The organism is Myxococcus sp. CA005 (assembly GCF_006518205.1).
Classification (GTDB): domain Bacteria; phylum Myxococcota; class Myxococcia; order Myxococcales; family Myxococcaceae; genus Myxococcus; species Myxococcus xanthus.
This window is the reverse complement of sequence record NZ_SRLV01000003.1, coordinates 57150-114820: the sequence shown is the minus strand read 5'-3', so window position 1 is coordinate 114820 and position 57671 is coordinate 57150. Positions and strand designations below refer to the sequence as shown.

The window sequence follows — 57671 nt, the reverse complement described above, 5'->3', positions numbered from 1 at the left end:
GGCGGCCGGGGTGAACAAGAAGGCCGTCAACTGGGACGGGCGGCAGCGGATTGGCGGGCAGAATGCGTACATCCGGGATGCGCTCGACTGCTACTGCACCGGAGACAACTGGTGTTACATCGCGGTGCACAGCGCGGGGAACCTCCAGATTGGTTACGCGCTGGCGCTGTATGGCGGCTCGGCGCGCTACAAGAAGAACGCGATACCGAATTCCAGCGGTGTGTGTGGCAACACCGATGGGAAGACGCAGACGGGCTGGAACATCAAGTGGGTGAACGTGGCATCGGGTGCCGCTGGAGGTAGCGAGCTGGCGGACATGGGGGAGTGGGCGGTGAAGGACCCCATCGTCAGCGACCTTGTGACGACCACCGCGCGCGCCATGTACAACCACAACACCACGCGCGGCATCCGCTTCAACATGTTCGCGGGCGCCAAGGGGACGGTGTACTCGGGGCTCCTCCCGGGGCAGGACGACGACGCGGTGTCGTACCACTCCACGGGCGGCGTGTCGGGCAGCGCGGGCGGGGCCTACTGCAACCCGTCCGACTGGTTCTGCAACGACCTGACCACTGGCACCACCGCCTGTGAGGGGGGCCGTGCCAAGTGGACCAACCACTTCGTGAAGTTCCGCGACGACGGCGAATCCCACGGCCATGGCGCCAACGGGAAGTGGGAAGGCATCGTCGGCAAGGTGCGCGCCGACATGGTCACCAACGCGAAGTAGCCGCAGGTTCGCCGCCGCCCTGCGAGGACAGGGCGGCGGTTCCCCAGGCGGTGCGTCGTCTCAGGGCTCCACGGACGTCTGGGCCCGAGCAGCCTTCCGGGCGGCCAGCCGCTGTGTCACCCGCTCCTGCCACCCGTGCACGAAGGCATAGAAGGTGGGCAGCACCAGCAGGGTGAACAGCGTGGAGGTGACGAGCCCGCCCACCATGACGACGGCCAGGGGGCGCTCCACTTCCGTGCCGTGCAGTGGCAGGACCAGCAGCGGCAGCAGGCCCAGGATGGCGGTGCCAGCCGTCATCAGCTTGGGGCGGACGCGGCCGATGCTCGCCTCTCGAATGGCCTCATCGAAGGGCTTTCCGTGCTGCATGAGCAGCTTCGTCTGCGCCACCAGCACCAGGCCATTCTGGACGGCAATGCCAAACAGGCCGATGAGGCCCACCAGGCTGGACACGTTCCATGTCTCCCCGGCGATGAGCAGCGCCAGGATGCCTCCGACGAAGGCGTCTGGAAGGGTGGCGATGATGACCAGCGACTCCGCCAGCGAGCCCAGCGCCAGGTAGAGGAGGATGAACACCGCGAGCAGGGCCACCGCGATGGCGACCGTCATCGCCTGCGCGGCGCGCTGCTGGCTCTCCACCCGGCCGCCCATGTCCAGGAAGTAACCGGTCGGCAGCTTCAGCTCCGACGCCAGCCGCTCGCGCACCTCGGCCGCTGTGCTGCCCAAATCCCGGCCCGCGACGCTGGCCTCCACCGCGATGCGCCGGCTGCCCGCCTCGCGGCGGATGCTGCCCGCGCCGAATGTCTCCTCGATGGTGGCCAGTTGGCTCAACGGGATGCGCGTGCCGTCATGCCCGTCCACCAGCAGACCCCGGATGGCGGTGGCGTCGCCCCGGCGGTGGTCCGCCAGCCGCAGCAGCAAGTCATAGCGGCGCTGGCCCTTCCACACCTGGGCGAACTCCTGGCCCACCATCCCCACCTTCACGGCGTGGATGACGTCCCCGGGTGTCAGGCCCACGCGCGCCACTGCGGCGCGGTTCACGGTGATGCGGAGCTGGGGAAGGCCGGTCAGCTTCTCCGCCCGCAAGTCCTCCACGCCCTTCACCTTCGCCATGATGGCCTGCGCCCGCTCGGCCAGTCCGGCCAGCGTCTCCAGCTCCGGCCCGAAGATGCGAACGGAGATGTCCGCGGGGCTGCCGCCGAGCCCTTCATCGATGCGCATGCCCAAGGGCGTGGTGAACAGCGTCGACACGCCAGGGACCTGTCCCACCGCCTCGCGCATCGCGGCTTCCAGCTCCTCCATCGAACGTCCCCGCTCCGGCTTGAGGATGACGAGCACGTCCGACAGCGTGTGCGGCATCGGGTCCTCCGTGCGTTCCGCGCGGCCCGTGCGGCGCACCACGTCCTCCACCTCCGGGAACTTCAACAGCGCGTCCTCCACCAGGTGGTTGAGCCGGTCCACCTCCTCCAGCGAGGCCTCCGGCGGCAGCACCGTCTGGAGCAGCAGCGCGCCTTCATCCAGCTTGGGCATGAAGTCGCTGCCCACCACGAAGGCCAGTGACAGGGCGGGCACGGTGACGGCCAGGGCCACCAGTCGCACGAGGCCCGCGTGGCGCATGCACGCCTCCAGCATGGGCGCGTAGACGTGCTTGATTTTGCGGATGAGCCACACGTCCTCGGGCTGTCCTTCGCGGGGCGCGCGGAGGAAGAGCCCGGACGCCACCGGCACCAGCGTCAGCGCCAGCCCCAACGACGCCGTCAGGCAGGCCACCACGGCCGCGGCGAGCGGTTGGTACATGCGCCCCTCGATGCCCGTCATGGCGAACAGGGGGATGAACACGGAGACGACGATGAGCGTGGCGAAGGCGATGGGCCGGGCCATCTCCATGGACGCCGCCAGCGCCACGTCGCGCCGCGAAGCCTTGCCCTTCGCTTCACGCAGGCGGTGGACGATGTTCTCCGTGACGATGATGGCCGCGTCCACCAGCAGGCCCACGGCGATGGCCAGTCCTCCCAGCGTCATCGTGTTGATGCCGATGCCGGCGAACTTCAGCAGCACACCCGCCAGCGCCAGGGACAAGGGCAGGGTGAGCGTGACGATGAGCGCCGCGCGCCAGTCTCCCAGGAGCAGGAAGAGCACGAGCACCACCAGCACCGCGCCCAGCAGAATGGCCCGGCTGACGCCGCCCAGCGCGGAGTCCACCAGCACCGACTGGTCATACACGATGCGAAGCTGCACACCGGGCGGCAGGCCCTGTTTCAGCTCCTGGATGGCGACGCGGATGCCCGCCGTCACCTGCTGTGTGTCCGCGCCGAACTGCTTGATGACACGGCAGCTCACCACCTCGCCCTTCAGCCGGTGGGCGATGCCCCGGCGTACGGCGGGGGCCTCGCGGATGTCGGCCACGTCACCCAGCAGCACGGGCGTGCTGTCGCGCACGGCGACCACGGTGTCGCGCAGGTCCTCCACGGACTCCGCGCGCCCCACCGCGCGCACCGTCCACTCCATGGGGCCCTGCACCACGAAGCCGCCCGAGGCGTTCAGGTTCGCGCCCTCCAGCGCGTGCTCCACCTGGTTCAGGGTGATGCCGCGCGCCACCATCTGGTCCGGGTCGAGCTGCACCTGGAACTGGCGCAGGTAGCCACCCAGGCGCTCCACACCGGCGACACCGGGCACGGCGAGCAGCCGGTTCTTCACCTCGAACTCGGCCAAATCCCGCAGCGTCATCAGCTCCGCCGCGCCGGGCTCCGCTTCCAGGGTGAACTCGAACACCTCGTTGAGCCGCCCGGTGAGGCTGGAGACCAGCGGCGCGTCCGTGCCGGGTGGGAGCTCGCTCTGCGCCTGGGCCACGCGCTCGACGACGTACTGCCGGCTGCGGAAGTAGTCGGCGTCTGGCTCGAACTCCACCGTGAGCTGGGTGACGCCCAACTGCGAGGTGGAGCGGATGCGGCGCACCTCGGGCAGGCCCGCGAGTGCCACCTCCATGGGGATGGCCACGGCCGTCTCCAGCTCCTGCGCGCCCATCGCCGGGTTCTGCACGATGACGTTGAAGATGGGCGCGGACAGGTCCGGGAACACGTCGCGCGTCAGCCCCTTGAGCGCCACCGCGCCGAAGGCGGAGAGCGCCAGGGCCAGCACCACGGTGAGACCAGGCCGGGCGAAGGAGGACCGCAGGATGCGGTTCATCCAGGAGTCGGGGGCCTCAGTGCGCATGGCCGTCACTCCCTCCGCCGCTCAACTTCTCCGCCTCCGCCTTGAGCAGGAACGCGCCTTCCACCACCACCTGCTCGCCAGGCTTCAGTCCGGTGAGGACCTCCACGTCGCCGCCCAGGGTGCGGCCCCGGCCCACCTCGCGTCGCTCGAAGACGCCGCGCGTGTCAGTGGGCAGGAAGGCCACCCAGCCACCTTCCAGCCGCTGGAGCGCCGCCGCGGGCACGGCGGTGATGGGCGCTCCCGGGTCCCCCAACGGGATGTAGGCCGACGCGGACATGCCGGGCCGAAGTTGGCCGTCGGCGTTGTCCAGCTCCAGCCTCACGGGGATGGTGCGTGAAGTCGCGTCCACGCGCTGCCCCACGTGGCCCACCTTCGCCATGAACTCCTGGCCCGGAAAGGCCGCGAAGGTGATGCGGGCCTGCGTGCCACGCTGGATGCGCACGGCGTCACGCTCGAAGGCGTGCACCACCAGCCACAGCGAGGACACGTCACCAATGCAGAACAGCGGCAGGTTGGGGTCCGCCATCTGCCCCATCCTCGCGGTGCGTTCGACGACGGTGCCGGACAGGGGGGCGCGCAGGACGAAGCCCGGGGGGACGTTGCCACCGCGCAGCTCTTCTTCGCTCACGCCCAGGGCCACCAGCTCCGCGCGCGCGGCGGCGACCGAGGCCTCGGCGGCGGCGGCCTCTGCTTCGGCGGCTTGCACGTCCTTGCTCGCGATGATGCGCTCGTCAGCGAGCGTGCGCTTGCGCTCGGCGGCCTGACGCGCGGCCTGGGCCTGGGCCTGGGCCGCTTGCAGCGCCGCGCGCGCCTTGCCCAGCTCGGGGCTGCGCAGGTCCGCGAGCTTTTCGCCCTGCTTCACCGCCTGACCGGTGGTGACGAAGACGGCGCTCACGCGGGCGGCGATGGGGGAGGCCACCTCCGCGTAGGCGTCCTCGCTGAAGGTGAGCTCTCCTAGGACGGTGACATTCTCACCGCCCGGTCGCACGCCCACGGGCGCGGTGGTGATGCGCAAGTCTCTCAACATCTCCGACGCGATGCGGACGTGGGGCTCGCCATGGTCGTCGTGGTGGGCACCTGCCTGGGCGGGGGGCTCGTCATGTCCGTGCGCTTGCGCGTCGTGCGGCGTCTCGCGCTTGCAGGCGGTGAGCAGGAGGAGGGCGGCCACTGCGGCGTGGAGGGGCTTCATGGAAGGGCTCCGGTCTCCACGGCCAGTTGGACGCGGGAGAGGGCTGCCTGAAGGAGGCTGTCGAGGTAGGCGGCACGCGCTTCCAGCGTGTCGCGGCGAACGAGGAGGAACTCGGCGAGGCCCATCTCTCCGGCTTCGTAGGAGCGGCGAGCGAGACTTTCGTTGTCACTGAGCAGCGGCAGGGCGTCGGCTTCCAGCAGCGTCACGGCTTCCAGCCGCTTGCGGTGCTGCACGCGCGCGGCCTCCACCTGGACGTCCACTTCCAACCGGGCCGCCGCCAGCAGGGATTGGAGCCGGCGCACGCGGGCCTCGCCCGTCACCCGGGCGTTGTCTCCCCGGTCGAAGAGCGGCAGCGGCACGCTCAGGGCGCCGAGGTAGGCGATTTCATCAATCTCTCGCTGGTACAGAAACCCCGCGGTGATGTCTGGCCAGACGCTCGCCCGGCCCATGCGGCGGTCGGCATCCGCCTGGGCGAGCTCCGCTTCCAACGCGGCGATATCGGGCCGCGCCGCCACGGTGTCTGTCTTCGCCTCCGTGACAGGCTGGAGCGCGAGCACTCGCAGCTCACCGCGGATGGCCAACGGATGTGTGAGCGGAAGGCCCAACATCGCGCGCAACTGGTGGAGTTGGACGGCCTCGTCCCCCTCCGCGGTGGCCACCTCCGCGCGCATGCGGGCCAGGGACACGCGCGCCACGTTGACGTCCACCACGGGCACATCACCGGCCTCGAAGCGCCGCTGGGCGGAGTTCGCGGTCTCCCGGGCGGCGGCCTCGGCTTCTCGCGCGAGGCTCAGCCGCTCCCGCGCATGCAGCGCCTGGAGGAAGCGCGCGGCGACGTCACCCAGCACCCGGCGCTCGGCGTCGCGCTGGTGGGCCGTCGCCATCTCCAGACCGGCGCGCGCGGATTCCCGGCGGGCGCCGCGCTTTCCACCCAGCTCGAAGGACTGGCTGATGCCCACGCTCAAGTCCAACCCACGCACGGCGGGGTTTCCCGGCGAGCCAGGGGCACTGCGCGGGCCCGCCTGGAGCTCGAAGGTGGGGTTGTCGTTCAGCAGCGACCTGGCGGCCGCCACGGGGCCCTGGGCCTCGGCGGCGCGGCCCGCGGCATCCAGCAGCGCGGGTGCACGCTGGCGGGCCAGGACCAGGGTTTCTTCAAGGGACAGCGCGGCATCGGCGGAGCCCGGCTGGGCCGCGGCGACACGCGGAAATAGGAGTGTGGCGGCGAGCCCGAAGGCTGCCACCGTGAGTGGATGGGGCACGGCGATGACCTCGCGAAAAGGAGGCGTGCGTCAGGTGGAGCGTGCCCCGCGATGACACACGGGCACACCCGTCCTGGCGGACACGAGCGAACGAGACGGCGGACGCGACCTACGCGAGGGGGGCTATCGGGACGTGGAGGATGTCGCGCCCGTCGGCCGACAACGGTTCGGCCTTCTCGTAGGCGACGCGCAAGGGCCGCGACACGAGTAGCACGAAGGAAAGCGGCGGGGCATGCGCGGCCACGGTGCGCACGTGGGCACAGCAGGTGCAGTCGATGCAGTCCGGGGCGCACTGCCCCTGGTCATCATCGTCCGGGCAGCTCTGCGTGCAGACCTCGCCCACCGCGCCAGTGAGGGTGGGCATCAAGCCCCCCAGGCCCGGGGCGAACAGGAACAGGCAGACGATGAGCCAGATTCGGAGCACGCTGGCGACCTTCTACCACGTTTCCAAACGCGATGCGTGCGAGGGGCTCACGCTCAGCGAGCCTCCTCGCACGCAGGGGAAGACGACTGTCAGGAGATGCCCTTGCGCAGCCGGTTCCAATCGAAGTTGGGCGCCGGGTCGTTCTTGCGGCCCTTGGGAACCGCCACGTCGGCGTGGCCCACGATGTTCTTCATCGGAATGTTGTGCTGCTGCTTCAGGTAACCGGTGAGCTGGGTGAGTGACTTGTACTGCGCCTCGGTGAAGGGCGTCTTGCCGCTGCCGTCGTTCACGATTTCGATGCCGATGGAGCGGTTGTTGATGTCCGAGGGCACGCCGTGCAGCTCGCCCTTGCCCGCGTGCCAGGCGCGCTTGTCGTCACCGACCAGCTGATAGATCTTCCCGTCGCGGTCCACCATGTAGTGCGCGGACACCTTGCTCTGCGGATTGCGCATCCACGACAGGTCGCCCGCGCCGTTGTTGGTCGCGGTGTGGTGCATGACGATGGTGTCGATCTTCGTCCCGCCGCGCGAGTTCTGGTTCGGCGAGGGCGCGTTGATGACCGCGGGCTTGGTGAACTTGCCGCCCGGGGTGGTGGGCGTGGTGGGGCCGCTGGTGCCCAGCGCCTTCTTCAGCGCCGCCTGCGTGAGGTCACCGTAGAAACCGGTGGTGGGCAGCTTGTTGTCCGCCTGGAACTTCTTCACCGCCGTTTCCGTCTGCGGACCGAAGGTGCCGGGGCCCGTGGTCACCTGGGCCTTCGTCATGTAGCCCACCTTCACGAGCGCATCCTGCAGTTGCTTCACCTTGGGCCCGGAGTCGCCCTTGCGCAGGCCCGCGGGCGGCGCGGAGACCGTGGAGGCCGCGGCGGCGGCGGTGCGAGGGGCCTGCGCCTGAGTGGCGCGGAACACGGAGGAGAGCGAGGGCAGGCGAAGGCTCATGAGGAGGGCTTCCAGGGGGTAGAGGCTGCGTGAGTCTGCCCGGATTATCGGCGCCCAGCCCCCGGGAGTTGCGTAACTCCCGGGGCGAACTTGAGTGTCTAGATTCAGCCGGATTGCATTTTTTCAGGCTGTCTGAGTTTCGGCGGGCAGGGGTGGCTCTCCTGTGCCTTCCTCTGGCTGTTCCTGGGGAAGGTGGCGCCGCTTCCAGAGGGCGAAGATGGCCGGATACACGGTCAGCTCGAGTAAAAACGACGTCACGAGTCCGCCCACCAGCGGCGCGGCGATGCGCTTCATCACGTCCGCGCCCGTGCCGGTGCTCCACAGCACGGGGAGCAGGCCGATCATGTCCGTCATCACCGTCATCAGCTTGGGACGGATACGACGCGCCGCGCCATCAACGATGGTCTCCGTCAGGTCAGCCATGGAGCGCAGCCGTCCCTCCTGGTCCGCCTTCTTATGGGCCAGGGTGAGGTAGAGCAGCATCACCACGCCTGTCTCCGCGTCGAGTCCGGCCAGCGCGATGAGCCCCACCCACACGGCGATGCTCATGTTGTAGTCGAGCAGGTACAGCAGCCACACCGCGCCAATCAGGCTGAAGGGCACCGCCAGCAGGACGATGCCCATCTCCACCACGGACTTCGTGCTGAAGTACAGCAGCAGGCACACCAGCAGCAGGGTGACGGGAATCACCACCTTGAGCTTCTCCGTGGCGCGCTCGAAGTACTTGAACTGGCCGCTCCACTCCACGCGCACGCCGGTGGGCGTCTTCACCTCGCGCGCCACCGCCGCCTTCGCGTCCTTCACGTAGTCCGCGATGGGCCGCGCGGTGTCCACGAAGACGTAGGTGACGAGCTTGCCGCCCTCGCTGCGAATCATCGGCGGGCCCTGCACGAAGCGCACGTCCGCCACCTGGGCCAGCGGCACCTGCGCGCCGGCCGGAGTGGGGACCAGCACCTCCTTCAACAGTTCGGGGCTGTCGCGGTACTCACGCGCGTAGCGCACGTTGATGGGGTAGCGCTCGCGGCCCTCCACCGTCTGGGAGACGTTCTCTCCGCCGATGGCGCCCATCACCACCTCGTTGATGTCCTTCACGCCCAGGCCCAGGCGCGCGGCCTCTTCCCGCTTCACCTCGATGTCCACATAGAAGCCGCCGGTGGAGCGGTCCGCGAACGCGCTGCGCGTGCCGGGCACCTGGGCCACGGCCTTTTCAATGGCCACCGCTGCCTGCTCCAGCGTGTCCAGGTTGTCGCCAAACACCTGGATGCCCAGCGGACTTCGGATGCCGGTGGCCAGCATCTCCGTGCGCGTCTGGATGGGCATCCAGAAGATGTTGGGCATGCCCGGGTACTGGAGCGTCTCGTCCATCTCCGTCAGCAGGGCTTCCCAGGTGAGGCCCTTGCGCCACTCGGACTTCGGCTTGAGCACCACCGTCGTCTCGAACATGGACAGGGGCGCCGGGTCCGTGGCCGTCTCCGCGCGGCCCGCCTTGCCGAAGACGCTGACCACCTCTGGAATGCGCTTCAGCTCCGCGTCCATGGACTGGAGGATGCGCGTGGCCTCGGTGATGGACATGCCCGGCGGCGAGGTGGGCATGTAGAGGATGGCGCCTTCGTTGAGCGGCGGCATGAACTCATGGCCCAGCCGCATGAAGGCTGGCACCGTCATCGCCATGGCCACCACGGACAGCGCCACCACCACCTTGGCGTGCCGCACCACGAAGCGCACCACCGGCATGTAGAGGGCCACCAGCCAGCGGTTGAGGGGGTTCTCGTCCTCCCGGCGGATGCGTCCGCGGATGAAGAGCACCGCCAGCGCGGGCGTGAGTGTCACCGCCAGCACCGCGGCGAAGCCCATGGAGTACGTCTTCGTGTAAGCCAGCGGCTTGAAGAGCCGGCCTTCGGTGGCCTCCAGCGTGAAGACGGGGAGGAAGGCGACGGTGAGCACCAGCAGCGTGCCGAAGATGGAGGGCCCCACCTCCTGCATCGCGGAGATGATGACCTCGCGCCGCTCGCCCGGGCGGCCTTCCGCCTCCCACGCCTCCAGCTTCTTGTGGATGTTCTCCACGATGATGATGGAGGCATCCACCATTGCGCCAATGGCGACGATGATGCCGCCCAGGCTCATGATGTTGGCGGTGAGCCCCTGGTAGTACATGGGGATGAAGGCGAGCAGCACCGCCAGGGGCAGCGTGAAGATGGTGACCAGCGCGCTGCGCGCGTGCATCAGGAAGAGGAAGATGATGAGGCTGACCACCAGCATCTCCTCCACCAGCGCCCGGCTGAGCGTGCTGATGGACTCCTCGATGAGCCCCGAGCGGTCATACGTGACGACCAGCTCCACGCCCTCCGGCAGGCCCGCGCGCACCTCCTCCAGGCGCTCCTTCACCGCCTCGATGACGGTGAGCGCGTTCTCCCCGTAGCGCATGACGACGATGCCGCCGGCCACCTCGCCCTTGCCGTCCAGCTCCGCGACACCCCGGCGGATGTCCGGCCCCAGGCTCACCGTGGCCACGTTGCGCACCAGCACGGGCGTGCCGTCCGCGCTCACCTTCAGCGGGATGTTCTCGATGTCCTGCGTGGAGCGGATGTAGCCACGCCCTCGGATGATGTGCTCGTGGCCCGCGATTTCCATCACCCGGCCGCCCACGTCCTCGTTGGACTCGCGGACCGCGCGTGTCACCTCGCCCAGCGTCACGCCGTAGGCGCGCAGTTGGTTGGGGTCCACCTGCACCTGGTACTGCTTGACGATGCCGCCCACGCTGGCGACTTCCGCCACGCCGGGCACGCTGGACAGCGCGTAGCGCACGTTCCAGTCCTGGAGGCTGCGCAGGTCCGCCAGGGAGTGCTTGCCGCTCTCGTCCACGAGCGCGTACTGGAACACCCAGCCCACGCCGGTGGCGTCCGGACCCAGCATGGGCGTCACACCCGCGGGCAGGCGTCCGCGCGCCGTCTCCATGTATTCGAGCACGCGGCTGCGCGCCCAGTACATGTCCGTGCCGTCCTCGAAGATGACGTAGATGAAGGACATGCCGAACATGGACTGGCCACGGACGGCCTTCACCTTCGGCGCCGACAGCAGGGAGGAGGAGATGGGGTAGGTGATCTGGTCCTCGACCAGATCCGGCCCACGTCCCATCCATTCGGTGAAGACGATGACCTGCGTGTCGGACAGGTCGGGGATGGCGTCCAGCTTGGTGTTGCGAACCGCGTGGACGGCCCACGCCGCCAGGCCGCCCACCAGCAGGATGGTGAGGAACGGGTTGCGCGCGCACGCGCCGATGATGCGGCCGATGAAGCCCTGTTCGCCGTTCTCAGTGGGCTGCATGGCTGCCTCCGAAGTCATCCGTGGCGGAGCGGATGCGGCTCTCCGCCGCGATGAGGAAGTTGCCGCTGGTGACGACGACGTCGCCGGGCGACAGGCCCTCCAGCACCTCGTAGGTGCCGTTGCCCTTGATGCCGAGCTTCACCTCCTGGGGCCGCAGCCGTCCCTCGCCCAGGTCCACGAACACCAGCCGCCGCGGGCCGGTGTAGATGACGGCCGAGTCGGGAATCTGGAGTCGCGGCGCGCCGCCCTGCAGGAGGAAGCGGACGTCCGCGTACATGTCCGGCTTCAGCTCCAGCTCCGGGTTGGGCAGCTCGATGCGGATGCGCCCGGTGCGCGTGGCGCCTTGTAGGGACGGGTACACGTAGCCGACGCTGCCCGCGTATTTCTTCCCAGGCAGGTAGGGCAGGGTGACTTCCACTGGATGGCCCGGCTTCACGCGCGCCAGGTCCTGCTCGTACACATCCGCTTCCACCCACACCTTCGCCAGCGGGGCGATGCGGAACAGGCGCTCACCGGCCTTCACCGCCGCGCCCTCCACCACGTTCTTCTCCAGCACGTAGCCGCTGGCGGGCGCCAGGAAGGGCATGTTCTCCACCGGCTGGCCACGCTGGGCGACGCGCTCGATTTGCGCCGCGGACAGGCCCCATAGTTCCAGCCGCTTGCGCGCCGCGCCCACGAGCGACGCGTTGGCCGCGCTCTGGCTCTGACGCGCCAGCAGGTACTCCTGCTGCGCGGCGTAGAGCTCCGGGCTGTAGAGGGTGAAGAGGACGTCGCCCTTCTTCACCGGCTCGCCCGTGGCGTTGACGCGCAGCTCGTGGATGTAGCCGTCCAGCTTGAGGGTGACGTCCACCAGTGACTTCTCGTCGAAGGTGACGCGGCCGAGCGCGCGCAGGGACAGGTCCATGGAGGACTGCTCCACCTTCGCCGTCTTCACGCCGATGCGCTGCCGCCGCAGGTCGTCCACCCGGATGATGCCGCTCTGCAGCTCGGCGCGGCTGACGGGTGTCAGGTCCATGCCGCAGATGGGGCACGCGCCCGGGCCGTGCTGCTTCACGGACGGGTGCATGGGGCAGGTGTAGTGCGCGATATCGCCCTCGCCGTGAGCACCCGCGGGAGCGGCCGAGCGCCACTCGCTGGTGGTGCCACACGCCAGCATGCGCCGGCCCATGTACGGGTTCTCCAGCTTGGGCTCGCGCTGGAGCCACTGATTCACCCCCTCCACCATGGGGCATTCGAAGACGTGCCAGCCTTCCTGGAGCCGCGGATCGGCGGACGCCAGGGCGATGAGCGCTTCACTCACGCGTGCGAAGTGCTGGCGCGCTGCCTCGGCGTCCTTCGCCGAAGCGAGTTGCGAGGCGCCGTCCGCGCCCTGCTGGAGCCAGGCCTTCAGCGGCGTGCCATCCCCCTGTGTGGCCTCGGCGGCCTGCTGGAGCGCGGCCTTCAGGGCTCCCGCCCTGGCCTCGAGTCCTTCCAGGGTGTCCTGCGCGAGCAAGGCCCGTGCGGTTTCGTAGGACTCGAAGGCCGCGCGCGCGTACTCCAGGGCGGCGTCGGGCAGCGGCGTGCCCGCGCCGCTGTGGGCCTCATGCGTCGCGGGCGCGGTGCCGGTGTGGGACGTGGAGCCGAAGAACCAGCCCGCGAGGGGTTTCCAGGCCACGGCGACGATTACGACGAGTGCCAGCACTCCCATCCAGGGGGCGATGCGGCGGCGGTTCGGGGGGCTCATCGCGTCTCTCCGTTCCGGGGCAGTCCCGGGGTGTGGCCCATGGCCTTGTCCAACTCCGCCCGGCGGCGCTGCACGTCCGCCAGGGCCGTCTGTTCACGCAGCTCCACGCGGCGCAGGCCGCGCTCCGCCTCGATGAGGACCTGGAAGCTGTTCTTGCCGCTCTCGAAACCCGCGCGGGCGGCGGACACCTGGTCCTTCGCCGCGGGGATGAGACGCTCCTGGAAGAGCGCCACCACGCGCCGCGCCTCCTCGGCACGCGAGCGCGCCTGCTCCACCTCGACGCGGATGTCGGAGATGAGCTGCTCTTCCTCCCGGCGCAGGCGCTTCAGGCCGGATTCGGCCTCCCGCACAGCGGCCTTCCGCTTGCCGAAGTCGAGCGGGATGTTGATGGTGACGCCCGCCATGAACTGGTGGGGCGTGTCCATCCACATGGAGTTGTACTCACCCATCACCATGACATCCGGGTAGTAGTCGCGCTTCGCGAGCCGGACGGCGGCCTCGCCACCACCGAGCCGGGCCCGCAGGCCCTCCAGCTCCGGGCGCAGGCGCAGCGCTTCGTCTTGCAGCCGTTCGGCGGGCACGGACTCCGCGGTATGCGCGGGCATGGCTTCCGGCAGCGGCGGCAGCGGTGCCTGGGGGGCGCGGTGCAGCAGGCCGTTGAGCTGGGCGCGAAGCCTCTCGCGTTCGGCTTCGAACATCACCTGTTCGCGCAGCACCTCGCTCAGCTCCACCTCCGCCTGGAGCGGATCCTGCTGCGAGGCACGGCCGGTGACGTATTGGGCCTCCGCGCTCTTCTTGAGCTGCCCGAGCAGCCGCAGGTGCTCCGCCGTGACGTCGAGCGAGCGCTCCACGACGAACAAGTCATCGAAGAGCGTGGAGGCCATGAGCGCCAGGCGCAGACGCAGGGCCTCGCGGTCCTCACGCATCGCTTGCGCTTCCGCCAGCGCCATCTCCCCTCGCAGGCCGCGCTTGCCGGGGAAGGGGAGCTGTTGGCTCAGCCCCACGACCTGTCCGAAGGGCACGCTGCCAGTGATGCTCAGCGGCGCGACCTCATAGGTCAGCATCGGGTCTTCGAGCGCCGTCTCACGCGGGTAGCGTTCGAGACTGGCGCGCCACGCCTCACGCGCTGCTTCCAGCGAGGGGTTGCGCGCGAGCACCTGCCGCACCAGCTCCGCGCGCTCCAGCACGGAGGCGCTCGTGAAGGGCTCTGGTGCCTGTGCCTCCGGTGCCTGCCGGGCAACGGCTTCGAGTTGGGATTGATACCGCTGCTCATTGGCTCCGGCCGCGCCGGGGCCCAGCCACACGGCGACGCCGGTAGCGAGCACGGCCCGCGTGGCGGACCGCCTCCAGGTTCCATGGGGTGACATGACTTCCTGCTCCAGATGACGGGATACGAGCCTGTCGCCGGGAGAAGGACGTCACCGGCGGCGGGCGGAATCCGGCCGGTGGACACACGTCCACCCGCCAGGCCTCAGCGCTTGCGGGCCGGACGTCTCAAATGAGGTAGGAGCAGTGCTGCAGGTACAGCGGTGGCGCGGTGGCGTGATGCACGCCCCGGATGCGCACCCACGACGTGGGCAGGGCCTCGGGCGCTGGCGGCACCACGGGGACAGCCTGGGGAAGCACTGCCAGAGGTGTCAGCGCCCACGCATGGCGTGAACTCGCGGTGACGGGCTCCGGCGCCGGGAGCTGCACGGCGAGTTCGCCGCAGCAGTCGTGGTGGTTGCCACGGATGCCTGCTTCCTGAGTGTCGGGCGCGGCCTTGGTCCGCTTCGACTGGGGGCAGACACACGTCAGGTCCAGCTTCACCGTGCCCTGACAGAAATGGAACAGCCCCTCGACCGCCCCCGCGATGGGAGGCAGCCCCAGGACCACCAGTACTGTCAGGACTCGGACGAGCATGAACGTGGGCTTGCCCAGCAGATAGCGCGGCGGGACGGCGCGTGCAACTCCGCACGCGCCACGTCATTCCCTTTCAACTCATGCCGCGCCGCGTGCTGGCACGGGCTTAGGCTGGATGAGCTCGGTGGAGAAGTAGCGCTCCATGCGGTCGGGGAACACCGTCACCACCTGCGCCCCCGGGCCCAGTCGCTTCGCGGCTTCCACCGCGGCGACGTAGTTGAGGCCGGACGACGGTCCCACCGGGAAGCCGCGGCGGATGAGCGCCCTGGCGGTGCTCATGGCGACGTCGTCCGACACGTCGATTTCAACGCGGCCCGGCATGTCGGCCTCGCGGTACAGCCGGGACATGCCATCCACCACGCCCGGGACGCGGGGGCTGAAGCTGCAACATTCGATGTCGCAGCCCAGGCCGGCGATGGGGCGCGCCACGAAGGCCGTCACCGGACAGCCTGCTTCCGCGAAGGCCTGGTACAGGCCCACCACGGTGCCGCCCGTGCCTACGCCGCTGACCACGCCGTGCACCAGCCCGCCCGGGATTTGCGACAGAATCTCCTGGCCCGTCCACACCCGGTGGGCCTCGGCGTTGTCCAGGTTCTCGAACTGACGCGGCGCGAAGGCCTTGCGCTCACGCGCCAGCTCCTCCGCCTTCACGATGGCGCCGTGCACGCCGGCTTCGCGCGGCACCAGCACCACGTCACCACCATAGGCGCGGATGGTGAGGATGCGCTCCCCGGTGACGCCCTCCGGCATCACCGCCGTGAAGCGCAGGCCCATCTGGGCGCAAGCCAGCGCAAGGGCGATGCTCGTGGAGCCGCTGGACGCCTCGATGACCTCGCCGCCGGGGACGAGCTCCCCCTGGCGCCACGCCTTCTCCAGCATGTAGCGCGCGATGCGGTCCTTGGTGGAGCCGCTGGGGTTGAGGAACTCCAGCTTGCACCAGATGGTGGGGCCCTCCTCGTGGAGACGTACGGGGACGAGCGGAGTGGGACCCACGGCCTGGAGGAAGCGGCCGTCCGCGGGAAGAGGGCGACAGGGAGGACGCATGCGGCCTTCCCTATCGCGAAACGGCTCGTTCGGCACTGGCCATGAACTTTTTGCTGGGTTCCTGGACAGTCGCTTGTGTGCCTGCCCCGACAGCGCGCCCGTTGGTGCCCGTAACATCTGGCGTTCAGGCGGAGGCGCGGCTACGAAAGAGCCTGACCCGCACACTTCCGTATGCCTCCCACTTCCGCGCTCATCCTCAACGTCAACGACGACGCGGCCAGCCGCTATGTCACCTCCCGCGTGCTGGGGCTCGCGGGCTTCCGCGTCGTGGACGCCGCCTCCGGGATGGAGGCGCTTGCCCTGGTGACCGAGGACACGGACCTCGTCATCCTGGACGTGCGGCTGCCGGACACCAGCGGCCTGGAGGTGTGCCGGAGGTTGAAGGAGACGCCTCGCACGCAGGGTGTCCTGGTGCTCCACCTGTCCGCACAGGCCGTGGGACCGGGCGATCGGGCGCAGGGCCTGGAGCACGGCGCGGACGGCTACCTGGTGGCGCCGGTGGACCCGGAGGAACTGGTGGCCCAGGTCCACGCGCTGCTCCGGCTGCGCCAGGCCGAGCGCGAGGTGAAGGCGCTGTCCCGCGAGGTGGTGCACCAGCGCCAGCTCCTGGAGTTGGCCATCTCCTGCGCGGCGGACCCCATCGCGCTCTACGACGAGGCCGGGCGAGTCCTGTCGGCCAATCAGTCTCTGTATGCGTCACGCGGCAGCCACGCCGTGCATGCACCGGGCAGGACACTGGATGAGATGCAGGCCGCGGATGGGGCGCTGACGCCGTACCTCGAACAGGTGCGGGTGGCCCTTCGCACGGGGCAGGTGCAGCGAGGCACCATGGTCTTGGGTTCGGACCGGGGCCCGCGGTACTTCGACTACGTCCTGTCGCCCGCGCTGGGGGCCGGCGGCGAGGTGCTGGCGGTGATGTCCTCCCTGCGGGACGTCACGGAGTCGCGCAGCGCGGAGGAGTTCCGCGAGCAGTTCATCGGCATGTTGGGGCATGACCTGCGCAACCCGCTCAACGCGCTGTCCATGTCCGCGCAGCAGTTGCGGCGCAAGGGTGGGCTGGACGAGCGCCAGGGCATGCTCACCGAGCGCATCCTCACCAGCGCCGAGCGCATGGACCGGATGATTCGCCAACTGCTGGACTTCGCGCGCTCGCGGCTGGGCGGCGGCATTCCGGTGGTGCGCTCGTCGTGCGACGTGTTCGAGGTGGTGCGCCGCACCGTGGACGAACTGCGCGCCAGCCATCCTGGCCGGGTGGTGGAACTGGAGTCCAAGGGCGATGGCCTGGGGAAGTGGGACTTCGACCGCCTGGAGCAGGCCGTGGGCAACCTGGTGGCCAACGCGCTGAAGTACAGCCCGGCGGAGAGCACCGTGAGGGTGGGCGCCGAGGGCTCCGAGCGCGAGGTGGTGCTGCGCGTCCACAACCGTGGCACGCCCATCCCCGCGGAGGACCTGCCCCACGTCTTCGGCGCCTGGCGCCGGGGCCGGCGCGCCGCCAGTGACGCGGGCGCGCCCAGCGGCCTGGGGTTGGGCCTCGACATCACCCGGCAGATTGTCCGGGCGCATGACGGGGACGCGCAGGTGGCCTCCAGTGCGACGGAGGGCACGACCTTCCTCATTCGCCTGCCACGATGATGATTATCTGACGATGGGGGCACCTCACGACTCCCCGCTTGGGGTTGCCGCTACCACCTTCCGTGCATGGCGTCAGAGAAGCTCATGTTCGCTCAGTCCGTGGAAGCGCTCTTCGTGCGGGCGCTCGGGCCGTATCTCACCCGGGATGGACGCCAGCGCTTGAAGGCGGTGGGGCTCGACCTGTCGGAGCCGCTGCGCCCCCAGTACACATTGGAGCAGTGGCGCGCCTTCCTTCGCGTGGCGGCGCAGGATGTCTTCCCGGCCCTGCCGCCGCACGAGGCCAGCTTCGCGCTGGGCGCGCGCTTCCTCCAGGGCTTCCGGCAGACGTCGGTGGGCCGGGCCAGCCTGTCGCTCGTCACCCAGTTGGGGCCGCGGCGCACGCTGGAGCGGGTGCCGTACAACGTCCGGGCCGGCAACAACTTCAATGAGGTCCGCGTGGAGGAGTCCACGCAGGACAGCGCCACGCTGTGGATGAAGGACGTCACGGCGGACACGCCGGACTTCGCGGCGGGCTTCCTGGCGGAGACGCTGCGGTCGGCGGGCGCGGGGCATGTGGAGGTGAAGCCCATCGCCTTCGACGGCACGGCGGCCACCTTCCGCGTCACCTGGTCGAAGGCCGCCAGCCGGGCGCCCGTGGCCGGTGCCGGTCCCCGTCGCGTCCACTGAGGCGGGAGCGCCGCCACGACGCGCCCTTCCGCTGGACTGGCTCGGTCTCCAGGTGTCCCGGTTGCCGGAGGCGGCGCTGGAGCACCCGTTCAGGGTGCGCTGGCGCTGGCCCCCTTCCGCGAGCTGTCGCACGATGCCGGCCGGACGCGCTCCCTGTCCGGAAGGAAGTCACCGCATGGCCCGGTTGTTCGTCGAGGACCTCCACGTCCGGCTCGGCGCGAATGACATCCTGAAGGGCATCACCGCCGACTTCCGAGATGGCGAGGTGGTGGCGCTGCTGGGCCGCTCCGGCAGCGGCAAGTCCACGCTGCTGCGCTCCGTCGCCGGGCTGGAGACGCCGGTGCGAGGGCGCATCCACATTGGCGAGCGCACGGTGTTCGACGCGGCGGCGAAGGTGAACCTGCCGCCAGAGCGGCGTGACCTGGGGCTGGTGTTCCAGTCCTACGCGCTGTGGCCACACAAGACGGTGTTCGACAACGTGGCCTACGGCCTGCGGCTGCGCAAGCAGCCCCGCGAGCAGGTGGAGCGGGCCGTGCGCGAGGTGCTCCAGGGGGTGGGCCTGGAGGGGTACGGCGACCGGTTCCCCAGCCAGCTCTCCGGTGGGCAGCAGCAGCGCGTGGCGCTGGCGCGGGCGCTCGTCTACGGGCCGCCGCTGGTGCTCCTGGATGAGCCCTTGTCCAACCTGGACGCGAAGCTGCGGGAGGAGGCGCGCGTGTGGATTCGCGCGCTCATCAAGCGGCTGGGGCTCACCGCGCTCTTCGTCACCCATGACCAGGTGGAGGCCATGGCCATCGCCGACCGCATCATGCTGCTGGACGGTGGGCGGATGGTGCAGGACGGGACGCCGGAGCAGCTCTACACGGAGCCCCGGAGCCTGTTCGCCGCCGACTTCATGGGGGTGAACAACACCTTGTCCGGCCGTGTGGTGGAGCGGCGCGGCGGCGAAGCGCGGCTCCAGGTGGGAAGCCAGTCATTGTGGGGCCTGCGGCGTGGGGACGGCTCCGGTGGCGACACGGCCACCGGCGTCATCCGCGTGGAGGAACTCCAACTGGCATCCGGGCCCGGGGAGAACCGGCTCCCGGCCGCGCTGGTGAACTCCATCTACGTGGGCGGGCGCTGGGAGCACCAGTTCCATGCCGCAGGGCAGACACTGCGCGCCTCGACGCGCCAGGTGTTGGCCCCGGGGGCCTACACGCTCGCGTTCCCCAAGGAGCGCCTCTGGATTTTCTGAGAGGCGCGGGGGCGGCGCGGTGCCTCATGGCGCGAGCCCGGTGGGCGCTGGCGCGGAGCGCTGCCCCGCGGCGGGCGTCAGGGCGGGGAAGGCGGTGTGCCGGTTCTTCCAGAAGGGCGCGTCGGGCCACCGTTGCTCCTCGAGGTAGGTGCGGCTTCGCCTGTGCAGGTGTTCGTTGAAGCGCAGATGAAGCGTTTGCTCGTAGGCGCAGAGCGCATCCTCTTCACCGCGCAGGTATTGCTCCAGGGCTTCGGCGGCGAGGAGCGCGGAGTCCAGCGCGCTGAAGATTCCCTGGGCGGACAGCGGGTCATGGGTGCAGGCCGCATCGCCCACTGCGAGCCAGCGCTCACCGTGCATCTGGTCGAGTTCGCCGACGAGCACGGGCGCCGCGACGAGAGGCTCTCCGGCGAAGTCGCAGGCCGCCAGCCTCGCCTGGGTGACGGGGGCTTGTTCGAGCAGGGCCGCCCATGGTTCCGGCGTCGCCCAGCGCAGTCCGTGCAAGGAATCTCCATCCCCCACCAGGGTGACGGCGACACAGTCCGAGGGCAGTCGCGCGGAGTGCCACCAGCCTTCCGGACATGATTCCACCAGGGCATCCGTGGGGAACGATTCGCCTGGCCGGAGCTGGAACGCGCCATGAACGGTGAAGCAGCGGTCGCGGATGCGGCGCCGCGCGCCCTGGGTCATGGCGAAGGTGGCTTTCCATCCGGTCGCATCCACGACGAAGCGCGCCCGCAGCGTGAGCGCGCCTGTCTTGCGTTGGGAGAGGTGTAGCCGATAGCCCTCCTTCGCGATGGACTCGACGTCCAGCAGGGTCGTCAGGCGAAGGACGCGGACGCCTTGCCTGGCTGCCTCCAGGCTGAGCCGTTCGTCGAAGCGTGCCCGGTCCAGGTGCCAGGCGGAGCCCCAGGGCGACATCTGCGTGTCCTGGATGCGGGGCTCCGCGCGGCTCCAGCACGAGGACGTCCCGCGCGAAGCCAGGTGTCCATCGCGCAGGAAGCTGCTCCAGACACCGAGCCGGGACAGGGGGATGCGGAGGTCGGGTGACAAGGTCTCGCCCGGGCGGTGCGTGTCGTAATCCGTGCGCTCGAGCATGACGACGGACAGGAAGGGCGCCAGGTCTCGCAGCGCCACGGCCATGGCCGCGCCCGCTGGGCCGCCTCCGATGATGGCGACGTCGTAGGAGGCTTCGCTCATGGCGCGCCCCTCCGCGCGGCGGCGGGCGTCCCGTCGCGGCAGGGCTCAGGGCGCCTGGTTTCGACGGGGGCTTGGGGAATCTCGTGGGTGGGGCTCAAGCTTTCGCTCCTCATGTTCCGAGGTGCGATGTGCAAGGCACATTCCTCCTGGCGGCGAGGCGCGGTGCATCAGCGCGTGTGCTCCGTGTCATGGTCTTCCACTGTGTGCGGTGGCTTGTGCCGGGTGGTGGATGACGCGTCACGCTGCTCCCGTGACGCGTCAGCGTCATGCCCGCACGCAAGGGCTGCGTCCCGCCGAGCCCCTGCCTGGCGCGGGGCGCACCCGCGGTGGGAGCCTACTCACGACGTTCTGTCGCGTTGACGCCGGGCTGTACCTGTGTTCAGGCTAGCCGTGGAGGTGCCCATGGCCCCGCAAATCAGCCTCGACTTCGCCACGGAGTACGCGGCGCATCCGGCGCTGGCACCGTTCCATCCGGTGGTGCGCCGCTGGTTCGCGGAGCGGCTGGGCGAGCCCAGCCGTCCCCAGGTCGAGGGCTGGCCGCTCATCCAGGCGGGCCAGGACGTGCTCATCGCCGCGCCCACGGGCAGTGGCAAGACACTGACGGCGTTCCTCGCCGCGCTGGACGCGCTCTTCCGGCTGGCGCTGGAAGGCACGCTGCCGGACTGCACGCAGGTGCTCTACGTGTCGCCGCTCAAGGCGCTGGGCAACGACGTGCAGAAGAACCTGCTCCAGCCGCTGGAGGAGCTGCTCGCCCGGGCCCGCGCGGAGGGCTTCCGTCCGCAGGAGCTGCGCGTCCAGGTGCGCAGCGGAGACACCCCGGCCTCCGAGCGCGCCCAGATGGTGCGCCGTCCGCCGCACATCCTCATCACCACGCCGGAGTCCTTCTACCTCTACCTCACGGCGGAGAAGGCGCGCGCCACGCTGCGCTCGGTGCGCACCGTCATCGTGGACGAAATCCACGCCCTGGCGCGCGACAAGCGGGGCAGCCACTTCGCGCTGTCGCTGGAGCGGCTCAAGGCGCTCACGGACGCGAGGCCCCAGCTCATCGGCCTGTCGGCGACGCAGAAGCCGCTGGACGCCATCGCCGGGTTCCTCACCGGCGCCTCCCACCGGGAGTGCAAGCGGGTGGAGGTGGGCCACCTGCGCCCGTGGGATTTGACGCTGGAGATTCCAGACGCGGAGCTGTCGTCGCTGGCCAGCCACGAGATGTGGGGGCAGGTCTACGACCGGCTGGTGGAGCTGACGGGGGCGCACCGCACGACGCTCGTCTTCGTCAACACGCGGAAGATGGCGGAGCGCGTGGCGCACGACCTGGGTGAACGCCTGGGGGAAGGCACCGTGGCGGCGCACCACGGCAGCATGTCGCGCGAAATCCGTCTGGCCGCGGAGGAGAAGCTGAAGTCCGGGCAGTTGCGGGCCATGGTGGCCACCGCGTCGCTGGAGCTGGGCATCGACGTGGGCAACGTGGACCTGGTGGTGCAGTTGGGCAGCACGCGCGCCATCTCCGTGTTGCTCCAGCGCGTGGGCCGCGCGGGCCACCACAAGGCGGGCATCTCCAAGGGCATCCTCTTCGCGATGACGCGGGACGAGTTGATGGAGTGCACCGCGCTCCTCAACGCCGTGCGCGAGGGGGACCTGGACGCGGTGCGGATTCCGGAGAAGCCGCTGGATGTGCTGGCGCAGCAGATTGTCGCCGCGTGCGCCTGCGAGGAGTGGGACGAACGCGCGCTCTTCAGCCTCTTCCAACGCGCGTACTCGTACCGGAACCTCACCTGGGAGGAGTACCAGGGTGTGCTGGAGTTGCTGTCCGAAGGCGTGGCGGCGCGCCGGGGCCGCGCGGGCATCCACCTCCACAGAGACCGGGTGAATCAGCGCCTCAAGGGCCGGCGCGGCGTGCGCATCACCGCGCTCACCAATGGCGGCGCCATCCCGGACACCTTCACCTTCAACGTCACCGCCGAGCCCGAGGGCAAGGTGGTGGGCACGCTGGACGAAGACTTCGCGGTGGAGTCCTCGCCCGGGGACATCTTCCTGCTGGGCAGCACCGCGTGGCGCATCCAGCGCGTGTCGGGCAGCACGGTGCAGGTGGAGGACGCGCGCGGCGCGCCGCCCAACGTGCCCTTCTGGCGCGGCGAGGCGCCGGGCCGCACGGACGAGCTGTCGCTCCAGGTGGGCCGCCTGCGCGAGGAACTCACGCAGCGCGAGGATGCGCCGGCGTTCCTCCAGAAGGAGCTGCGCATGCCGCCGCCCGCGGTGGACGCGCTGATGGGCTATCTGCGCACGGGGCAGAAGATGCTCGACGCCGTGCCCAGCCACACCACCGTGGTGGCCGAGCGCTTCTTCGACGAGGCGGGCGGCATGCAGCTCATCATCCACGCGCCCTTCGGCAGCCGCATCAACCGCGCGTGGGGCCTGGCGCTGCGCAAGCGCTTCTGCCGCTCGTTCGACTTCGAGCTTCAGGCGGCGGCGACGGAGGACGGCATCCTCCTGTCGCTGGGCGAGCAGCACTCCTTCCCGCTGGCGGAGATTTTCGACTTCCTCCACCCGGACCACGTAGAGGAGGTGCTGGTGCAGGCGGTGCTCCAGGCGCCGATTTTCGGCACGCGCTTCCGGTGGGTGGCCACTCGGTCGCTCGCGCTGCACCGGATGATGGGGGGCAAGCGCGTGGCGCCCAACCTCCAGCGCGCCCGCAGCGAGGACCTGCTGGCGTCGGTGTTCCCGGAGCAGGTGGGCTGTCAGGACAACCACGGTGGTGGCGACCTGGAGTTGCCGGACCATCCGCTGGTGACGCAGACCATGGATGACTGTCTGCGCGAGGCCATGGACGTGGACGGCCTGCGCGAGGTGCTGCGCGGCATGCGTGATGGCCGCATCCGCCTGCTGGCGCGCGACGTGCCGGAGCCCAGCCTCTTCGCGCACGCGATGATTCACAGCCAGCCCTACACCTTCCTGGATGACGCGCCCGCCGAGGAGCGCCGCGTGCGCAACGTGGCCCTGCGCCGCGCCATGCCCGCCGAGGACGTGACGGCCTTCGGAGCGCTGGACGCGACGGCGATTGCCACGGTGGTGACGGACGCCGCCCCGCCCATGCGCGACGAGGACGAACTGCACGACGCGCTGTTGCAGTTGATTCTACTGCCCGCAGCGGAGGTGCCGCGCGGGATGGCGACGCCCCTGTTCGAGCAGGGCCGGGTGGCGTGGATGGACCTGCCCGCGGGCCGCTTCCTGGTGTCGGCGGAGCGGGGCAGCGCGCTGCGGGTGCTCTTCCCGGACGCGCCCATGCAGCCGCCGCTGCCGGTGCTGTCGCATGACCGGCCCGTGGAGCGGGACGCCGCCGTGCTCCAGGTGGTGCGCGGACGCATGGAGATGCTGGGGCCCACCACGGTGGCGGAGTTGGCCCGGCTCATCGTGTTGGACGAGGACTCCGTCAACGCGGCCATGCACCAGTTGGAGGCCCAGGGCAACGTGCTGCGCGGCCGTTTCCGGCCGCTGGAGGTCCCCCTGGCGGATGGGGCCAGCCCGCCGCTGGAGTGGTGCGACCGGCGCCTGCTCCAGCGCATCCACCGGCTGACGGTGGGGCGGCTGCGCAAGGAAATCGAGCCGCTGAGCGCGCAGGACTTCATGCGCTTCCTCTTCCGCTGGCACCACCTGGAGGAACTGGACGCGCTGCGCGGCTCCACGGGGCTGCTCAAGGCGGTGCGGCTGCTGCAGGGGTACGAGGCGCCGGCCTCCGCGTGGGAGCGCTTCCTGCTGCCCGCGCGCATGCGCGGCTACACGCCAGACTTGCTGGAGCGGGCCTGCTATGCCGGTGAGGTGGCCTGGGGCCGCCTGACGACGAAGGAGGCGAAGCCCGCGCCGGGGCCTCGCCGGGGCGCGCCGGTGACGCCGCCGGAGCCCGCGCCCACGCGCTCGCGAGCGTCGCCCACGCGCAACGCGTCGTTGACCTTCACCCTTCGCGAGGACCTGGAGTGGATGCTCACCGCGGCGCGGCCTCACGCGGTGCTGGCGGACGGGGACGTGTGGACGCCGCCGGACCTGAGCGCGGCCGCCAAGGACGTGGTGACGGTACTGGAGCGGCGCGGCGCCTGCTTCTTCCAGGACCTGGTGTCGCGCGCGCGGCGCCTGCCCGCCGAAATCGAGGACGCGCTGTGGGAGTTGGTGGCGCGCGGGCTGGTGACCGCGGACGCGGTGCAGAACCTGCGCGTGCTCCAGAGCCCGGCGCACCGCAAGCGGCAGAAGTTGCTCCAACGCGGTGGTCCTGGCCGCTGGAGCCTGCTGACACCCGCGGAGCCGAAGTCGCAAGACGATGTGCTGGACTCGCTGGCGCGCCTCTTCCTCCAACGCTACGGCATTGTCTGGCGCGACCTGGTGATGCGTGAGGCGCTGGCGCCCACGTGGCGCGAGCTGCTCTTCGTGTACCGCCGCATGGAAGCGCGCGGCGAGGTGCGCGGTGGCCGCTTCGTGTCGGGCTTCGTGGGCGAACAGTTCGCCCTGCCGGAGGCGGTGGACATGGCTCGCTCGGTGCGCCGTCAGCCTCCGTCCGGTGTGCGGGTGCAGTTGTCCGGTGTGGATCCGCTCAACCTCACGGGCGTGGTGACGCCCGGGCCGCGGGTGCCGGCGATGCCGGGCAACGTGGTGACGTACGTGGACGGCGTGCCGCGAGATGTCGGCGCACTGGACGATACGGCCGACGGCAACGTTGGAGAAGACACGGAAGATGGCGGCGAGGCGATGGCGAGCTGAGTGGTGAGGTCCCGTCGGGCAGCGGATGCTAGGGTGCCGCCCCTTTCGCTTCTTCCGAGGGGTCGCCCGAATGCGTCGCCTGCTGTTGATGGGACTGTTGCTGCTCTCCGTTACCTCCTGTTCAGGCGACGACGAAGACCCGGGGGAGCAGTCCTCCAGGACCGGGCGCATCCAGGGGACGCTGACGCCTTTCCGGAGCAGCGAACGGTCCGCAGGCGACGGTGCCTCCCAGACGGTGCGCTCGCCGTTTCGCGCGGGTGAGCTGGAGAAGCTGAAGGAGACGCTGCGGGGGATGCACGCGGGACGCTCGCGCGAGCCGCGGGTGGCGCCGAAGGCCATGCCGGGGCTTCCCATCATCCCGTCGCAGCCGGCCGCCGCGCCGCTCGAGCGGGCCTCTCGCGAGGACCCCACGATTCCCGGAGACGTCATCCTCCGCTTCGAGGAAGCGGGCCTGACACCGGAGCGCGTGCTGGCGGCGGTGCAGCGCCCGGGCTTCCGCGCGGTGCACAAGGGCTACGCGAGTGAGTACGTGCACCTGGTGGGCTACGAGCCGCTGGACGGCAAGGCGGTGACGGCCGCGAAGACGCAGGAGTGGGCGGCGCAGCTCGCCCAGGTGCCGGGCGTGACGTATGCGGTGCGCAACGAGCGGATGCGGGCGACGGCGGCGCCGAATGACCGGGGCTACAGCCTTCAGTGGCACTACCCCACGCTCAACCTGCCGGCCGCGTGGGACCTGGTGCCGGACGCGTCCAGCGTGGTGGTGGCCGTCCTCGACAGCGGCATCGTTCCGCACCCGGACCTGACGAATGTGTTGCCGGGTTACGACATGATTTCGGACCCGGAGAACGCGGGTGACGGCGATGGCCGGGACAGCAATCCGCGGGACGAAGGTGGGGACACGCCCAGCGGCGGCTCGACGTGGCACGGCTCGCATGTGGCGGGCACCATCGCCGCGGACACGAACAACCAGGTGGGCGTCGCGGGCGTGGCCTGGAACGCCCGGCTGCTCCCAGTGAGGGTGCTGGGGAAGAAGGGCGGGAGCAGCTTCGACATCGCCGCGGCCATCACCTGGGCCACGGGCGGCCCCGTGCCGGGCGTACCGCCCAATCCCAATCCCGCGAAGGTGGTGAACATGAGCCTGGGTGGCCGCGCGCCGCCGCAGGCGCTGTACCAGGACGCCATCGACGCGGCCTTGGGACGCGGGGCCATCATCGTCGTCGCCGCGGGCAATGAGGACGTGGATGCGCGCACCAGCACGCCGTGCAACCAGCAGAACGTCGTCTGTGTGGGCTCCACCAGTCTTGCGGGCCAGCGCAGCAGCTTCTCCAACTACGGCGTGGACGTGGACGTGGTGGCGTCTGGTGGGGAGATGCGCGAGGACCTGAACGGCGACGGCTATCCGGACGGCGTGCTGTCCACGGTGCTGGATGAGAACGGGCAGCCTGCCTATGCCTTCTCGCAGGGCACCAGCATGGCGGCGCCTCACGTCACGGGCGTGGTGGCGCTGATGGCGGCGTCGCGGCCGGACCTGACGGCCGCGCTGGCGGAGCGCATCTTGAAGGAAACCGCTACGCCGCTCACCAACGCGCAGTGCCCGGAGGGCTGCGGCGCGGGGCTCGTCAACGCGCGAGCGGCGCTGGCCCGCATCGCCAACGTGGACCCTGGCACGTTGGACCCTCAGCTTAACGTGACGACGTCCACACTGTTCTTCCGGGGCAGCGGGACGCAGCCGCTCATTCTCAGCAACGTGGGCGGGAACCGGGGCGGCGATTTGACGGTATCGGCCAGCGTCAGTGGGCCCAATGCCTCGGCGGTGTCATTCCCGCAGGGCAACACGGTGCGGGTACCCGCCTTCAGCTCGGCCCCGTTGAGTGTGGCGGTGGATGCATCCGGGCTGGCCGGAGGGGACACCGTGGTGACGCTGAGCCTGGTGGGCTCGGGGACGGCGGGCTCGGCGACGGTGGCGGTGAAGATTGGCGTGGCGGGCGCAGCCAATGACCTGGACGCCCTGATTGCGTTCGTGTGGCAGGACGCGCGAGGGGAGTGGCAGGCCTCGAAGGACGCCATCGCGGTCGCGCGCGCCTCGGCGGACTACGCGTACAGCATCTCCCTGGCGCCGCGGACGTACTTCGCGTTGGCCACCATCGACGACGACCAGGATGGCAACTTCTTCGAGGACGGCGAGCGCACCGGCTACTGGCGCAACGTGGACTCCTTCGAGCCGCTGGAGCTGGAGGCGGGTGACCGCATCGAGAATGTGAGCTTCGACCTGATTCCCCTGGCGCCCATCGATGATGACCCGGCGCTGGTGGTGGGCAGTGCGTGCGGCTCCAACGTGGACTGTCCCGGGGGCGTGTGCGTGACGGACTATCCGGGCGGGTACTGCTCCATGGATTGCACCAGCTCCGCGTGTCCGGCGGGCTCGCGGTGTTACATCGTGGATTCCTCCTCGGGCCTCAAGGCATGTCTGGCGACCTGCACGCGGCAGGTGGGAACGGGGCAGGGGGACTGCCGCCCCGGGTACGTCTGCTACAGCGACGGCACGGGTTCGGGAGCGTGCCAGCCCAACTGCCGCACCTCTGGCCTGACGTGTGGGCTGGGACGGACGTGCACGGCCAGCGGCTTCTGTCGCTGAGGAAGGCTCGAGAGCCCGTGTCCAGAGCGGCCGAGGGGGAGAGCGGTGGACACTTGGCCACAGTTCCCAATTCCCACCGGGCAGCGACAGCGGCATCGTGCAAGCACCTTGTCCTTGATGCAGCGACTGAAGAGTGAGACGCGCCCGCACCACGAGCGCACCGAGACCCAGGTGCGTTTGATGGATGCGGACCTGACGCCCACTGCGTACCGACGTCACCTGGAAGCGCTTCACGGCTTCTATGTTCCGCTGGAAGCCCGGCTCGCCGGGCTGGGCCTTGAAGCAGGCACCTGCCTCCGTCTCCGCCTGACATCGACCTGGGGCGGTGCGTTCGGGCGCCCTCCAACTGACTGCTTCGTCGACGCCCTGATTCAGCGCGTTACAGGACGGCGGGCGCGCTGCCACGCAGCATGAAGTACACGACGACGCCCGTCGCCGACACGTAGACCCAGATGGGCGCCAGCCACCGCGTCACCTTGCGGTGCCGCACGAAGTCCTTGCGCCACGTGAAGTAGAAGGCCACCAGCGCCATGGGAACCACGGGCATGGACAGCAGCACGTGGCTGGCCAGGATGCACAGGTACAGCCCGCGCCAGTCCCCCACGTATCGCGTGTCGCCATGCACGAAGTGGTAGGACAGGTAGCAGACCAGGAAGAGCGCGGACGCGGTGAAGGCCGAGACCATCAGGTACTGGTGGACCTGCCGCGCGCCTCGTTTGATCGCCACCCACCCGCCGATGAGCAGCGCCGCGGCCGTGGCGTTGAGCCCCGCGTTCACCGCTGGGAGGAAGCGCAGGTTCACCCCCTCCACCGGGCCGCCGCCGCGCACCAGCAGAATCCACCCGATGAACGCCAATGCCAGCGCGGACACCACGGCGGTGAAGATGAAGAAAGCCCGGTCACTCACCCGGGGCGGCAGCGCGGCAGGGGCGGCGTTCGACATGGGCCCTATGTCTCGCGTGGCGGGCTTCGTTGCAACCCTTGCTAACTGGTTGACACTATTAGGGAATACATGTGGGATGAAATGTTCCACTAGGTACTACTGGATACTGAAACTGTAATTCCTGCATACTGAGAGTGTCCCCCCGACCCCCCCTTCCGGAGGTCCCCCCGTGCTCAGTGTGCGCTACCTTGCCTGCCTGGCTGGTGCCGCCTTGCTTCTGGCCCTGCCAGCCTCTGCTCAAGAGGAGGCTGTCTGTTCACCAGTTGTCGCAAAGGTGCCCCTGGAGCGGCATCTCCGGCAGCTGTCGCTGGACTTGCTCGGCCGTCCCCCCACCTACGAGGAGTACCAGGCCGCCCAGGCCAAGGGCTCCATCGGCGTGGAAGACATCCGCGCGATGATGACGAAGGACGAGTTCAACGCGCGCATCCGCAACTACCACCGTGCGTTGCTGCGCTCGAACCTCTCCGGAAGCCTCAACAACAACCAGAACTCGCGGGTGACGGGTAACGGCATTGCCACCGCTTATGGCGTGGTCGGCAATCCCGCCACGACGCTGCGCGGCGCGAACGGCGCGACGTGTAACTCAGACATCGCGCAGGACCAGTGCCTCACGGCGGAGCAGCCAGACGCGCACGCGGCGCCGCTCACCGAGCGTCCCCGGACGAAGTGCCACGACGACGAGGGCGTGCCTCTGGCCGTCAGCTACGACTACGACACGAACTACTACGCGTGTACGCCGCTCGCGCCGACCACGCCGGATGGCACGGCGAAGTGCTCGGACCTGCTGAGCACCAGCCACCCGAAACACGAGTACCTCTACTTCTGCGACCAGCGCGGCTCGGGCAGCAGCGCGGGGGCCTTCATCTGCGAGCCGGACCCGGCGAAGACCACGACCCGGGCGCTGACGGTGAAGGAGATGGATGGCGCCAAAATCAAGGCGTTCAAGCACCCGAACCCGGACTCCAAGCCGGCGCTCACCGAGCTGAAGCGCTGCACGCTGGACCTGGAGCTGCGCAACGGACTCAAGGGCAACTACGGGGTTCAGCGCGGTTGCGTCCTGCGCGAGGGCTTCGTGAACAAGGCCGCGCCCTACTGGGCCACCGACAAGACGCCGGAGAGCGTCAAGGTGTGCGCCATCGACGCGCAGGAGCGCACCCACAATCCGTGGAACATGGCGTCCTGTGAGACGTCCCGCTTCTCCACCGACCGCAGCTGCGGCTGCGGCGTGGGCATGCGCCGCTGCGAGACGCCCGCCATCACCGCGCAGGACATCCGGGACGTGCACAGCCTGCGCGTGGCCGCCTTCAACGACGAGCCGCTGCGCATCGCCGAGTCGGTGGTGCAGCGCGACGAGCCCTACTTCAACATCCTCACCACGCGCCGCTCGTTCGTGAACGGCACCTTGTCCGAGTACTTCCGCAGCCAGCAGGGCGTGGGCGTCTTCAACGTGACGACGCCCACCGCGCAGGGCGCCGTGCCGGTGGTGGCCTACAACGACACGGAGGCTTGGGCGGAGTACACGCGTGACGAGGGGCACGCGGGCGTGCTCACCACGCCGTCCTTCCTCTACCGCTTCCCCACGCACCGCGCGCGGGTGAACCACTTCTACGAAGCCTTCCTCTGCAAGACGTTCGCGCCGCCGCCGGGGGCTTCGTCGCCCGCGCCGGAGGACGCGTGCAACCGCGAGAACAACCTGGCGGTGCGCTGCGGCTGCAACTACTGCCACGCCACCATGGAGCCCACCGGCGCGCACTGGGGCCGCTACGCGGAGCGCTCCGCGCAGTTCCTCGCGCCCGACCAGTTTCCTCGCTACGACCCGAAGTGCCGCGACTGCGCCCTCAACAACGACACCAACTGCGGCGGCGAGTGCAGCCAGTACATCATGCAGGCCTACGACGGTGATGGTGCCAGCAGCCTGGGCATGCTCAAGACGTACCTGTACCGCACGGCGGACGAAGAGCAGAACATCGAGGCCGGTCCCGCGCTGCTGGTGCAGAAGATGCTCCAGTCGGGTGACCTGGAGCGCTGCACGGTGCGGCGCATCTGGACCGAGTTCCTTGGCCGCCCGATGACGGCGGAGGAGCAGCGCCTGTACCTGGTGCCCTTCGCACAGGACTTCGCGCGCAACGGCCACCGCCTCAAGGCGCTCATCGAGCGCGTGGTGACGTCCGACGCCTACCGGAGGATTGACTGATGCGCCGCCTCGTCTTGACCGCCGCGCTGCTCGCGCTGGCCTCCGGTTGCACGAAGGATGACACGCAGCCCGCGGACGGCATCATCGAGCCCATCGCCAACCCGCATCAGCCCGGGGACTTCACGCCCCTGCCGGACCCCGAGGACCAGGACGGCAGCGTGGGCCGCGCCCCGCGCCGGCTCACCGTGGCCCAACTGGACGCCGCCATCGTCGGGGCGGTGGGGCAGCGCTGGAGCGAGCTGGACTCGCGCGCCACGTCCATGGGGCGCGCGGACTATGCCCTGGTGGTGAGCGAGAACATCGAGCCCAACCTGGTGTTCGCCAAGTTCCTGGAGGACGGCGCGCGCAAGGTGTGCATCAGCCAGGCGTCCGCGGAGATGCGCATGACGGACGCGTCGGCCCGCACCATGGGCCGGCTGCTGCCGGAGAAGTGGGATGACCTGACGAAGCTGACCGACGCGGAGGTGCGCGCGCAGCTCGTCTACATGTCCACCCGCTTCTGGGGTTCGCCGCTGTCGGGCGAGGAGCTCACGAAGTGGGCGTCCTTCTTCACCCAGGCCGCGAGCCGGGTGCAGACCCTCTCCTCTTCCAAGCGCCATGAGACGTTGGCCGTGGTGTGTATCGCCATGCTGACGGACCCGCGCTTCATCACCTACTGAAGCTCGGAGTGACCGCGATGAAGAAGAACCGCCACGACGAGAATTGCTCCCAGGGCTGCGCCCACGGACGCCGTACCTTCCTCAAGGCCACCGCTGGCTTCATGGGCTCCACCCTGCTGGGTGGGCTGCCCTTCCGCGCCTTCGCCCAGGCGGCGGAGATGGCGCCGGCGGACCGCTGCTTCGTGTTCGTCTACTTCAACGGTGGATGGGACCAACTGCTGGCCTTCGACCCGAGGGACCCGACCGAGTTCACGGCGGACCGTGCCTCGGAGACGAAAATCCTCCCGGGCTACGACCAGATCAACGACACCCGCTTCGAGGCCCGGCCGCTCATCCCCGCCGAGCTTCCGGGCGTGGGCCGGTCGAACATCGACTTCGGGCCCGCGGTGGGCACCGAGCTGGCCAGGCACTACGATTTGATGACCGTGGTGCGCGGCATCAACATGAACACGCTGGGCCACGAGGTGGGCTACCGCTACTTCCTCACCGGGAAGATGCCCATTGGCAGCGCGGCGCGTGGCTCCTCCACGGCGACTGAAATCGTGGGGCAGATGAAGCCGCGCGTGCCCATTGCCTCCATCTCCTACAACGTGGAGTCGTACAACGACCGGTACGGCGGCTATGCCAACGCGCTGCGCGTCAGCCGCCGGGACGACCTGATCCTGACGCTGAAGGGCAGCGCGGACGCGCTGGACAGTGAACTCGAGAAGCAGCTGCTCGACTTCCGCGGCCAGCCCGTCAACTGCGAGCAGGCGGCCTATGGCGCGCGTGGGGTGGGCACCACCTACTCCAACAGCCAGGAGCAGATGCGGCTCATCCAGTCCAAGGGACTGGACAAGTCGTTCGACTTCCTCGTTGGAGCCAACCAGCCGCACAGCGCGGAGATGGCGGTCATCCGCACGAAGTACAACCTGACCAGCGCCAACGACGTGAACGGCGAGCGCGGCCGCGCCGCCACGGTGGCGACCGCGCTGAAGAAGGGCATCGCCCAGTGCGTCACCATCAACCTCACGGGCGGCCTGGACACCCACTTCGGCAGCCAGCTCACGCAGGCCAACAATCAGCGGCGCGGCTTCGACGCCCTGGCCATGCTGGTGAAGGACCTGCGTGAGAGCGACCATCCCGCGGGTGGCACCTTCATGGACCACACCACCATCATGGTGTTCTCCGAGTTCTCCCGCACGCCGCTCATCAACAGCTCCGGTGGCCGTGACCACCACCTGAGCAACTCCGCGCTGCTGATGGGGGCCGGCATCAAGCACAACTTCGTGTTCGGCCGCAGCGGTGACATTGGCATGGCGCCGGGCACCTTCGACCTGCGCAACGGCGCGTCGGACCCGAACGGCGAGAACATCCTCCCCGAGCACGTCATCGCCACGGTGCTGGCGTCCGCGGGGCTGGACTACAGCATCACCCGCGTCGAACCGCTGCGCCCCATTCTCGCCTGAGCCGTCCATTTCGCATGCGCATCCATCCGAGGGCTTCCGCCTCCGCCGTCCTCTCCCTGCTCTCGCTCGTGGTCCTGGGGGCGTGCGGGGAGGACCGTTCGCTTCCGCTCGACAAGCCCGAGCCGACGCCCTTCCAGCCGGTCCAGGTCCCCGCCGTCACGGCCCTGGCACCGGTCTCCGGCTTCGCGGACCAGGCGGGCGGGGGTGTCTTCGCCACCGCTTCGCGCGAGCTCGTCCGGCTGCGGCTGGACGGCACGTACGGGGCGCTGGAGCCGCACCCGGACAATGAGGCGGCGGCGGGCGGCATCCTCGGCGTCTTCCGGCTGGGGCCTCACAGCGCCCTGGTGGAGACGCAGACCGGGCTCTTCATGGCGGAGTCGGGGTGGCTCATCGCGCCGCCCTGGCGGGACGCGCTGGGGCAGGGCGTCATCGCCACCGCGCAGTCCGCGGACGGCGCGGTGTGGCTGGCGCACACGCGCGGCCTGTTCCGCCTGCAGGAAGGCACGCTGGCGGAGCTGAAGGTGGACGGCGCGTCGGTGAAGGCCATCACCTCGCTGGCGGCGGCGCCCTCACCGGAGAACCTGCCCGGCGTGTGGTTCCTGCACGAAGGCGGGCTGAGCGTCGCGGTGGCCCTCAGCACCGCCCACTACCGGGTGCACACCACGAGCGCGCCCCTGGCGGAAGGCGAGTCGCTGCAAGCGCTGGCCGGAATCGGGCCCGCGGTGGGCACCTCTGGCGAGCTGTGGGCGCTCACCAACCAGGCCCTGCTGCGCCGGGGCAAGGACGGCTGGCGCCGCGTGGAGCTGCCGCAGCAGCCGCAGAAGTTGATCGGTTCGGGCCGCTTCTTGTGGGCGAAGACGGGCGGTTCGCTGCTCCAGTACGATGCGGACGCGAATGTCTGGCGCGCGGCCACGGACGCCGGCGCCGGGGACTTCCATTTCCTCGCCGCGGACGAGAGCGGCAGCGTCTGGGTGCAGCAGGGCGGGGTGTCCGTCGCGCTGAGCCACGTGCTGGTGCCGCGCCTCCGGGGGCTCTACCAGGGCATGCAGTTGGTGAATGACGGCCTGGTGGTGCGCGCGGTGATGCCGCCGGGCGGAGCGCCCGAGAGCGTCGTCTACAAGCTGGGCAACTCGGAGATTCCCACGGAGGGGCCGGACTACAGCCTGGGCGGTCTGGAGGCCGACGGGACGCACCGCGCCTACTCCTTCGCGTCGCTGGAGGCCGGCCGCTACGTCCTGTCGGTGGTGGCGCGCTACGCGGATGGTTCGGAGGCGCAGCGCTCGGTGCCGTTCGACTATGCGCCCCTGGCGTCGGGGCCGCTGAGCTGGGACAAGGACATCCGCCCCATCCACGAGGCGCGGTGCCGCAACTGCCACAACAGCTCCAGCGCGGCGCGCTCGCTCGACAGCTATGAGCTGTGGCGGGCCAACGCGCCCATCATCACTGGAGCCGTGAGAGACCAGCGGATGCCCGCCGATGGTCCCATGGACCCCGAGCTCATCTCCCGCATCCAGCGCTGGGCCTCCTCTGGCGCCAGGCCCTGAAGCAACGCGCAGTCTCCCTCGAGGTACCTGACATGTCCCGACTGACCCGCGCGGCCCCCTTCCTCGCGCTCCTTGCCGCGGCCTGCTCGGATGAGCCTGCGCCCGCGCGCGTGGCGCAGCCTCACCAGACGGACCAGTGCACGGGCCTGGCCGCGCTGACGCTCACCGCGCAGCCCGCGCGCGTGCGTGTGTCGAGCCCCGTGGCCCTGGTGGCCACCGGCGGCAGCGGTCATTACACCTACCTGCTGGAGCCGGGAGGCTCCTCGGGTGAGCTGGTGGGCAGCCGCTTCCTGGCGGGGCGCACGCCGGGCACGGACACGTTGGTGGTGGAGGACGCGCGCTGCCCGGGCGTGAGCGCCACCACGCAGGTCAACGTGGCGGCGACGTTCAACGTCGCGCCCGTGCGCGCGGAGCTGCGGCCGGGCACCTCCTTCCAGGTGGTGACGGACGGCGTGCTGGGTTCGGCCATGTACCTGCTGTCGGCCGACGGCTCCGGCGCCACGCTGTCGCCTGGCGGCCTCTATACGGCCGGCACGCGTGAGGGCTTGGACGTCATCACCGTGCGCGACACGCAGTCGGGCGACGAGGCGGTGCTCCAGTACGAGGTCCGCACTCATGCCCGGTTGACCGGAGCGCCGGCCTTCCTCGCCGTTCCCTCGGGTTCGTCCGTGCCGCTGGCCACGCGCGGTGGCAGTGACCGGGTGAACTGGACGAAGGAGTCCGGCCCCGGGACGCTGGCGGGCGGCCGGCTGACCATCGAGCCCGGCGCTACCGGCGTGGCGGTGCTCAATGCGGCGGACCCCTTCACCGGGGACACGGCGCGGGTGTCGGTGCGCGTGCTGGACGAGCTGACGCGGCCGGGACTGCCGCACGGCCGTCTGTCCGACGCGGCCACCCTGGTGACGGCGGACTTCGACGGTGACGGCCACCTGGACCTGGCGGTGGGGCAGCGCGAGAGCGACCTGAACGAGCCGTCGGGCGGCGCCGTGTTCATCTTCAAGGGGGGGAGCGGCGGCCTGCCGACGGAGCCCACGTGGGTGCTCACCGGCACCACGGAGACGGCGCAGTTCGGTGACGCGCTGGCCGCGGGCGACCTGGATGGGGACGGGCGCGCGGAGCTGCTGGTGTCCTCGCCGGGCGCGGACGTGGCCGTCACCAACGCCGGCGCGGTGTACCTCTACACCTTCCGAAGCGGGGCGCCGGCGCCGCTGCGCCAGCAGCTCACCGGCCTGCTCCGCAACGCGGCGTTCGGCTCGGGCATGGCCATCGCGGACTTCGAGGGCGACGGCGACCTGGACGTGGTGGTGGGCTCGCCGCTGGGCGACCTGGCCCCCACCAACGCCATCCGCAACCGCGGCACGGTGGACATCTACGCGTCGACGCGGAGCTCGCCGGTGCCGGACCTCCCCACGGTGCGGCTGGGCGGCTGGGATTTGACGCAGGACGGCGCCCTGGTGTCGCGCAGCAGCACCGAGCTGGGCCGCGCGCTGGTGACGGGCGACCTCAACGGGGACGGCCTGGTGGACCTGGCGGCGCTGAGCCGGGTGTCCCGGTACAACGCGTCCGGAGCGGTGTCGGGCGCGCAGATGGCCATCTCCGTCTTCCTGGCACGCGCGCAAGGCGCGCGCTTCCGGGCATCGCCGGACGTGTACGTGCTGCCGGCCAACACGGCGGACAGCAACGAGGGCACGTGGCGGCTGGGCGTCATCCCCGCCGAGGGCACGCGGCCTCCGCTGCTGCTGGCGGTGGCGGACCGGGCGGACTCGCCGGACCTGCGCTCGAGCGGGGGCCTGCAGTCCGGCAGTGATTCGGGTGGTGCGCTGCTGTTCGATTTGACGGGCTACTCCGCCACCGGCGAGCCCGCCAACCGGCCGCCCCAGGTGACGCGCGAGGCGGCCTTCGCCCGCATCTACGGCGAGGCCAGCGGCATCAACGCGGGCCGGAGCTGGGCGGTGATGGACGTCGACGGCGAGCCGGGCCTGGAGCTGCTCCTGGGCGCGCCGTACGCGTCCGCGCCATCGGGTGTGGGGAGCGGCACGCTGCGCTGGAGCGGCAAGATTCTCGTCTATCCCCTGGCCACGCTCACGCAGGGCAGCATCCTCAACCGGCCGCTGACGGTCATCAACGGGACGGCGGTGTCGGACACGCTGGGCTCGGGGCTGGCGACCTGGGGCCCCGCGGCGAACCCGTCGCTGGTGGCCTTCGCGGGCCGGTCCTCTTCGGCTCAGGGGGCCTTCACCGGCAGCGTGGAGCTGTACCACCGTCAAGGCGCGTCGGTGACGGAGTGGACGCGCACCAGCGTCCGGGTGCCTGCGAAGCCGAGCGTGGAGCGCTTCGGCGAGGCGGTAGCGATTGCTCAGGGCCCGCAGGGCCGTCCGCTGGTGCTCACGGGCGCGCCGGGCTGGTCCGGCCCCGGCACCAGCAATGACGGCAACGCCCTGACCATTGGCCGTGCCTACGTGCACGACGTGTCGGCGCCCGCGCAGGCCACCGTGGTGGAGGAGGGCCTGCCCTCGCCGCACCAGGCGGGCCGCAACGTGGGCGTGGACGTGGCCTTCTCCGACTTCAACGGCGACGGGCGTCCAGACCTGGTGGTGGGCGCGTCCAACTTCTACGTGCCGGGCACGGGCACCACGAGCTCCAACAACGAGCTCAACAACACGTACACGTCGGTGCCCGCCGCGTGTGTCACCAGTGGCACCCAGTCGGTGGGCGGTGCCCTGGTGTCACTGGGACAGCCGGACGGCAGCTTCAAGCCGGCGTACCGGCTGTTCGCGCCGAACGTCATCGCGGACTGCACGTTGGAGCCGGAGGCCCTCTGCCGGCGTACCGGCATCGGGCGCGGCGTGGTGGGCGGGTTTGATTTGAACGGCGATGGCCGCCAGGACGTGGGCCTGCTGCGCAACGACGGCATGGAGGTGTTCCTGGGCCGCGCGCCCGAGGACGCGTCGCTGGCGAAGCTGAGCATGATGTGTGAGCCCATCTACACGATGCCGTCCATGGACATTCAAACGTTCGCGCCGGTGTCGTTGGGCGACCTCAACGGTGATGGCTGTGACGAGCTGGCCTGGCGCTACGCGGAAGGGTCGCGGTCAGGCGTGGCCATCCTGCTGGGCTTCGACGCGGGCGGCGCGCGCTGCGGCGGGCGCAGTACGGCCACGCTGTGGCGCATCGCCGGTGACAGCGAGGTGCAGCTCACCAACATGGGCCTGGGCCTGAGCATGACGCGCGCGGGCCGGTTCCTGGGCGACACGCGTGACTTCGTGGCCATCAGCGCCACCAGTGTGCCCTTCAACGGCGTGACGCAGCCGGTGGTGCTGCTCTTCGACAAGACGGTGCTGGTGAACCGGATGCAGGCGCTCCAGTCCGCGGGCTCGCCGCTGGTGGTGGGCGCGCTGGGCGACGGCCTCAACCCCATTGTCCTGGTCCACCGTCACCGCGCTGTGAACTTCGGCGCGCGGTTGGTGGGCGGCACGGACCTCACGGGCGACAACATCCCCGACCTGCTGGTGAGCGCGCCGGGCGCCTCCGAGGCGTCCGACGGCGGTGGCGCGGTGTTTCTCTATGCTGGCGGGGTTGGCCAGCAGGGCGCGCTTTCACCGTTCCTCATGGTGGTGGGAGATGGCTCGGAGCGCTCGGCGCTGGGGCAGGCGATGTCGATGATGCCGGGCAGCGGCAGCTCGCCGCCCATGCTCGTCATCGGCGCGCCGCGCAGCTACCGGACGGGGACGCAGAACGGCACGGCCTTCGTGTTGCCGCTCGGCTTCTGACGGTCCGCACCGGGAGGCTGTTGGGTCCACGCTGGGGCCGGGGCTATCCTGGCGCCTGTTCCAGCGTGGGAGGCCCATGAGCCTGAACCGGGAGTGGCGTCACGGCGAGCAGCAAGCGTGGTTCGAAGCGCCGGACATCCTCTGGGCGCGCTTCCGGGGCGCCATCACCCTGGAGACGTCGGTCTGGTCGTGTGGCGTGTACCGGGAGATGGCGGACGCGCAGCGCTTCTACCTGGCCGCGGACATCACGGACTCGCACCTCAGTCCGGAGTCGCGCCGCTATCTGGTGGACCACGCGCAGGCGGGCTGGTTCCTGGGCGTCGTCTACATCGGCGCGGCGATGGAGCAGAAGGCCACCACCAAGAGCCTCATGGTGGGCGCGATGCTGAGCGGCGGGATGCGGCTCGACACGGCCTACGTGGATTCGGCCGAAGAGGCGCGGGCATGGATTGCGCGACACCGCGAGGCGGCGGCGCGGACAGGCTGAGCGCGGTGGGCGGTCCGGTGGGGTGACGGGCGTGCTGCACACGGCAGGGCGCATGCACATCGTCTGTGGCCAGGAGGGTGCATGGGGGCCGAAGCCCTGGGGTGGTTCAGTTCATTCGTCCTGCTGTTGACCATCGCTGTCCAGGTCCACAAGCAGTGGAAGTCAGGCTCGAGCGAGGGTGTGTCCAAGTGGCTCTTCGTGGGGCAGATGACGGCCTCCGTGGGGTTCACGCTCTACAGTTGGAAGGTCGGCAACTGGGTCTTCGTGGTGACGAACGCGCTGATGCTGTTGAGCGCGGTGCTGGGGGCCGTGATTGTCCTCAAGCACCGCCGGGTCGCGCGGAGGAAGCACGCCACCCAGCCGCGCGCGCCCTCTGACGCCGTGCACGCCTGAGGACCTGGGCCCTGGCTGTCCGCCTGCCCCAGGGGCGGGCAGTCAGCGCGTCCAGGAGGTGGGTTGGTTTGCGGGAACAGCCTTCTCACATTGCCCGAGCCCCTTCAGCGCAGGAGTTCGACATGGCCGACAAATCGGAAGTGGCCCGGCTGCGCAGCCTGGCCCAGCTCGACGCGGATGCCGTGGGTGCCTACGACGCGGCCCTGGCCCGGATTCCGGAACAGTTGGTCCGCGAGCGGCTCAACGGATTCCGAATCGACCACGTCCGGCACGTACAGGACCTGAACGCCCTCATCCACGAGGCGGGCGGGACGCCGCTGGAGTTGCGCCTGGACCTCAAGGGAACGGCGATGGTGGGCCTGACGGCGATGTCCAGCATGATGGGCACCGAGGCCGCGCTGGTGGCCATGCTTGGCAACGAGGAGTTCTCCAACCGCGCCTACGACGTCGCCCTGCGCTTCGACTGGCGCCCCGAGGTCCGTGAGCTGATCGAAAAGCACCGGGAGGACGAGCGGCGCCACGTGATGTGGATTCGCGACGCCGTCCGGACACGCCCCTGGGAGCGGGCACGCGCCATCGCCGAGGAAGGCTCCGAAGCCCCCGCCTGAGCCGCCCTGCCGGGTCGATATGCCGGGGCCTGGTCCTCGTTTACGCTCCGCTGGGGCTCTACGAGGAGACGGGACGAATGCGCTCGGTGGTCTACGCGGCGGTTGTGTTGGCGGGCCTGATGACGGGCTGTGCCCATCAGGCTGGCACCTATAGCGACCTCTTCATCCCGGATGGGGAGGCCATCTACGAGCGGCCGGTGGAGGAGATGTGGCCGGAGGTGCGCCAGTACTTCACGGAGGCCAACCTGCCCTTCCGCGAAGACCGGGGCAGCATGGTGCTGGAGACGGAGTGGCGCCAGGAGTTCGGTGGCTCGAAGGTGTCCGGCTTCTTCCACCGCTACATGGTGATGGGCAAGCGCGAATCCCCCACCCAGAGCAAGCTGTGGATCATCCGCATCACCAAGAGCCGCAACAAGGCGCTGGCCCCGGCGGGCCGTGAGCTGGACTGGGGAGTGGCGCGCGTCATCGGTGACCAGGGGGGAGGTGGCTCCGCGGCCCCGGGCCTCTCCGTGGAGGATTGGGAGGATCGGCTGGATGCGCCGGTGGGGGAGAACTCCTTCTTCGCGGAGTCCGGGCAGGGGTCGCGGGACCTGGTCATGGAGTGGCGGGTGTTCCGCACCATCTCTCCCAAGCTGATGAAGGAGGAGAACGCGCCCAAGCCGGTGAAGGTGGCGATGGCGCCTGACGCGGAGGGAAGCGCGGCGGCCATGGACTTCGAATGCGGCCTGCCGATTCTGGGCCTGGGCAAGCAGGTGAAGCCGGGTGGGGTGCTGCTGCTGGGGGAGATGCACGGCACGCAGGAAGTGCCGCGTTTCATCGCGCAGGCGTCCTGCCAGACGGCGGTGGCCGGCACGCCGGTGACGGTGGGGCTGGAGCTGCCGCTGGAGAGCCAGACGCGGGTGGACACCTTCCTGGACAGCGCGGGGACGGAGGATGACTGGCTGAAGCTGATGGAGGCGCCCTTCTGGCGCAGCCCGTATCCGGATGGCCGCAGCAGCGAGGCGGTGGCGAACATGCTGGAGCAACTGCGTCAGTTGCGCTCTCGCGGGATGGACGTGGATGTGTTCGTCTTCGACCACCCGAAGGCCCAGGGGCAGGCGCGCGAGGACGCGATGGCGGCGACGGTCCGGCACCAGGTGGAGTCGGGCCCGGGGCGCTTCCACGTCATCCTGTCGGGCAACATCCACTCGCGCACGAAGAAGGGCCTGCCCTGGGACAAGTCGTTCAAGCCCATGGGGTTGGTGCTGAAGGACGAACTCGACAGCGTGGTGGCGCTGGACATGGCGTACAACAGCGGGTCGGCGTGGATTTGCGCGGTGGACAGTAAGGGCGTGAAGGACCAGTTGGCCTGTGGCATCCGCGAGGCGAAGGGCCGGGACAACGGCGACCGCTTCTTCCTGCACACGTGGGGGGGCACCAATGGTGACGGCTACCACGGTGTCTTCTACGTGGGGGCGGTGAACGCGTCGGCGCCGGCGGTGCACAAGGGGCTGGGACGTCCGGGTGGGGGAGACAACTCGGGTGTTCCGACGGAAGACCGGACTCCGACGCTCGCGCTCCACTGACGTCTGGCATTTCACGGGGCGCGCCGCGGCTGCTGCGCGCCCCGTGGCGCTGGCGTAAGTTGCTGGCGTGAGCGACATCACTGTCTATCAGCCGGAGCTCCTGTACACGGGCGGCCGGTTCCACGAAGGGCGCGGGCTCGCGGTGAGCGCCGACGGCCGCATCCTGGCCCCGGAATGCGTCCCCGCGGGCGCGCGCACCGTCGCGCTGCCGGGAAGGGCCTTGCTGCCGGGGCTCGTCAACGGACACTCCCACGCGTTCCAGCGGCTCATCCGCGGGCGTACGGAGTACGTGGCATCGGGCCGGGAGGCGGACGACTTCTGGAGTTGGCGCGAGGCGATGTACCGCGCTGCCGAGTCGCTGAGCCCGGAGGACCTCTACGTCGCCTCGCGGCAGGCCTTCGTGGAGATGGCGCTCGCGGGCATCACCACCGTGGGGGAGTTCCACTACGTCCACCACCAGTCCGACGGCACGCCGTACGCGGACCGCAACACGTTGGCGCACGCGGTGATTCGCGCCGCGCGGGATGTGGGGTTGCGCATCTGCCTGCTGCGCGTGGGGTACGCCCGTGCGGGCTTCGGCGTGGCGGCGAATCCGCGGCAGCGCCGCTTCATCGACCCGGACGTGGAGACGTTCCTGGGTTCGGTTGAGGCGCTGGCCCGCGAGGTGCGCGCCGACGCGGCGGTCAGCGTGGGGCTCGCGCCGCACAGCGTGCGCGCGGTGCCTCGGGAGTGGCTGGCGGCGCTCGCGAGTGCGTCCGTGCGGAGCCTGCCCGTCCACATGCACGTGGCGGAGCAGCCGAAGGAAATCGAAGCCTGTCTGGCGGAGCATGGCCGCAGGCCGGTGGAGTTGCTGGCGGACCTGGGCCTGCTGGGGCCCGGCTTCACGGCGGTCCACGGGGTGCACCTGACGGACGAGGAGGTGTCGCTGTTGGGCCGGGCCGAGGCCACGGTGTGCGCGTGTCCTTCCACGGAGCGGAACCTGGGCGACGGCATCGTCCCCGCGGATGCGCTGGTGACGGCGGGCGCGCGCATCAGCCTGGGCTCGGACAGCCAGGCCACGGTGGACCTGCTGGATGAGGCGCGACAGCTGGAAGGGCACCTGCGGCTGTCTCGGCTGCGGCGCGCCGTGCTGGACCCGGGCGGGGGCGCCATGGATGGGCTGGCGGCGCGGCTGCTGGACATGGCCACCGTGGACGGCGCGCGGAGTCTGGGGCTCGCCACTGGCGCCCTGGAGGCGGGCGCGCCCGCGGACTTCTTCACGGTGGACCTGCACCATCCGTCGCTCGTGGGCGCTTTGCCGGCATCGCTGCTGCCCGCCATCGTGCTGGGCGCGGAGAAGGCGGCGGTGCGCGATGTGGTGGTGGGCGGACGCGAGGTCGTCCGTGAGGGCAGGCATGCGCTCGCGGAGGAGAGTGGCCGCGCGTTCCAGGTGTTGTCTCGCGCGCTGTACGCCTGAGCGGCAGTTCTCCTCCGATATGGCATTGGGGCGCGGCGCGTTCACCCCCGGGAGTTCATTCCCGGAGGGGCCGATGCGCGCGAAGTGGTTCGCGGTGGTGACGTTGATGTGCTTCCAGGTGGGCTGCGCGGCCCGGCAGGGAAGCACCTTCAGTGACTTGTTCATCCCGGATGGCGAGGCCATCTACGAGCGGCCCCTGGAAGAAGTCTGGCCCGAGGTGCGGCAGTTCTTCACGGAGAACAAGCTGCCCTTCAAGGAGGACAAGGGGAGCCTGGTGCTGGAGACGGACTGGCGCCAGGAGTTCGGCGGTTCGAAGATTTCGAGCTTCTGGCACCGGTACATGGTGCTGGGAAAGCGCGAGACGCCGACGAAGAGCAAGCTGTGGATCATCCGCATCACCAAGAGCGCCAGTACCGCGCTGAGTCCTCCGGGCCGTGAGATTGATTGGGGATCCAGCCGTGTCGTGGGAGGACGGCTGGGCCACGGGGACCGCGTTAAAGACGTCAACGCGGGCTCGGGTGCTGTCTCTTCCGACCCCATCCTCAGCGCGGAGGACTGGGAGGCCCGCATCGCCGCGCCGCGGGGAGAGAACTCCTTCTACGCGGGTTCGGGTCAGGGCTCGCGGGACCTGGTCATGGAGTGGCGGGTGTTCCGCTCCATCGCGCCCAAGCTGATGAAGGAAGAGAACGCGCCCAAGCCGGTGCAGGTGGCGACGACGCCCAGTGCGAACGCGGGCGCGGAGGCCATGGCCTTTGAATGTGGCCTGCCCATCCTGGGGCTGGGCAAGCAGGTGAAGCCAGGTGGCACGTTGCTGCTGGGGGAGATGCACGGCACGCAGGAAGTGCCGCGTTTCGTGGCGCAGGCGTCGTGCCAGGTGGCGGTGGCCGGCATGCCGGTGACGGTGGGGCTGGAGCTGCCGCTGGAGAGCCAGACGCGCGTGGGGGCGTTCCTGGAGAGCGCGGGGGCGGAGGATGACTGGCTGAAGTTGATGGAGGCGCCGTTCTGGCGCAGCCCGTACCCGGACGGCCGCAGCAGCGAGGCGGTGGCAAACATGCTGGAGCAGTTGCGCCAGCTGCGCTCGCGCGGGCTGGACGTGGATGTGTTCGTCTTCGACCACCCGACGATGCAGGGGCAGGCGAGGGAGACTGCGATGGCGGCGACGGTTCGGCACCATGTGGAGTCGGGCCCGGGGCGCTTCCACATCGTCCTGTCGGGCAACATCCACTCGCGCACGAAGAAGGGCCTGCCGTGGGACAAGTCCTTCCGGCCGATGGGGCTGGTGCTGAAGGACGAGCTCGACAGCGTGGTGGCGCTGGACATGGCGTACAACAGCGGGTCGGCGTGGATTTGCGCGGTGGACCGCAACGGCGTGAAGGACCGGCTGGATTGCGGCGTGCGTGACGCGAAGGGGCGGGACAACGGCGACCGCTTCTTCGTGCACACGTGGGGCGGAACGAACGATGACGGCTACCACGGTGTCTTCTACGTGGGGGCGGTGAACGCGGCGGCGCCCGCGGTGCACAAGGGCCTGGGACGGCCTGGGGCGGGGGATAACTCGCTGTCTCCGTTGGAGGAGGCCGCGCCCCAGGTGGCGTCCGTTCGCTGAGTAGACATGGGGGAGGGAAGGGCCTTCCGGGGGCTGGCGTGCCGTGGCATGACCCGTCCCTGGAGGTCTTACCCATGAGTGACACGCTGCCCGCGCTGCGGGCCACCCTGACGGAGTTGGTGGCGATGGACACCACGTCCTTCCGCCCCAACGTTCCGCTCATCGACTACGCGCAGGCGCGCCTGGAGGCCGCGGGCTTCAGCGCGGAGCGCCAGAAGTTCCTGGACGACGCGGGCGTGGAGAAGGTGAACCTCGTCGCGGTGAAGGGCGGTTCCGGCTCCGGCCGCGCCGCGCTGGCCCTGGTGGGGCACTCCGACTGCGTGCCGTACGACGCGGCCTGGACGGACGCGCTGCGGCTGACGGAGAAGGACGGGCGGCTCTACGCGCGCGGCGCGTGTGACACGAAGGGCTTCATCGCCTGCGCGCTGCACGCGGCGTTGAACGCCGAGCAGTTGAAGGCCCCGCTGATGGTGGTCCTCACCGCGGACGAGGAAGTCGGCCTGACGGGCGCGAAGAAGCTGGTGGAGGCGGGACTGGGCCGCGCGCGGCACGCGATTGTCGGCGAGCCCACGCGCCTCATTCCGGTGCGCGCCAACAAGGGCTACTGCCTGGCGGAGGTGGAGGTGCGGGGGAAGGAAGGGCACAGCGCGTACCCGGACTCGGGCGCGTCGGCCATCTTCCGCGCGGGCCGCTTCCTCCAGCGCCTGGAGCACCTGGCGCTGACGGTGCTGCGCGAGGACCTCGACGAGGGCTTCCAGCCGCCCTTCACCACCGTGAACGTGGGCGTCATCCAGGGCGGCAAGGCGAAGAACGTCATCCCCGGCGCCTGCCGCTTCGTCGTGGAGTGGCGGCCCATTCCCGGGCAGCCGCCGGAGCGCGTGTCTCAGTTGCTGGAGACCATCCGCCAGGAGCTGGTGCGTGACGAGCCCGCCTTCGAGGCGCAGATTCGCGTGGTGCGCACGGACCGGGGTGTGAATACCCGGGCGGACGCGGAGGTGGTGCGCTTCCTTGCGGAGGCCAGTGGCAACGCGCCGGAGACGGTGTCCTTCGGGACGGAGGCGCCGCAGATGACGGAGCTGGGCGCGGAGGCGGTGGTGTTCGGCCCCGGCGACATCCGCGTGGCGCACCAGACGGGCGAATACGTGCCCGTGGAAGACCTGGTGCGCTGCGAGGCCGTCCTGGCTCGCGCCGTGGCCCACTTCTGCGGCGGGCGCTGAGCCTGAGTGACTGCGCTTGGGCGGAAGCGCACGGCCTCGGCGGCGGAACGGCCGCCGAGGTCCGCGTCTACGCCTGCGGCAGTGCGCAGTGGCTCAAATCCCTCAGCACCTTCTTGGCCTCGGAGATGAGGTCCTGGCCACTGGCGCCCTGTGGCGCGCGGGCGATGAGCTTCATGTCCGGGGTGAGGCGGTAGACGCCCTTGGAGCGCTGCACCAGCCCCGCCACCTTGGGGCCATCCAGCAGCGCGTCCGCGCCCAGCGTGACCACCAGCCGGGTGGTGCCCACCTCCAGCCCGCGTAGGCGCAGGTCGCGCATGTCGATTTTCAGCAGCGTCAGCTCGGACAGGTGGTCCACCTCGTCCGGGGCTTCGCCGTACCGGTCCACCAGCTCGGCGCGCAGGTCCGTGACTTCGTCCGGGTGGCTGGCCTGGCTGAAGCGCTTGTAGAAGACGAGCCGCTGGTGGACGTCGCTGACGTAGTCGTCCGGGATGAGCGCCGGCATGGGCAGCGTGACGTCGGGTTCGATTTGCACCTTGGGCGGCTGGCCCTGCATCTCCGCGACGGCTTCCTCCAGGAGCTGCGCGTACATGTCGAAGCCAATCTCTGCGATGGCGCCCGACTGCTTGTCGCCCAGCAGGTTGCCCGCGCCGCGAATCTCCAGGTCATGGCTGGCGATGGAGAAGCCCGCGCCCAGCTCGGTGAAGTTCTGGAGCACCTCCAGGCGCCGCTGCGCGTCCTTCGTTACCGCGCGCCGTGACGGCACCAGCAGGTACGCATACGCGCGCTCCTTGGACCGGCCCACTCGGCCACGGAGCTGGTAGAGCTGCGCCAGGCCGAACTGGTCCGCCCGGTTCACAATCATCGTGTTGGCGCTGGAGATGTCGATGCCGCTCTCGATGATGCTGGTGCACAGCAGCACCTGGTACTTCTTCTCCGTGAAGGCGAGCATCACCTTCTCCAGCTGCCCTTCGCCCATCTGCCCGTGCGCCACGCCGATGCTGACCTGGGGAACCAGCGCGCGCAGCTGCGTCTCGATGGAGGGCAGCGACTCCACGCGGTTGTGGACGAAGAACACCTGTCCGCCGCGCGCCACCTCGCGCTCAATCGCCTCCTTCACCACCGTGTCCTCGTACTTCATCACGAAGGTGCGGATGGCCCGGCGGTCCTGCGGCGGCGTGGCGATGATGCTCATGTCGCGCACGCCCGACATGCTCATGTGCAGCGTGCGGGGAATGGGCGTGGCCGTCAGCGTGAGCACGTCAATCTGGGAGCGCCACTTCTTCAGCGACTCCTTCTGCTTCACGCCGAAGCGCTGCTCCTCGTCGACAATCATCAGGCCCAGTTCCTTGAAGGCCACCTCGCCGCCCAGCAGCTTGTGCGTGCCGATGAGGATGTCGACCTTGCCCTCCTTGGCGCGCTTGAGGATTTCCCGCACCTCCGGCGCCTTCTTCAGCCCGGAGATGACCTCCACCGTGACGGGGTAGTCCGCGAAGCGCTTCTTGAAGGAAAGGAAGTGCTGCTGCGCCAGCACCGTGGTGGGCACCAGCACCGCCACCTGCTTGCGGTCCAGCGCGGCCTTGAAGGCGGCCCGCATGGCCACCTCCGTCTTGCCGTAGCCGACGTCGCCGCAGACGAGCCGGTCCATGGGCTCTGGCTTCTGCATGTCCGCCAGCACGTCTTCAATCGCCTTGGCCTGGTCCGGAGTCTCCTCGAACTCGAAGTCCGCTTCGAACTGGGCGAAGTACCGGTCCGGCGCGCTGAAGGCATGGCCGGGGTGCGCCTTGCGCGCGGCGGCAATCTGGAGGAGCTCCGCCGCCATCTTGAGCAGCTGCTCCTTGACGCGCTTCTTCGTCTTCTCCCAGCTCGTGGTGCCCAGCTTGTCCAGCTGCACCTGCGTGGGGTCGCCGCCGGAGAACTTCTGGATGAGCCGCATGCGGCCCACCGGCAGGTAGATTTTGTCCCGGCCCGCGTACTCCAGGACGAGGAAGTCCCCGGGCACGCCGTTGACCTCCATCTTCGTCAGGCCCGCATAACGGCCGATACCGAAGTCGGTATGGACGATGAGGTCGCCTTCCTTCAGGTCCCCGAAGCCGGAGCCGAACGCGTCCAGCTTCTTGCTGCGCTTGGGACGCCGGCGCGCGCGCGCGCCGAAAATCTCCTCGTCCGCCAGGACCGCGAGCCCGCCAGGACCATCCACGAAGCCGTGGCTCACCTCGCCCGTGAAGAGGTGCGCGCGGATGGACGGCTCGTACAGCGCCACAGCGTCTTCCAGCGGCTCCGTGTGGACCTTCACCATCACGTTGCGGTCCATTAGCAGCCGCTTCAGCCGGTCCGCCTGGCTCAGCGTGCCGCACGCCACCACGCAGGCCACGCGCAGCTCGCGCCAGCGCTCCAGCCGCTCCACCAACGGGGACAGCGCGCCTTCTTCACCGTGGTGCGCCAGGATGGCCTCGCGCAGGTCCTGGGTGCCGCCGAAGCTGAAGTGCACCGGCGGGCGCTCCGTCTGCGCCAGCGACAGACCACCGCCCTCCAGCACGCGGAAGGACTGCATCCGCTGGTTCACGTCCTCACGGGAGAGGAAGTGCTCCAGCGGCGGACAGATGAGCTCCTGCCGGGCCTCGGCCGCGCCGTGTGAGCGCTCCAACTCCTCCCACAGCGTGTCCGCCGCGCGGTCCTGGCCCAGCGGGTCGTCCAGGTAGATGACGGGCGCCTCGGGGCTCCAGTCGCGCAGGAAGTCGAACACCGTGGACAGCCCGTCCTCGAAGAAGCCGGGCAGCAGGCCCTCCATCCCGAAGCCGGGCAGGCCTTCGCGCAGGGCGTCCAACTGCTCGCGCAGCTTGATGGTGGGCAGGTTGATGCGGTCGGCCACCGCGCGGGCGGCGGACTCGGCGCGCGGGCGCGTCTCGTCGGTGAGCAGCACCTCGCGCGCGGGGACCAGGTCCACTTCCTTCAGCGCGTCCACCGTGCGCTGGGACTGCGGGTCGAAGGCGCGGATGGACTCGATGGTGTCGCCGAAGAACTCCAGGCGGACGGGCTTGTCGTAGAGGGGGCTGAAGACGTCCAGCAGGTCACCGCGCACGCTGAACGTGCCCACGTCCTCCACCAAGGGGCTGTTCTGGTAGCCCATGCGCACCAGCCGGCGCGCCAGCGAGTCCCGGTCGAAGTCCTGCCCCACGGCCACCCGCGCGGCCAGCGCGCGCATCACCGCCAGCGGCAGCACCTTGCGGTGCAGCGCGCGCACCGACAGCACCAGCGCGGGGAAGCGCGTGCCCTGCCCCAGATGGAAGAGGGCGCCCAGCCGCTCCGTGACGGCCGCCGCGTCGGGAGACACCTCGTCGTAGGGCAGCACCTCGTCCGCGGGCAGCCGCAGCACGCGCGGCGCCAGCAGGCTGCCCTGGCCGCCCAGGAAGAAGGACAGGTCGGCGGCGAGCGCGTCGGCGGCCTCCTCGTCCACCGCCACGCAGACCAGCGGCGCTCTCAGCGCGCCATGCAGGCGGGCGAGCACATGTCCGCGCGCCGCCCCCTTGAGCCCTTGCGTCCGGACGCGCTGCCCCGCCCGAAGTTCGTCAACCACCTGGGCGAAGGGGTCGCCCGCCGCGCCGCCGTCCTGCGTCTGTATGAAGGGAGTGTCCATGAGTGGACCCTGAGGGCCCCAGGGTAATTAGAAGTCTCACCCTGTCAGGTCAACGACGGAGCACTTCGGCTGTCGAGCGAAACAGGAGAAATCGGAAGCTCTGGTTAGCTCGGGCACTGTTAAGCCACCCCGGGGACCGGTTGGCCCCACCCCCTGCTGCGGGGTTAGGGTGGCTCACAACGGCAGCATCGGGGGCCACGCCGACATGTCATCTGGCCGTGGAATCAACAGGTGCCAGGGCACCGAAGGGGACGAACCTCTTTCCGAGGCGGTGGTCGTCTTGCGGAGCGTGCGCTCCGCGGTCGGCGGCATCGTCGACTTCGAGTGTGTCTCCGCCAACGTGCAGGCGGAGCGCTGGCTCGGCGGAGAAGAGGGCAGCCTGGTGCACAACCGGCTGCTGGAGGAAGCGCCGTGGGCGTGGGACGGCGGCCTCTTCAGTGCGTGTGTCCGCGTGGTGACACGCCGCGCGCCAGAAATCGCGCGGGTGTCTCGGCAGTCGCCCATGGGCACCGTGTGGCTCCTGGCGCGCGTATCCCCGTGTGACGATGGCGTGGTGCTCTTCCTGGAGGACCTCACCGAGCGCATGGCCGCGGAAGAAGCCCTGCGGCGCGACCATGACCTGCTGCACGCCGTCATCGAGAGCGCCACCGACGCCATCTACGTGAAGGACGTGTCGGGCCGGTACATCCTCATCAATCCCGCCACCGCGAGCGCCTTCCACCGGGCCCCGCGCGAAATCCTGGGCCGCACGGACGCGGAGCTGCTGGGCGCCGACCGGGCCGCGCCGACGCTGGCGCACGACCGCGAGGTGATGAGCTCCGGGCACACGGCCACGTACGAAGGGGCGGAAGGCGGCCCGGGGACGGACCGCATCTGGCACACCACGAAGGGCGTGCTTCGCCGCGGAGACGGCACCGTGTACGGCCTGTTCGCCATCTGCCGGGACGTCACCGCGCGGCGGCGCCAGGAACTGGAGCGCGAGGAGGAGGCGCGCTTCCAGGAGCGCTTCATCGGCGTGCTGGGCCACGACCTGGGCAATCCATTGGCCGCGGTGCGGCTGTCCTCCGCGGCCCTCCTGGCCCGGGACACGCTGCCCCCGGAGGTCCGGCGCGTGGTGGCTCGCATCGACGGGAGCGCCGAGCGGATGGCGCGGCTGGTGAAACAGTTGCTCGACTTCACGCGCGCACGCATGGCGGGTGGCATCCCGCTGCGTCCCCATGAGGTGTGCATGGAGGACGTGTGCCGGCGCATCATCTCCGAGTTGGAGCCCGCGCATCCGGAGTGCTGCGTCCGGCTGGAGGTGGACGGCGAGTCACGCGGCATCTGGGACGAGGAGCGCCTGGGACAGGTGCTGTCGAACCTGCTGGGCAACGCGCTTCAACACAGTCCGGAGGGGAGCTCGGTGCGGGTGCGGCTGGCGGCGAAGGACTCGCTCTTCCAGCGCGTGGAGGTCCACAACGGTGGGCCGCCCATCCCCGAGTCGTTGCGCCCGCGGCTCTTCTCACCGTTCCACGGGGTGCCCCCCGAGCCGGGTCAGCCGAAGCCGAAGCACCAGGGCCTGGGGTTGGGGCTCTACATCGTGTCGCAAATCGTCACGGCGCACGGAGGCTGGCTGGACGTGGCGTCGTCGGCGGACACGGGGACGTGCTTCTCGGTGACGCTGCCTCGCGTCACCCGGCCGTTGGGTGGGCCGCCAGGCAAGACTGCCTGAGGCCCGGCCGGTGGCCTGCTGCTAGCGCTGGCCGAACTTCACGGCGGCCTGCAGGCGGATGACGTCCGTCAGCGCGCCCGGGTCCACCAGCTCCATCGCCGCCTTCTGGGACAGGCCGGCGTAGCGGCGCTTGCGGTACTCCTCCTCGTCCTCCTCACCGCCGCCCTTGTCGCCCTTGTCGTCACCGCCGCCCTTGCCGTCATCCGGGCGGAGGGACAGCGACTGCGCCGGGGACAGCCCCTTCTCGATGTGCACCGACGAGAGCGCGTCCGCGCGCAGGGAGGTGAACAGGCTGGCCATGGAGAGGCAGAAGACAACGGCAACGGTGAGGTTCTTCATGGGGGGCTCCGTTTCTCTTGCGGGGGGATGACGCGCGGCCTCGAACGGAAATTCAAGGGGCCGTCGGCGCCTTCATGGTGCGGATGTATCCCACCAGTGCGTCAATCTGCGCTGGGGTAAGCTTGTCCTTGAAGGGCTTCATCTTGCTGTTCCGCGGATCGCCGTCGGCAATCACCTTGCGGATGTCGGCGTCCGTCCGGGACTGCTGCCAGGCGGGCCGGCTCATGTCGCCGATGGACTCCTTCTGGCCCATCTTCGTCTGCGCCTTGCCGTCACCGCCGTGACACACGGTGCACTTCGCCTTCCACACGTCGGCCACGGCGTCCGCGTGGGCGCCGGTGGCTCCACCCAGGCTCAGGACCAGCCGCTTCATCATCGTCGGGGGCTCCTCGCGGACGGCATGCCGGGCCCTGGGCCCGGGCCCCCGAGCATACGCCGAAGGGAGCCGTTCGCACGCGCGACGGCGGCGGTGCGGACGCCGCCTATTGGCAGCCTGGCGTGGAGGCGTGCTTGTCACAATCCAAGGGGCGTATGGCCGCCGTCAGGCCATCCGCCTGGAATACCAGCTCCGGTTTCCAGTCCGGCGCTTCGAGCGTCCCCCTGTTGCGCAGGAGGATGAGCCGCTCCGTCGGGGGCAGCGGGGCGTTCTGTTCGCACACCCTTCCGCCGGGCGCCGGCGGAGCCACGACGGGCGCGCCGGCGCTGGGGTTGCCCAGCCAGCACAGGCCCACCAGCAGCTCCACGTCGAGCTTCGGCGGGATGACCAGCTCCGGCCCCAGCTCCGCGCATTCGCAGCCGCCCACGCCGCAGGCGTTCTCCTGGCACGCGGGCATGGGACACACCGTGCCCCAGGCATCACTGCATGCCAGTGCCTCCCAGCGCATGCGCGTCACCTGGACGCCCTGCTCATCCATGACGCGCGTGCCCAGCCGCACGGGCTGGTGGGTCGCGCGTGCTTTCTGACGGGCCTCCTGCATCATCAGCACCAACTCGCGCTGCGCGGCGCTGAGGCGCTGGCGCTCCGTCATGCCCTGGAAGCTGGACACGGAGAGGGTGGCGAAGAGGCCAACCAGGGCCACCACGACCATCACCTCCAGCAGCGTCATGCCTCGGTTGCGTGGCCGCATGTCAGCCCCCCGTTCCCACGAACGCGAAGTTGCGAGGCGCCAGGCGGATGACGCTGTGCCGGCGCTTGTAGCCATCCCGGAGGTTGCCTTCGTCGTCTCGCGCTCCGGGTGCTTCGTTCCCCGTCAGCTCGGCGCGCTGCGAGCGCGCGGTGATGGACAGCTCCACCACGCGCATGTGCCGCATCAGCTCGTCACCCGCGCTGCCCGGGCCGCGGTCCGGCGGAACGGGCACACCCGCATCCCAGGCCCAGGAGATGTGCGCGGCGCAGGTGGCCTGGGTGCAGGTGGCCAGCGAGGGGCGCCCGGTCTCCGCGTCCGGGAAGAAGCGTACGGGGGCGCCGGGGAGCGCGTTGGGTGCATTCACGCCCAGCCGGACCTGTAACTGCTCGATGTCCTGGGACACCGCGGTGTAGCCCGCGGGCCCCATGGGCCCATCCGCGTCCATCTCCAGCACGGGCGTGCCGCCGGGCCAGTTCACCCGGTAGCTGCGGCTGGTGAGCGGGAGCAGGTACATGCCCCCTTCGCGCGGTTCCCGTGTGCCAAGCCAGGGCGACTCGGGAAGCGTCACGGCATCGGGATGACAGTTGCCGTCGGCGGGCGCGGGCCGGCCTGGGATGGCGGGCGTCCACTCCACGCCTTCCGCAACGAGGTTCGTCACCTGCCCCACGCAGGCCCAGCCCCGCTCGTCTTTCGTGCCCGGGAACACGACGGCGATGACCGCGTTGTCCAGGAAGGCGGGCGGCAGGCCTCCGACGCACAGCGTGTCCTCGAACCAGGACGCGGTCGCAGGCAAGGGACACTGCTCCAGCAGCACCATGCGCGCCGGGTCCGTCTCCCAGACCTCCAGGGCATCCGACAGCAGCGCGGCGTTGGTGGGTGGGACGAAGGTGGCGTCATCCGGGAAGGTGGCCTGGGGCCGGGCCCACACGGCGTAGAACAGGTCTGCTTCGCCGGCGGGAGTCCGGCCGCCGGTGAGGGAGACGCTGCCGATGCCCGCGCCCGCCCGTTGCACGCCGAACGCCATCAAGTCACGCGCGGCCCGGCCCTTGTTCTGTGTCTCCATGATGCGCTCTTCCAGCAGGCCCCGGCGCTGGAGATGGACGCTCACGCCAATGGCGGTGGCGAGCACCACCATGGACATCGATGCGGCCACCATCAGCTCGATGAGCGTGAAGCCGCGCGGCGTCGTCGAACGAAGTTGCTTCATGGCGCCATCCGGGTCTGCAGGGCCACCGCGCGGCGGGGCGCACCGGGCTCTTCCATCCAGCTCACGGTGACGCGGACGTTGACGACCTGGTGCAGGGCCAGGTTGCTGGCGTGGGGAAGCGGGATGGCGCGGTTCAGCGCGGGCTCGCCTGTCTCGGCGCCCTCGAAGGGTGGGTCCACGTCCAGCGTCAGCGTGTAGGCCATTTGCGGCGTCGCGCCCGGAAGGGGCGGCGTCTCCGTCATGCGGCCATTGGCGGACCACCACACGTCGCGCCTCGTGTTGTCGAGCTGCTTGATGTTGACGCAGGGGTCGTTCAGCGGCTCGCCCACGCAGCGGAGGTTGACCACGCGCTCCAGTTCCTGTTCGGCGATGAGGCTCGCCTGGCTCAGGTTGTTGTTGCGGCGGTTGTGACGGGACGCGGCGCCCAGCGTGAGCATGATGCCCAGGATGCCGAGCATGAGCACCGCGGCGGTGGCGATGGTCTCCAGGATGCTGAGGCCGCGCGGATGGGTGTGGAACCTGCGCCGGTTCATGGCACCACCTCCTGGACGCGTGAGCCGGACTGCACGTCCCAGATGAGGACCCGGGAGCTGCTTCGCGGCGACTCCGCGGTGGGGTTGTTGTACGTCCCGTTCCCCAGCGCGCGCACCTGACCGTTCTTCACGATGAGCAGGTGATTGTCATAGAGCACGGGCGCGTGCGTGCCGTGTCCGTCGATGGGGGTGTCGTTGCCCGCGAGCGCATTACCCGAGGTGCTGTAGGCGTAGACCCTGCCGCTGGTGGTGCTGTCCAGGTCGCACGCGCTGGCGGCGCGGCCCACGGCGCTGGTGGTGAAGACGCCATCCTGGGTGGTGGAGACGCCGCCCCAGACGACCTGGCCCTCGCCCAGCTCGCGTGTCCATTCGAGGTGCGCGGGGCAGTTGGCGCCTGGACGCGTGGCGGGCACCGGGTCGCGGTCCTCGAAGGCCATCAGGTGATAGCGGGGCCGCGGATTGGCGGTGTCGTCCGGCTCGTTGGCGATGTCCGGGTTGTTGGCGGTGCCGAAGTACAGCCGCACCCGGCGGGAGCCGCTGTCAGGCACCACCGACGCGGAGATGGTGGAGTAGATGCGCTGGCTGGTGGGGTTGCGGATGCCGGGCACGGCCTGCGCGTCCGCGACGACACAGGAGGCCAGCACCTTGCCCAGCGGTGTGTTCGTCCCGGTGTTCGAGTAGGTGGGGTTGATGCGGTAGATCTTCCCCGAGGTGGACGGGACGTAGATGACGTCGACGTTGCCGTCGCCATTCACGTCCAGCGGGATGGGCTCTCCGCCGATGCCTTCATTTGCGTCCGCGGTGGTGCCCAGCGTGACGACGCCCGCCAGCCGCGCCTTCGCGCTGTTGCCCGTCACCTGCGCGGGCAGGCCCGTCTTGAGGTCCATCAGGTAGACGGTGCCCACCGTGCCGGACTCAGGCGAGTAGTCCGTGCCGAACATGGACACCCACTTCTTGCCGCCCGCCTGGCCGAAGTCCATGCGCACCAGTGAGGGGGCATGGCGCGAACCGCGTGTGTCGGGCTTGGGCGTGGCGCCGGTGAAGAGCGCCGGCAGTGGGTTGCAGCCGTTGCCGCTGCTCGTGCATGGAATGCCCGCTGACGTGAAGCGGTCCCGCTTCATGTCGAACTCCCACAAGGGCGTGGGGTAGCTCGAGTCCGTGGGGTTGGTGACGTCGAGCGCGAAGAAGATGCTCTGCTTGGGGCCTGTGGCGCTGGCCAGCACCGTCTTCGCGCCTTCGTTCCGGGGGGGGCGGGGACGCCAGGCCTCGTCGGTCTCCCGAGGGTCATGGCCGGTGTCCGGGCGGTAGTCATCGCTCCGCAGGTCCACGTCCGCCACGGAGGGCGTGGCGTCCATCGTGGCGCGCTCGGTGGAGTACGCGTCATTGGCGCGGCGGTAGTTCTCCACGTAGTAGGGCAGCATCTTGAAGGGCAGGTAGGCGAACAGCTCGTTGCCCGCGCCGTAGTCCTGGCCACTGGCGCAGTTGCCGGCCCGGCCGAAGTAGCCCTGGTACTCCACGCGGCCTGGCGTGCAGGGGTCATCCCCCGTGCGGAAGGAGCCCGTGCCCAGCGCGTGGAGGTACCCCTGCGTGGTGCCCACGTACGTCACCGTGGGGCGTCCCGTGTTGGCCGCGCTGAAGTTCTCCGTGAACTTCCGGCGCTCCGCGTCCAGGGTGCGGCCTTCGAGCAGCCACGCGGGCACGTTGGGCGGCCCGATGACGGCCGCCGTGGACAGGTTGACGCCGCCCAGCGGCCAGGTTCGCATCCGGTTGCGGATGACGGAGGACTGGCGGTCCTCCCAGCCGTAGAGCCAGTCGCGCAGCGCCACACGGTCATCCGCGGTGCAGCCGTTGCGGCCATCCAGGTCATACAGGTACACGCTGCCGTTGCGGCGGGTGCAGTAGGTATCTGGGAAGACGGGGCTGGTGGTGTTGGCGCGCGCCATCAGGTCCTTCACGTCGATGGCCTGCTGGTTCGCCGGATTGAGCGTGACGAGCCTGCGCGTGTCGAGCGGCTCGCCGGGACGGGTCTCCAGCGTGCGCATCAGGTCGCGCATCCACTTGCCGGAGTCCCAGACCTCCTGGGTGGGCTCATAGGGCGCCAGCGTTGCGGGCTCGTAGAGCTTCTTCAGGTAGATGTGGCCCCGGTCGATGGTGTCCGGGCGGTTGTCGTAGGTGCGGATGGAGACCTGGTCCACGCCTCCGTCGGCGACCCAGGCGCGCCCGGGCGTTTCATAGACGCCGTGGATGACGGCGTTGGCCATGGGGATGAGCGACGCGCGGCCGTATTCACCGCTGCGCTGCGCTTTGTAGGAGACGTTGATGTTGTGGATGGTGGGCTGGCAGGACTCACCCGGGCTCTCCATCACCGCGCGCCAGCACAACTGTGTTCCCACGCGGCCCTGCTCCAGGAAGTCCTGCAGGACGGCCGTCTCATTGCGCACGCCGCCGTCGCTGTCCGGGATGGGAACCCGGAGCCAGTTCGGATTGTCGTTGAGGATGTATGTGGGATTGGAGGTGTTGCAGGGCTCCTGGCAGACCTTGCAGTCCAGTGCCACCTCATAGCGGATGTCCGGCCTGCGCTGGCCCGTGCCGCCGTCCGGCAGCTTGACGGAGAGCGAGCAGGGCGCGACGCCGCCGCCATCCGCCGCGTAGTAGGGCTGGTCCTCCACGGTGAACGTCACCTCGGTGATGGTGAAGTCCAGGGAGATGTCCGGAGAGATGTCCGACACCACGTCGGAGCGGTAGGAGCCGTTGTTCTGCTTGTTGATGAGGATGACGATGTCGCTGTACGTGCGGTCACCGCCCGCGTTCTGGTCCTCCCAGCCCAGAATCCAGACCAGGGGGTTGTCACGCGGCGCGCCCACAATCGTGTGCGCCGCGCGGCGGTTCACGGAGGGGACATCCTGCGTCTGGTCGAACGGGAAGACGACGCCGCCATAGGCCGGGTCGTTCTCCAGCCGGGGGTACACCACGGGATTCAGCCAGTTGGTGCGGAGGTTCTTCTGTCTCACCACGAGCGGGTCGCTGCCCTGGTGCAGGTCCATGTTGAGCGGCGTCTTGGTGAAGAAGACGTTGATGTCGCCGTGCATCCAAAGGTCGCACTGCACCTCGCGCCCATCCGTCGTCGGACGGGTGATGAAGCACGAATCCGTGGCCGGGCCGTACACCTGCTCCACGTAGGTGACGAGGAAGAAGACGATTTCACGCCGGCCCGCGAGGCGTCCCATGGGGACGACCTGGTCCTCGGCCTTGGTGATGGCGGCGGTCGTGCTCTTGCCGGTGATGAGGCGACCCGCGCTGTCGAACGCGCTGGCCTTGTAGTCAGGGATGCCGTCCGCCACATCGGATTTGTCCCAGGCCGTGCCGGTGCGCATGAACTGGCCGTTGCCGTC

General features: G+C 69.8%; 38 protein-coding genes (2 of these 38 cut by a window edge). 19 read left to right on the top strand and 19 right to left on the bottom strand.

The window, feature by feature from the left end:
- Positions 1-724: the 3' portion of a hypothetical protein gene (locus tag FMQ63_RS02345; RefSeq protein WP_026113879.1), read on the top strand. It extends 158 nt beyond the left edge of the window; only the last 724 of its 882 coding nucleotides appear in the window; its start codon lies beyond the left edge, outside the window; the stop codon is at positions 722-724.
- A 60-nt stretch (positions 725-784) separates the two neighbouring features.
- Here the strand turns inward: FMQ63_RS02345 and FMQ63_RS02340 are convergent, their stop codons facing one another.
- From FMQ63_RS02340 to FMQ63_RS02295, 10 genes are all read right to left on the bottom strand, one after another.
- Positions 785-3934: an efflux RND transporter permease subunit gene (locus FMQ63_RS02340; RefSeq protein ID WP_216608529.1), complete on the bottom strand. Its 3150-nt coding sequence runs from the start codon at positions 3932-3934 to the stop codon at positions 785-787.
- Positions 3924-5123: an efflux RND transporter periplasmic adaptor subunit gene (locus FMQ63_RS02335; protein WP_011551105.1), complete on the bottom strand. Its 1200-nt coding sequence runs from the start codon at positions 5121-5123 to the stop codon at positions 3924-3926. Before FMQ63_RS02335 ends, FMQ63_RS02340 begins: the two co-directional genes overlap by 11 nt.
- Positions 5120-6382, bottom strand: a complete 1263-nt coding sequence (locus FMQ63_RS02330; RefSeq protein ID WP_011551106.1) for a TolC family protein — start codon at positions 6380-6382, stop codon at positions 5120-5122. Before FMQ63_RS02330 ends, FMQ63_RS02335 begins: the two co-directional genes overlap by 4 nt.
- A 109-nt stretch (positions 6383-6491) precedes the next feature.
- Positions 6492-6806: a hypothetical protein gene (locus FMQ63_RS02325; RefSeq protein WP_011551107.1), complete on the bottom strand. Its 315-nt coding sequence runs from the start codon at positions 6804-6806 to the stop codon at positions 6492-6494.
- 89 nt (positions 6807-6895) lie between these two features.
- A complete protein-coding gene (locus FMQ63_RS02320; RefSeq protein ID WP_020478166.1) occupies positions 6896-7741 on the bottom strand; it encodes an N-acetylmuramoyl-L-alanine amidase in 846 nt (281 codons plus the stop codon).
- A 123-nt stretch (positions 7742-7864) separates the two neighbouring features.
- Complete coding sequence (locus tag FMQ63_RS02315) at positions 7865-11065, bottom strand: efflux RND transporter permease subunit (protein ID WP_011551109.1); 3201 nt, start codon at positions 11063-11065, stop codon at positions 7865-7867.
- Positions 11052-12788: an efflux RND transporter periplasmic adaptor subunit gene (locus tag FMQ63_RS02310; RefSeq protein ID WP_225909755.1), complete on the bottom strand. Its 1737-nt coding sequence runs from the start codon at positions 12786-12788 to the stop codon at positions 11052-11054. The genes FMQ63_RS02315 and FMQ63_RS02310 overlap by 14 nt, the downstream gene beginning before the upstream one ends.
- Complete coding sequence (locus FMQ63_RS02305; RefSeq protein ID WP_011551111.1) at positions 12785-14155, bottom strand: TolC family protein; 1371 nt, start codon at positions 14153-14155, stop codon at positions 12785-12787. Before FMQ63_RS02305 ends, FMQ63_RS02310 begins: the two co-directional genes overlap by 4 nt.
- A 127-nt stretch (positions 14156-14282) precedes the next feature.
- Complete coding sequence (locus FMQ63_RS02300; RefSeq protein ID WP_011551112.1) at positions 14283-14690, bottom strand: hypothetical protein; 408 nt, start codon at positions 14688-14690, stop codon at positions 14283-14285.
- A gap of 78 nt (positions 14691-14768) precedes the next feature.
- A complete protein-coding gene (locus FMQ63_RS02295; RefSeq protein WP_011551113.1) occupies positions 14769-15734 on the bottom strand; it encodes a PLP-dependent cysteine synthase family protein in 966 nt (321 codons plus the stop codon).
- Positions 15735-15905: 171 nt separating this feature from the next.
- Between FMQ63_RS02295 and FMQ63_RS02290 the strand changes: the two genes are divergently transcribed.
- The 3 genes from FMQ63_RS02290 to FMQ63_RS02280 all read left to right on the top strand — a co-directional run bounded on the left by FMQ63_RS02290 (position 15906) and on the right by FMQ63_RS02280 (position 19263).
- Positions 15906-17366 (top strand): ATP-binding protein, encoded by a 1461-nt coding sequence (locus tag FMQ63_RS02290; RefSeq protein WP_011551114.1) that lies wholly within the window; start codon positions 15906-15908, stop codon positions 17364-17366.
- Positions 17367-17432: 66 nt separating this feature from the next.
- Positions 17433-18032, top strand: coding sequence for a DUF2378 family protein (locus FMQ63_RS02285; RefSeq protein ID WP_011551115.1), 600 nt, complete (start codon positions 17433-17435; stop codon positions 18030-18032).
- A gap of 175 nt (positions 18033-18207) precedes the next feature.
- Positions 18208-19263: an ABC transporter ATP-binding protein gene (locus FMQ63_RS02280; RefSeq protein ID WP_011551116.1), complete on the top strand. Its 1056-nt coding sequence runs from the start codon at positions 18208-18210 to the stop codon at positions 19261-19263.
- A gap of 24 nt (positions 19264-19287) precedes the next feature.
- Here FMQ63_RS02280 and FMQ63_RS02275 read toward each other — a convergent pair whose 3' ends face one another.
- On the bottom strand, positions 19288-20460 hold the full coding sequence (locus FMQ63_RS02275) for an FAD-dependent monooxygenase (protein WP_011551117.1): 1173 nt from the start codon (positions 20458-20460) through the stop codon (positions 19288-19290).
- Positions 20461-20862: 402 nt separating this feature from the next.
- Here FMQ63_RS02275 and FMQ63_RS02270 point away from each other — a divergent pair, with 402 nt between their 5' ends.
- Entirely contained in the window at positions 20863-25203 is a 4341-nt protein-coding gene (locus FMQ63_RS02270) for a DEAD/DEAH box helicase (protein WP_171452207.1), read from the top strand.
- Between the two features lie 70 nt (positions 25204-25273).
- On the top strand, positions 25274-27838 hold the full coding sequence (locus tag FMQ63_RS02265) for a S8 family serine peptidase (protein WP_043611925.1): 2565 nt from the start codon (positions 25274-25276) through the stop codon (positions 27836-27838).
- A gap of 379 nt (positions 27839-28217) precedes the next feature.
- Here FMQ63_RS02265 and FMQ63_RS02260 read toward each other — a convergent pair whose 3' ends face one another.
- On the bottom strand, positions 28218-28781 hold the full coding sequence (locus FMQ63_RS02260) for a DUF420 domain-containing protein (RefSeq protein WP_011551121.1): 564 nt from the start codon (positions 28779-28781) through the stop codon (positions 28218-28220).
- A gap of 169 nt (positions 28782-28950) precedes the next feature.
- Here FMQ63_RS02260 and FMQ63_RS02255 point away from each other — a divergent pair, with 169 nt between their 5' ends.
- From FMQ63_RS02255 to argE, 12 genes are all read left to right on the top strand, one after another.
- Positions 28951-30975 carry a DUF1585 domain-containing protein gene (locus FMQ63_RS02255; protein WP_011551122.1) on the top strand — a complete coding sequence of 675 codons (2025 nt, stop codon included), beginning with the start codon at positions 28951-28953 and terminating at the stop codon, positions 30973-30975.
- Complete coding sequence (locus tag FMQ63_RS02250; protein WP_011551123.1) at positions 30975-31634, top strand: hypothetical protein; 660 nt, start codon at positions 30975-30977, stop codon at positions 31632-31634. The genes FMQ63_RS02255 and FMQ63_RS02250 overlap by 1 nt, the downstream gene beginning before the upstream one ends.
- A gap of 17 nt (positions 31635-31651) precedes the next feature.
- Positions 31652-33082 (top strand): DUF1501 domain-containing protein, encoded by a 1431-nt coding sequence (locus FMQ63_RS02245; RefSeq protein ID WP_011551124.1) that lies wholly within the window; start codon positions 31652-31654, stop codon positions 33080-33082.
- Positions 33083-33096: 14 nt separating this feature from the next.
- Positions 33097-34626 (top strand): hypothetical protein, encoded by a 1530-nt coding sequence (locus FMQ63_RS02240; protein ID WP_011551125.1) that lies wholly within the window; start codon positions 33097-33099, stop codon positions 34624-34626.
- Between the two features lie 32 nt (positions 34627-34658).
- Entirely contained in the window at positions 34659-38396 is a 3738-nt protein-coding gene (locus tag FMQ63_RS02235; RefSeq protein ID WP_011551126.1) for an FG-GAP-like repeat-containing protein, read from the top strand.
- A 76-nt stretch (positions 38397-38472) separates the two neighbouring features.
- Positions 38473-38883, top strand: coding sequence for a hypothetical protein (locus tag FMQ63_RS02230; RefSeq protein WP_011551127.1), 411 nt, complete (start codon positions 38473-38475; stop codon positions 38881-38883).
- 81 nt (positions 38884-38964) lie between these two features.
- The gene (locus tag FMQ63_RS02225; protein WP_011551128.1) at positions 38965-39276 is read left to right on the top strand and encodes a membrane protein; all 312 of its coding nucleotides are present in this window, start codon (positions 38965-38967) and stop codon (positions 39274-39276) included.
- 122 nt (positions 39277-39398) lie between these two features.
- Positions 39399-39884 (top strand): ferritin-like domain-containing protein, encoded by a 486-nt coding sequence (locus FMQ63_RS02220; RefSeq protein ID WP_026113880.1) that lies wholly within the window; start codon positions 39399-39401, stop codon positions 39882-39884.
- 77 nt (positions 39885-39961) lie between these two features.
- Positions 39962-41449, top strand: coding sequence for a hypothetical protein (locus FMQ63_RS02215; RefSeq protein WP_011551130.1), 1488 nt, complete (start codon positions 39962-39964; stop codon positions 41447-41449).
- 67 nt (positions 41450-41516) lie between these two features.
- Positions 41517-42905: a formimidoylglutamate deiminase gene (hutF, locus tag FMQ63_RS02210; RefSeq protein ID WP_011551131.1), complete on the top strand. Its 1389-nt coding sequence runs from the start codon at positions 41517-41519 to the stop codon at positions 42903-42905.
- Positions 42906-43011: 106 nt separating this feature from the next.
- On the top strand, positions 43012-44511 hold the full coding sequence (locus FMQ63_RS02205) for a hypothetical protein (protein WP_225909959.1): 1500 nt from the start codon (positions 43012-43014) through the stop codon (positions 44509-44511).
- A gap of 74 nt (positions 44512-44585) precedes the next feature.
- Positions 44586-45728 carry an acetylornithine deacetylase gene (gene argE / locus FMQ63_RS02200; protein ID WP_011551133.1) on the top strand — a complete coding sequence of 381 codons (1143 nt, stop codon included), beginning with the start codon at positions 44586-44588 and terminating at the stop codon, positions 45726-45728.
- A 67-nt stretch (positions 45729-45795) separates the two neighbouring features.
- Here argE and mfd read toward each other — a convergent pair whose 3' ends face one another.
- Positions 45796-49362: a transcription-repair coupling factor gene (gene mfd, locus FMQ63_RS02195; protein WP_011551134.1), complete on the bottom strand. Its 3567-nt coding sequence runs from the start codon at positions 49360-49362 to the stop codon at positions 45796-45798.
- A 289-nt stretch (positions 49363-49651) separates the two neighbouring features.
- Here mfd and FMQ63_RS02190 point away from each other — a divergent pair, with 289 nt between their 5' ends.
- Entirely contained in the window at positions 49652-51073 is a 1422-nt protein-coding gene (locus tag FMQ63_RS02190) for a PAS domain-containing sensor histidine kinase (RefSeq protein ID WP_225888547.1), read from the top strand.
- 21 nt (positions 51074-51094) lie between these two features.
- Here the strand turns inward: FMQ63_RS02190 and FMQ63_RS02185 are convergent, their stop codons facing one another.
- The 6 genes from FMQ63_RS02185 to FMQ63_RS02160 all read right to left on the bottom strand — a co-directional run.
- Positions 51095-51412 (bottom strand): hypothetical protein, encoded by a 318-nt coding sequence (locus tag FMQ63_RS02185; RefSeq protein WP_011551136.1) that lies wholly within the window; start codon positions 51410-51412, stop codon positions 51095-51097.
- A gap of 52 nt (positions 51413-51464) precedes the next feature.
- Positions 51465-51788, bottom strand: coding sequence for a cytochrome c (locus tag FMQ63_RS02180; RefSeq protein WP_011551137.1), 324 nt, complete (start codon positions 51786-51788; stop codon positions 51465-51467).
- A 106-nt stretch (positions 51789-51894) separates the two neighbouring features.
- Positions 51895-52539: a Tfp pilus assembly protein FimT/FimU gene (locus tag FMQ63_RS02175; protein ID WP_011551138.1), complete on the bottom strand. Its 645-nt coding sequence runs from the start codon at positions 52537-52539 to the stop codon at positions 51895-51897.
- Between the two features lies 1 nt (position 52540).
- A complete protein-coding gene (locus FMQ63_RS02170; RefSeq protein ID WP_011551139.1) occupies positions 52541-53746 on the bottom strand; it encodes a PilW family protein in 1206 nt (401 codons plus the stop codon).
- On the bottom strand, positions 53743-54279 hold the full coding sequence (locus FMQ63_RS02165; protein ID WP_011551140.1) for a hypothetical protein: 537 nt from the start codon (positions 54277-54279) through the stop codon (positions 53743-53745). Before FMQ63_RS02165 ends, FMQ63_RS02170 begins: the two co-directional genes overlap by 4 nt.
- A protein-coding gene (locus tag FMQ63_RS02160; RefSeq protein ID WP_011551141.1) for a hypothetical protein crosses the window boundary here: on the bottom strand, positions 54276-57671 show its 3' portion. It continues 975 nt past the right edge of the window; 3396 of the gene's 4371 nt are visible here — the last part of the coding sequence; its start codon lies off the right edge, out of view; it ends in the stop codon at positions 54276-54278. The genes FMQ63_RS02165 and FMQ63_RS02160 overlap by 4 nt, the downstream gene beginning before the upstream one ends.

Coding starts and splice junctions, on each gene's coding strand:
- FMQ63_RS02275 (WP_011551117.1), bottom strand. CDS start 20,460: ATGAGCGAAGCCTCCTACGACGTCGCCATCATCGGAGGCGGCCCAGCG.
- FMQ63_RS02215 (WP_011551130.1), top strand. CDS start 39,962: ATGCGCTCGGTGGTCTACGCGGCGGTTGTGTTGGCGGGCCTGATGACG.
- FMQ63_RS02250 (WP_011551123.1), top strand. CDS start 30,975: ATGCGCCGCCTCGTCTTGACCGCCGCGCTGCTCGCGCTGGCCTCCGGT.
- FMQ63_RS02175 (WP_011551138.1), bottom strand. CDS start 52,539: ATGCGGCCACGCAACCGAGGCATGACGCTGCTGGAGGTGATGGTCGTG.
- FMQ63_RS02305 (WP_011551111.1), bottom strand. CDS start 14,155: ATGTCACCCCATGGAACCTGGAGGCGGTCCGCCACGCGGGCCGTGCTC.
- FMQ63_RS02320 (WP_020478166.1), bottom strand. CDS start 7,741: ATGAGCCTTCGCCTGCCCTCGCTCTCCTCCGTGTTCCGCGCCACTCAG.
- FMQ63_RS02240 (WP_011551125.1), top strand. CDS start 33,097: ATGCGCATCCATCCGAGGGCTTCCGCCTCCGCCGTCCTCTCCCTGCTC.
- FMQ63_RS02170 (WP_011551139.1), bottom strand. CDS start 53,746: ATGAAGCAACTTCGTTCGACGACGCCGCGCGGCTTCACGCTCATCGAG.
- FMQ63_RS02310 (WP_225909755.1), bottom strand. CDS start 12,788: ATGAGCCCCCCGAACCGCCGCCGCATCGCCCCCTGGATGGGAGTGCTG.
- FMQ63_RS02295 (WP_011551113.1), bottom strand. CDS start 15,734: ATGCGTCCTCCCTGTCGCCCTCTTCCCGCGGACGGCCGCTTCCTCCAG.
- FMQ63_RS02290 (WP_011551114.1), top strand. CDS start 15,906: ATGCCTCCCACTTCCGCGCTCATCCTCAACGTCAACGACGACGCGGCC.
- FMQ63_RS02335 (WP_011551105.1), bottom strand. CDS start 5,123: ATGAAGCCCCTCCACGCCGCAGTGGCCGCCCTCCTCCTGCTCACCGCC.
- FMQ63_RS02185 (WP_011551136.1), bottom strand. CDS start 51,412: ATGAAGAACCTCACCGTTGCCGTTGTCTTCTGCCTCTCCATGGCCAGC.
- FMQ63_RS02205 (WP_225909959.1), top strand. CDS start 43,012: ATGTGCTTCCAGGTGGGCTGCGCGGCCCGGCAGGGAAGCACCTTCAGT.
- FMQ63_RS02265 (WP_043611925.1), top strand. CDS start 25,274: ATGCGTCGCCTGCTGTTGATGGGACTGTTGCTGCTCTCCGTTACCTCC.
- FMQ63_RS02285 (WP_011551115.1), top strand. CDS start 17,433: ATGGCGTCAGAGAAGCTCATGTTCGCTCAGTCCGTGGAAGCGCTCTTC.
- FMQ63_RS02165 (WP_011551140.1), bottom strand. CDS start 54,279: ATGAACCGGCGCAGGTTCCACACCCATCCGCGCGGCCTCAGCATCCTG.
- FMQ63_RS02220 (WP_026113880.1), top strand. CDS start 39,399: ATGGCCGACAAATCGGAAGTGGCCCGGCTGCGCAGCCTGGCCCAGCTC.
- FMQ63_RS02315 (WP_011551109.1), bottom strand. CDS start 11,065: ATGCAGCCCACTGAGAACGGCGAACAGGGCTTCATCGGCCGCATCATC.
- FMQ63_RS02340 (WP_216608529.1), bottom strand. CDS start 3,934: ATGCGCACTGAGGCCCCCGACTCCTGGATGAACCGCATCCTGCGGTCC.
- FMQ63_RS02180 (WP_011551137.1), bottom strand. CDS start 51,788: ATGATGAAGCGGCTGGTCCTGAGCCTGGGTGGAGCCACCGGCGCCCAC.
- FMQ63_RS02280 (WP_011551116.1), top strand. CDS start 18,208: ATGGCCCGGTTGTTCGTCGAGGACCTCCACGTCCGGCTCGGCGCGAAT.
- FMQ63_RS02225 (WP_011551128.1), top strand. CDS start 38,965: ATGGGGGCCGAAGCCCTGGGGTGGTTCAGTTCATTCGTCCTGCTGTTG.
- FMQ63_RS02270 (WP_171452207.1), top strand. CDS start 20,863: ATGGCCCCGCAAATCAGCCTCGACTTCGCCACGGAGTACGCGGCGCAT.
- FMQ63_RS02235 (WP_011551126.1), top strand. CDS start 34,659: ATGTCCCGACTGACCCGCGCGGCCCCCTTCCTCGCGCTCCTTGCCGCG.
- FMQ63_RS02300 (WP_011551112.1), bottom strand. CDS start 14,690: ATGCTCGTCCGAGTCCTGACAGTACTGGTGGTCCTGGGGCTGCCTCCC.
- FMQ63_RS02245 (WP_011551124.1), top strand. CDS start 31,652: ATGAAGAAGAACCGCCACGACGAGAATTGCTCCCAGGGCTGCGCCCAC.
- argE (WP_011551133.1), top strand. CDS start 44,586: ATGAGTGACACGCTGCCCGCGCTGCGGGCCACCCTGACGGAGTTGGTG.
- FMQ63_RS02230 (WP_011551127.1), top strand. CDS start 38,473: ATGAGCCTGAACCGGGAGTGGCGTCACGGCGAGCAGCAAGCGTGGTTC.
- mfd (WP_011551134.1), bottom strand. CDS start 49,362: ATGGACACTCCCTTCATACAGACGCAGGACGGCGGCGCGGCGGGCGAC.
- FMQ63_RS02260 (WP_011551121.1), bottom strand. CDS start 28,781: ATGTCGAACGCCGCCCCTGCCGCGCTGCCGCCCCGGGTGAGTGACCGG.